Origin of the sequence: Collinsella aerofaciens (assembly GCF_015670745.1) — a bacterium.
Lineage (GTDB): Bacteria > Actinomycetota > Coriobacteriia > Coriobacteriales > Coriobacteriaceae > Collinsella > Collinsella aerofaciens_T.
In genome coordinates this window covers 57,672-115,342 of sequence record NZ_JADPCH010000001.1, presented here as the reverse complement: position 1 = coordinate 115,342, position 57,671 = coordinate 57,672, and the positions used below count along the sequence as shown (strand labels likewise).

Below are 57,671 nucleotides of genomic sequence, written 5' to 3'. Positions count from 1 at the left end.
TTGATTTTCTTGACGGCAAACTGCGCAACCGCGGCTATGCGCTGGTGCCGTTGGAGCTCTACTTTAATGCCGATGGTCGCGTAAAGCTGCTGTTGGGCCTGGGTCGCGGTAAGAAGCTCTACGACAAACGCGAGGACATGGCCAAGCGCGACGTTCAGCGCGAGATCGATCGCGCGCTCAAGGAGCGTAACCGCTAGGCGCTCTGTATAAGTTGCGGGGGATTACGGACTGTTTTGCCTGTTTGAGGGGCTATTCAGTCCCTATTTCACCGCAACTGCGGGCGTCTCATCTCCCTTACTGTTCTGACACATATGTCTCAAAGGCGGCGTCCGGTATGGGCGCCGCCTTTTTGTGGGTACATACTTCCGCGAGGTTCCAACCCGGGTTAGGGGAGTGGTCGTTATGGACAAAACTGCGTTCTTTACGATGCCGAGCGGCCTGTATGTGGTGAGTGCTGCGGCCGACGGGCTGCGTGCCGGCTGCGTCATCAACACCGCGGTGCAGGTGACGTCCATGCCGCCGCGCATTTCGGTTGCCGTGAACAAGGAAAATGTCACGTCTGGTGTTATCTCGTCTGCCAAGGCCTTTGCGCTGACCGTGATCGATCAGACGGCCGATATGCTCTACATTGGCAACTTTGGATTCCGTACCAGCAGCGACTATGACAAATTTGCCAAGTACGAGACGCGCGAGACCGCGCTGGGCATGCCCTATGTTCCCGAGCATGCGGCGGCCTTGTTTAGCTGCCGTTTGATCGACACTGTTGACGTGGGCACACATCTGCTCTTTATTGGCGAGGTTGAGGATGCCGAGCGCCTGAGCAACGAGACGCCGTTGACCTACGATTACTACCATAAGGTCCTGAAGGGCAAGACGCCTCCGAAGGCGTCCTCGTATCAAGGCTAGAAATGTTTTAAAAATACTTGCATTATATTATTGAGAATATATACTAATAAGCAAGTACACCAGCAGTCACGTTCGAGAGGAGAACATCATGGCTGAGGAGAAGAAGACGTATAAGTTCGTTTGCGTCGTTTGTGGTTACGAGGTTGAGGTCGATACGCCCGAGCTGCCCGAGGATTACGTGTGCCCGGTGTGCGGCGTCGGCCCCGATCAGTTTGAGCTCGTCGAGGAGTAACTCGCAGGCACACGGCGAAAGCCGAACATAGCTCTGTCCAAGGACCCCGGTCGGATATCCCGGCCGGGGCCCTTTTCCTCCGTCCCCAAGGGATCACGGCTGCTGTTAGCCGATCCTGTCTGTCGTGAGTCCGGCCGACCTTTGGTCTTAATCTGTAACATCTAACGGCTCAAAACGGGTCTTTCTGTTACAGATTGAGACAAAAGGTTGGAGCTGAAGAAATGTCTCGATCCGTAACATCTAGAAGTGGAAATTGGGCCCACTTGTTACAGATCAAGACAAACCAAAACCGTCCGGCAGAAGATCTCAATCTGTAACATCTAGCAGTGAAAACGGGGTCTACGTGTTACAGATTGAGACAAACGGAGCTGTCCCTCGGAATGATCTCGATCTGTAACATCTAGACATCAAAAGCGTGTCTAGATGTTACAGATCGAGACGTTTGCCTGGGTAGGTGCCCCGTCCCATTACATCCCTGTCAACAACACGACATCGAGAATCGTCACGATGGCGCTGATCCCTACGAGCAACGCGTTGAGCGGGCGTGAATTGGCGTATTTGCCCATAACGCGGGGCGAACTGGTGAGCCGTATGAGCACAAAGACCGTAATCGGCAGCTGAAGCGATAGCAGTGCCTGACTCCAAATGAGACCCTCAAAGGGATTCGGGACGACCAGACACGCCGCCACTGCGCCGACGAAACAGGTCGCCACTCCGATCGAGGAATGTCGGTCATGGATGTCGTATTCCTCATCGAACATACCCGCGGTGATGGTGCCCGCCGCCATGCCCGCCGTCACACTACTCGATATGCCCGCAAACAGCAGTGCCACCGCAAAGATGGTCGAGCTTGCCGGGCCCAGAATGGGGGAGAGCGTGGCCGCTGCGACGGCGAGGTCGTCTACGACAATGCCGTGCGCAAAGAAGGTCGTTGCGGCCAGGATGACCATGACCGAGTTGATTGCCCAGCCCACGCCCATCGAAAAGAGCGTGTCGAAGAGCTCGTAGCGCAGACGTTCTTCGATAACCTGCTCGCTTTGGCCTTCGAAGTGCATGGATTGGATGACCTCGGAGTGCAGGAAGAGGTTGTGGGGCATAACGACCGCGCCTAGGACACTTACGATAATCGCTGCCGAGCCGGTGGGCATACTGGGTGTGATCCAGCTTGTGGCGGCTTGCGGCCAGTCGATCTTGACTAGTGCAAGCTCGGCTAAAAACGAAAGTCCCACCACGCCCACGAAGGCGATGATCCAGCGTTCGGCGCGCTTGTAGGAACTCGTCATGAGCATCGCCATCGATACTGCCGCCACGATGATGCAGCCGGCGCGCACGGGCAGTCCAAAGAGCATTTGAAGGGCAATCGCGCCACCCATGACTTCGGCCATGGCGGTGGCGACCGTGGCTAGATACGCGCTGCCGAGTATCGCACGCCCGACGAGGCGGGGCAGGTGGCGCGTCGTGGCCTCGGCAAGACACGTGCCCGTGGCGATGCCCAGGTGCGCCGCGTTGTGCTGCAGCACGATGAGCATGATCGTGGACAGCGTGACGATCCACAGCAGCGCGTAGCCAAACTGCGAGCCGGCGGCCATGTTGGAGGCCCAATTGCCCGGGTCGATAAAGCCGACGGTCACGAGCAGTCCGGGGCCGATATGCCGTGCGATGTCGAGTCCGCCGTGGCCACCGGTGCGTCGGGAGCCAAAGTGATGTTTGAGATGGTTGAGCATGGTGCGCTCCTGCGTGCCGTTTGTTTGACTCCGCAAAGGATACCCGTTTTAGGCCAAACAGTTAACCAAGACTAACAAAATAGCTGTATTTGAATAGGATGAGGAAGGGGGCTGCCGAAATGTCTTGATCTGTAACAACTAGGGATGGAAATTGGGCCTAGCTGTTACAGATCAAGACAGGAAGAAATGGTTCTATGGAAAATCTCGATCTGTAACAGTTAGCTGCAAAAACCGGCCCTTCGTGTTACAGATCGAGACAAACCAAAACTGTCCTGCAGAAAATCTCAAGCTGTAACATCTAAGCGCCAAAACCGGCTCCTCCTGTTACAGATTGAGATGTTTGAAGCGGTGAGCTTACAGGCCGAACTTGGGGCCCTTGTTGTCGTCCTTGAGGTCGGCGGTGTCCACTCGTAGGGTGTGCGTTACGCGATTGTTTCGAAACGGGCGGGAAACACAACGGGCCGGCGATGCACCTAGTATGCCTAGTCAACTGACTGTCTAACACCTAGGGGAGGATCGCGATGCAGGCAGATTCCGCTCAGCAGCAGGGCCTTTATCGCCCCGAATTCGACCACGATGCATGTGGCATCGGCGCGCTTGCCGATATCAACGGCGAGCGCCATCACCAGATTCTGGACGACGCGCTGTCCATTCTGGTCAACTTGGAGCACCGCGGCGGTACGGGACTCGAGAAGAACACCGGCGACGGCGCCGGCATCCTGTTCCAGGTTCCGCATCATTTTTTCCGCAAAGAGGCTCAAAAGTGCGGCCAGATTCTGCCGGCAGAGGGCGACTATGGCGTGGCCATGCTGTTCTTCCCGCAGGACGACAAGGGCGTAGAGGATGCCCGTCGCGTGTTTGAGGAGGGCTGCGCCGAGGCCGGCGTGCCGCTGCTCTTTTGGCGCGAGGTGCCGGTCGACCCGCACGACCTGGGCGAGACAGCCCGCGCCTGCATGCCCACCATCTTGCAGGCTTTCCTGGGCCGTCCGGACGACACGCCCGCCGGCGACGCCTTCGAGCGCCGCCTGTACGTGTGCCGCCGCACCATCGAGAAGAAGGCTGACGCCGAGTTTGCCCTGCGCAACAAGATCTTCTATGTGTGCTCCATGAGCTCGCGCACCATCGTGTACAAGGGCATGCTGGTCGCCACACAGATGCGCAGCTTCTTCATCGACCTCAACGACGCCGCCGTCAAGACGGCCGTGGCGCTCGTACACTCGCGCTACTCCACCAACACCACGCCCAGTTGGGAGCGTGCGCACCCCAACCGCTTTATCATCCACAACGGCGAGATCAACACCCTCAAGGGCAACGTCAACTGGATTCGTGCCCGCGAGCCCAACCTGTACAGCCCCGTGTTGCAGCATGATCTTGAGCGCGTGATGCCCATCATCAACCGTGAGGGCTCCGATTCCGCGATTCTGGACAACGTGCTCGAGTTTTTGGTCATGAACGGTCGCCCGCTTACACGTGCCGCGTCCATGCTGCTGCCCGAGCCGTGGGACCACAACGACAATCTGAGCGAGGAACGCCGCGCCTACGACGCCTACCAGTCCATGCTCATGGAGCCGTGGGATGGCCCGGCGGCCATCGCCTTTACCGACGGTCGCACGCTGGGTGCCGCCCTCGACCGTAACGGCCTGCGTCCCGCCCGCTACTATGTGACGCGCGACGGTCGCTTTATGCTGGCAAGCGAGGTGGGCACCATCGAGGTGAGCCCCGAGAACATCCTGACGAGCGGCTGTCTGGGACCGGGCCAGATGCTCGAGGTCGATTTTGCCCGCGGCCGCGTCATCTACAACGACGAGCTGCGCGCCCGTTACGCCAAGGAAAAGCCCTATCGCGACTGGATCGCCGAGGAGACGCTGACCGTCGACGCGCTCGACAAGCCCGTCGCGCCCACGCCCGCCGAGGATACCGAGGTGCCCGCCGCCGTGCGCATGGCCAAGCTCGGGTATCACTGGGATGATGTTGACGAAGTCGTGCGTCCCATGGCCCAGCAGGGCAAGGCGCCGCTCGCCTCGATGGGTATCGATGCGCCGCTGGCCTGCCTGTCCAAGAAGACGCGCTCGTTCTTCGACTACTTCTATCAGCTGTTCGCCCAGGTCACGAACCCGCCGATCGACGCCCTGCGCGAGCATATGGTCACCTCGACCACGCTCTACCTGGGCAATCACGGTAACCTGCTCGAGGATTCCCGCACGGCCTGTCAGCTGGTGCGCTTGGAGCGTCCGCTGCTGAGCGAGGAGGAGTTCGAGCGTATCTGCGCCATCGACCGCGTGGGCTTTAAGACCCGCCGTTTCCGTGCCGTGTACCGCCGCGACGCCGGCGAGGGCGCGCTGCAGGCTGCGCTCAAGCAGCTTGCAGAGGATGTTGAGGCTGCGGTCCGCGACGGCGTGAACATCGTGGTGTTGAGCGATCGCGCCGCTGCGGGTGAGGTGCCCGTGCCGTCGCTGCTCGCCGTGGGCTGCGTGCACAACCACCTGATCCGCGCCGGCGTGCGTACCTTTGCCGACATCGTGGTGGAGTGCGGCGACGCCGTGTCTCCGCACGACTTTGCGGCACTGGTGGGCTACTCCGCGAGCGGCATCTATCCGTACAACGCACATGCGTGCATCCGCGATCTGGCGGCACGCGGCGACCTGGACGTGACGGCCGAGCAGGGCATCGCCAACTACAACAAGGCTGCGACCGCCGGCATCGTTTCCATCATGTCCAAGATGGGCATCTCCACGGTGCAGAGCTACCATTCGGCGCAGATCTTCGAGGCCGTGGGCTTCACTCCGGAGTTCGTCAACGTGTACTTCGCCGGCACGGTGAGCCGTATGGGCGGTATGGGTGTCGAGGACGTCGAGCGCGAGCAGAATGAGCGCTACGACGCCGCGCTCGCTATCCTTAAGAGCCCGGCTCCCGATCAGCTGCCCACGCTGGGTCTGACCAAGTGGCGCCCGCTCGGCGGCGAGGATCACCTTATCGACCCGCAGACCGTCTACCTGCTGCAGACCGCCTGCCGCGAGGACAGCTACGACACCTTTAAGGAGTACAGCGCCCGCCTGCACCGCACCGGCCGTGCCGTGCGCTTGCGTGACCTGCTGGATTTTAATGCCAACGGTCGCACGCCGGTTTCGCTCGACGAGGTGGAGCCCGCGCTCAACATCGTCCGCCGCTTTAACACCGGCGCCATGTCGTACGGCTCCATCAGCAAGGAAGCACACGAGTGCATGGCCATCGCCATGAACCGCCTGCACGGCCGTTCCAACTCGGGCGAGGGCGGCGAGGACCCGCGTCGCGAGACCCCGCTGGCTAACGGTGACTCCAAGAACTCCGCCATCAAGCAGGTGGCAAGCGCGCGCTTTGGCGTGACGAGCCGCTACCTGTGCAGCGCCTTCGAGATTCAGATCAAGATGGCCCAGGGCGCCAAGCCCGGCGAGGGCGGTCACCTGCCCGGCAAGAAGGTCTACCCTTGGATTGCCGAGGTCCGTCAGTCCACACCCGGTATCGGCCTGATCTCGCCTCCGCCGCACCACGACATCTACTCCATCGAGGACCTGGCGGAGCTTATCTTCGATCTTAAGAACGCCAACCCCGGCGCACGCGTGTCGGTCAAGCTGGTCAGCGAGGCCGGCGTTGGCACCATCGCCACCGGTGTGGCCAAGGGTGCCGCCGACAAGATCTTGATCAGCGGCCACAACGGCGGCTCCGGTGCTGCGGCGCGCGATTCGATCTGGCACGCCGGTCTGCCGCTGGAGCTTGGCCTTGCCGAGGCTCAACAGACGTTGCTGCAAAACGGCCTGCGCTCGCGCGTGGTACTCGAGGCCGACGGCAAGCTCATGGACGGCACCGACGTCGCCGTCGCCTGCCTGCTGGGTGCCGAGGAGTTTGGCTTTGCGACCATGCCGCTCATCTCCATGGGCTGCCTTATGCAGCGCGACTGCCAGCAGGATACCTGCCCGGCCGGCATCGCCACGCAAAACTGCCGCCTGCGTCGCGGCTTCCGCGGCAAGCCCGAGCACGTCGAACACTTTATGCTCTTTGTTGCCGAGCAGCTGCGCGAGGTCATGGCGAGCCTGGGCTTCCGCACCGTCGACGAGATGGTCGGCCATCCCGAGTGCTTGCGCCAGATTGAGGTCCCGGGCAACCGCAAGGCCAACCTGCTCGATCTGTCGCCCGTGCTGGCGAGCGCGACCTGCGAGTTCGGTGCCCACATCCCGGGTGCCGACGGTCGTCACTTCCTGCCGCAGATGGCCGCGGACAGCGAGCTCGACAAGACGCTCGACTCCACGTTGTTTGTGCCCTATACGGCCGATGCCCGTGCGCACCTGCGTCCGATTCGCTTCCGCGCCGATATCGCCAACGTCAACCGTTGCGTGGGCACCATCTTGGGCAACGCGGTGACCAAGGCGCATCCCGAGGGTCTGCCCGCCGGCTCCATCACCATCGATTGCGATGGTTCGGCCGGTCAGAGCTTTGGTGCCTTTCTGCCGCGCGGCATTACGCTCAACGTGTGCGGCGACGCCAACGACTACTTTGGCAAGGGCCTTTCGGGCGGCGAGGTGTCGGTGCGCCCCAACCCGCATGCGACCTACAAGTTCGACGAGAACATCATCGTGGGCAACGTTGCGTTCTTTGGCGCTACGAGTGGCCGCGGCTTCATTAACGGCCTGGCCGGCCAGCGCTTTGGCGTACGCAACTCCGGTGCCACGGTGGTGGTCGAGGGCTGCGGCAACCATGGCTGCGAGTACATGACGGGAGGTCTGGCGCTCATCCTGGGCGAGGTCGGGCAGAACTTCGCCGCCGGCATGACGGGCGGCGTGGCTTACGTCTTTGACCAGTACGGCACGCTCGATGCCCGTGTGAACCACGAGAGCGTTGAGCTTAAAGCCCCGACGGCCGGTGAGCTTGCGCAGATTCGTGCGCTCATCCAGGAGCACGTGGACGCGACGCAGAGCCCGCGCGGTATTAAGCTGCTCTACAGCTTTGAGACGATGAGCAAGCACTTTGTGAAGGTCATTCCAACCGAGTACGAGCGCGTGCTGGCGATTGTCGCCGCCGCCGAGGCCGTGGGCAAGACGCATGCGCAGGCCGAGGAGCTGGCGTTTGACATTGTGACCGGCCGCGCGAGTGCCGCGGATGTCGCTCGCTTTGATGTGGCGGGTGGTGTCGCTGGCGCTGCGCCCGCCACCGCCAGCTCTGTTGCTTCGACCAAGAAGGAGGCGTAAGTGCCATGGGTAAGCCCGGTGCTTTTCTTGATATCGATCGCGTGACCCATGAGCTGCGCCCCGTGGAGGAGCGCAGCCGCGATTTCGATCCGCTGTACGTGGAGCTCGACGACGACGCGCGCCGTGCCCAGGCGAGTCGCTGCATGATGTGCGGTGTGGCGTTTTGTCAGATGGGCGCGAGCTTTGGCAAGGCACGTCCGAGCGGCTGTCCGCTGCACAACCTGATTCCCGAGTGGAACGAGCTGGTGTACCGCGGCCGTTGGGACGAGGCTGCCGAGCGCCTGTCACTCACCTCGCCCATGCCCGAGTTCACGAGTCGCGTGTGCCCGGCGCTGTGCGAGGCCGCATGCAACCTGGGCTCGGTCGATGGCCAGCCCACGACGATCCATGACAACGAGCGCGCGATTAGCGACCATGAGTGGGCAAATGGCGGTCCGCACCGCTTTGAGCCGGCAGGGGAGGGTGCACCCACGGTTGCCGTGGTGGGCTCCGGTCCCGCTGGTCTGGTGGCAGCATGGGAGCTTGCGCGTCGTGGGGCCCGCGTGACTGTGTTTGAGCGCGACGACCGCCCGGGCGGTCTGCTCATGTACGGCATTCCCAACATGAAGCTCGAGAAGTCCGTGGTCGAGCGTCGCGTGGCGCTCATGCGCGAGCTGGGCATTGTGTTCGAGCTGGGTGCTGACGTTACGAACCCTGCGGTGGCGGCCAAGCTCAATGGCTTTGACGCCGTCGTGGTGGCTGCCGGTGCTCGCGCCCCGCGTGGGCTGGCTGCTGAGAATATTGACGCACCCGGCGTGGTGTATGCCGTGGACTACCTGACGGCCTCGACCGTCTCGGTGCTCGATGGCGGCGAGCCTGTCGTCGATGCACACGGCCTGGACGTCGTGGTCATTGGCGGCGGCGATACCGGTAACGACTGCGTGGGCACCGCGGTACGTCAGGGTGCGCGCAGCGTGCGCCAGTTTGAGTTCTTGCCGGCGGCGCCTGATGCGCGCGCGGCGAGCAACCCCTGGCCGCAGTGGCCAAACGTTAAGAAGACCGACTACGGCCAGCAGGAGGCCATCGCTGTCATGGGCGGCGAGATGCGCGCTTGGGGCGTGGATACGCTCGAGGTGCTGCTGGACAAGAAGGGCGCGGCCGCGGGCCTGCGCGTGGTCGATCTGGATTGGTCGGCTGGCAAGCCCGAGCGCATCGCGGGCTCCGAGCACGAGGTGCCGGCCCAGCTGGTGCTCATCGCCTGCGGCTTTACGGGCCCAGAGCACGGTGTGTTCGACGCCGTTGGCGTGCCCGTTGCCACTGCTGGTCGTCCGCTGCCTGTGATGGCCGCCGAGGGCTCGCATCTTGCGGCGCGTGTTGGCGGCGTCGCTGTGGATGCCGCGCCGGTGTATGTTGCCGGTGACGCTCGTAACGGCAGCTCGCTCGTGGTGAACGCTATGGCCGACGCCCTGGCCTGCGCTGCCGAAGTCGCCGACGCGCTGGAGCTGTAAGGTAGTCGCCCACAATCGAATCAACAAGGGCTGTCCCCAACGGCCGGCACATAATGAACGTTCCCAAGTGCCGGCAGCTGGGGACGTTCCTTATGTGTCGGCACCTGGGGACACTCCTTGCGGGTTTGCGAGCGTTTTGCTCGTTTGCCGACGTCTGGCTGCTCGTCCGTTGACGTTTGGGCTCGCGGCGCTTTGCTGTTTTCGTGATGGCTGCGGCCGACCGGATCAAAATCTCTGTATATTTGTCTATGTTTACCTGGGGTTTTGTTTCAGCACGCATATTCGGTCAAGCATTCTGTCAAGTATTTGGTCAGCATTTGGTTTGCAGTCGAGGCCCCGTTTCGTTCGCGCTGGCCGTGAGCATATGACCTCCTCGTAAGCTCAAATCGAGGCCCATCGATTTGAGGAGGATGCCATGACTGACCAGGCTTGCAATCGAGCGCGTTTGGCCGAAGCCGTCGGCAACGATATTGTCGACATGGCTCATTTTTGGATGCTGCGGAAGTTCCAGTTTTTGGAGCCGGCGCGCGAGCAGTTCGAAATTATTGTCGACCCGTGGCTCAGCTATTGCGAGGAGCCTTCGCAAAGCGAAATCATGGCCTACAACATGGCGTTTACCGATTGGCTGCTGTTTGAGCGCCCCTATTATCATGGCGCGACGCTGCTTGAGCTGTATGTGGACGAGCCGCCGGCTTCGCTTTCGCCTGCGTCGCTCAAGCGGCTCGAGCAAGTGCGCGACACGCATTACTTTTCGCGTTTTGGCATTTTGGACAAGGATTCCGCGACTGGCGTGGTCGTGCTGAAGGATACGCGCACCGACCGTCGGTTTGATGTCTACGACCCACATATCGTGCAAAAGGAGCATTGGAACGACGGTGCCATTGCGGTGCGCATCGCGCGCGTCGACGACGTCTGGCTAACGGCGGGACAGCTCTATCTGTATGACATCGCGCGCCTGAGCGACACGACGGTCGACGGGCCGGGCGCGGTGCATCCCGAGGACCTAGAGGACGGTTTCGACACCTCGTGCATCAGCTTCTTCTTACGGCTGGTCCGCGACATCATGGGCGCCCAGGGGCGGTACGTGAAGTCGCTCAACATCTACGAGCAGGAGTGGGAGTAGGGGATGTGACTGGCGTCGCCCTGCTGCCCTGACTTTGTCTCAATCTGTAACGTTTGGCGGCTGTTTGGGCCCGTAACTGTTACAGATTGAGACGGAAGGTTGGCGGCTGCCGAAAGATCTTGTTCTGTAACAACTAGAGGCTCAAAGACTGTCTTCCTGTTACAGATCAAGACATTTGTCAGCGGAGGCAACGGTGACGATGGTCCATTTGTCTGACGTGGTGGTGATGAAAGTGCCTAATACCGTTCTCAAACACAAACATGCGACTCGCAACACGTTGGCGCGGAATAGGATGCTCGCGCGGCTCGCGGAGACGGCCAAGCAAGGTGCGCTGCTCGCAACGCATGACAATACCGAGCTCATGTGGCTGCGACGCCATGTTGGAACCGACGATATCGCGGAGCCCGAGCCGTACCTGTTCTGTTTTCAGCATGATTGGGATGCATTGACGCCGGCGGAGCGAGCGCTGAGGACTATCAAAGGGCTTGCGAAATTTCATCCCGATTGGGCGTTTTGGGGATATGACGCCGCGCTGATATGGGGTCTGGAGGTGCCGAATGATCTGCTCGGGCCGCGTTTCCTTGTTAAGACTTGCTGTTCGGTGACGTTGAGCGGCGGGTGCAGGTTGTTGCGTCCGCAGATGGCGGGCACACTCGAGCATGTTGATGGCGTGCGGGTGACGTCGTTTTGGCGCACGGTGGAGGATTGCCTACTGCGCGCGCCGTTCTCCTACGGGTTGGCGATTGCCGATTCTGCACTGCGGGCAAAAAGCGTATCACGTGGGGATTTGTGCGAGCGCCTCCGCGCCGATTGCGAGGGCAAGCGAGGGTATCGCAGGGCACAGGTGATTGCGTCGTATGCGGACGGGCTGTCTGAAAACGGCGGCGAGTCTCGGTTCCGAGCATTCTTTATTGCGTACGGTTTTCCGGTTCCGGAGCTGCAGGTGGAGTTTCGCGACCCGCTCGATCCGAGCCAGGTGTTTCGCGTCGACTATTTTTGGCGGCTCGAGGACGGGACGTGTGTCATCGGCGAGCTCGACGGAAAGGGGAAGTACACCTTGCAGAGCGGCGAGGGTCGGGAGTCGGTTGACCCATTCGTGGCAGAGCGTCAGCGGGAATCTCATCTGACAATGCTCGGGCACAAGGTGCTTCGGTTTACGTTTGATGAGCTCAAGAATCCGGGGAAGCTGGTTGAGAAGATGAGGTTAGCGGGTATTCCGCGACGGCCCGATTTGGCTGAGGAGTGGAGACGTCAGTGGTATGGGCGCTGAGAGGTTTTGTCTCGATCTGTAACATCAAGGGGCCTAATAACCCTGTACCTGTTACAGATCGAGACATTTCCCTGGTGTCGCTGGGGTGGGACTGCAACGTGTTCCGTCTCCCCACATCCCCTCTTCCTTCCGTTAACCGATGCGTCTGCAGCAATCCAGCGGGACTAGGTGATAATGGACAAATGTTCAAGTTAATCGTGAGGGAGGAGCTCGATATGGCATCTGCCGATCGTTCCACGTTGTTTATCAATGCGACCATTCTGGATGGTTCGGAGCATATGGAGCCGCAGCCCGATATGGCCGTTACTGTTGAGCGCGGCATCATCACCTGGATGGGGCCGAGTGCTGTGGCGCAGGCGCCCGCGGGCGCCGAGGTTATCGACCTGGGTGGTGCGTATCTCATGCCCGGTCTCATCAATATGCACGTGCACCTGTGCGGCTCGGGCAAGCCTGTCTCGGCCGGCGATGCGGGAGCGCTGATGAAGAAACTCGATAATCCCGTGGGCCGTGCCATCGTCCGCCGCATCCTCAAGGGCAGTGCCCAGCAGCAGCTGGCAAGCGGCGTGACCACGGTGCGCGGCGCGGGCGACCCGTTGTTTGCCGACATTGCCGTGCGCGACGCTATCGACGCCGGCAAGTATCAGGGTCCGCGCCTGGTAGCGCCGGGAACGGGCGTCACGGTGCCGGGCGGCCATGGCGCGGGCTTGTTCGCCCAGGTGGCCAACAGCCCCGTCGAGGCAGCCGAGCAGGTGAGAGACCTGTATGCGCGCGGCGCCGACGTCATTAAGCTGTTCGTAACGGGCGGTGTGTTCGATGCGACCGAGGTGGGTGAGCCGGGCGTGCTGCGTATGCCGGTGGAGGTTGCCGCGGCGGCGTGCAAGGCGGCGCACGAGATGGGCCTGCCGGTTATGGCTCATGTCGAGAGCACCGAGGGCGTGAAGGCCGCGCTTGAGGCCGGGGTCGACACGATCGAGCACGGCGCTCCGTTGACGCCCGAGATCCTGGAACTGTACCGCGGCGCCGCGGGCACGCAGCTTGAGGGGCGTGCGCCCAGCGTGACCTGCACCATCAGCCCGGCGCTGCCGTTTGTATTGCTCGATCCGGAGAAGACTCATTCGACTGACACGCAAAAGAAGAACGGCGACATCGTGTGCTTGGGCATCATCGAGAGCGCTCGTGCCGCACTGGAAGCCGGTATCAAGGTAGGTCTGGGCACGGACTCGAGCTGCCCGTTTGTGACGCAGTACGACATGTGGCGTGAGGTGGCCTATTTTGCCAAGTACGTGGGCGTGAGCAATGTGTTTGCGCTGCATACGGCCACGCAGGTCAATGCCGAGCTGCTGGGGCTGGGCGACGAGACCGGCACGATCGAGTGCGGTAAGGCCGCCGATATCCTGGTGACGCGCAAGAACCCGCTCGATGACCTGTGCGCCCTGCGTGAGCCGGCGTACGTGATGTGCCGTGGTGATCTGGTGCGCAAACTCAAGGTGAAGCGTATTCCCGAGGTGGACGCCGAGCTCGACACGATTATGGCCATGCCGTCCGAGGCACTGGCCGAGGAGCTCGCCCGCGACGGCGTGGCATAGGCGTGACAAAGGGGCAATCCCTTTGTCATAATCAAAAAAGCCGAGGTCTCAGTGCGAGGCCTCGGCTTTTATTTGTCCCATGGTATGGCGGCTAGGAGCGCGTCTCCATCTTGGCGTGGCACTTGGGGCAGGTGACGCGGATCTTGCCCTTGCCCTTGGGGACGGAGAGCATCTGGCCGCAGTTGGGGCACTTGAGATAGGCCGTGGTCTTGCGGCCCTTCCACATCTTCTTGGCTGTGCGCTTGGCACGTTCAAAGTCTTCCTTGCTAGTACCGGCTGCGCGCGAGGCGTTGGCCGCTGCAGCTCCGCCGCCCAAGCTGGCGACGAACTTGCCCAAGCCGGGAACATTGGCGGTCGTGGCGACAAAGGCCTCGTTCTCCTTGCGACGTGCGTCGATATTTTTGGACAGGCCGCGCAGCACGCCAATCACGATTACGGCGATGGCAATCCAGCTGAGCCACTGGATGCGGGCTATCGATCCGATCATCGCGATGACGATGCCGGCAAAACCCATCACGATGGTGAGTTCATCGGCACCATTGCGACCCTTCATAAAGTCATTCATGCAAATTGCCTTTCATTCGATATACCGCACGCCTTTATACCCGATTTAGAGCAAGGGGGACAGGTTAATCTGCACCAATGTGGTGCAAACATACCTGTCCCCGGAATACCAAGACGGTGCAAAGAAGTCTGTCCCCAATGCCCCAATTACTTGGAGAGCTTGTCGACGACGCGTTCGATTTCGGCGAGCTTGGCGGCTTTGAGGTCTTCGTCGCCCGATTCGATTGCCGAAGTCACGCAGCCCTCGATATGCGCCTTGAGCACGTCGGCGTTAATGCGCGCGAGGAGCGCCTGTGTGGCCATGAGCTGCGTGGAAATATCGACGCAATAGCGGTCCTCATCGACCATCCGCAAGATGCCGTCGATCTGGCCGCGTGCCGTCTTGAGCATGCGGGTCACCGATTTGTGGTCTGCCATCATGGCGGGTCCTCGTTTCTGGTCGATCTTCCGGATGCCCCCGTCAGTTGCGGTGAAATACGGACCGTTTAAAGGCCTAGGGCGGCTCAACAGTCCGTATTTCACCGCAACTTCTGAGGATTGAGTAGGCGGCGTCTGTTACGCGGCGGTCACGGACAGGGCGTGGAACTTCTCGCCGGCGGCCTCGACGGCGGCGGCGAGCTGCTCGGCGGTCACGGTGTCGGCGCACTCTACCTGGACGGTCTGGGTCTCATGGTCGGCGTCGGCGTCGGTCACGCCGGCCACGTTGAGCAACGCCGTCTCGACGGTGGCGTCGCAGTGGCCGCACATGAGGCCGGAAGTCTTGATTGTGTAACGCATGGGTGTACTCCTTATCGATTGAGAATATCTGACAGTTTAGTCGTGAACAGCGTCATCTTAAAGGTGTGCTGAGGTGCCCGAGATTGCCCCGAAAGAGGAGCGAAGCGTACTTGGGTACGCGAGCGACGGTTTGAGGGGCAAGGTCGGGTGCTTCAGCGCGCCGTCTTGGGCTTAAAGGATTTCAGGCGCAGTGCATTGGACACGACGCACACGCTCGACAGGCTCATGGCCGCGGCGCCGAACATCGGCGAGAGTTGCCAACCGGTGAGGGGGAAGAACAGGCCCGCCGCCAGCGGAATGCCGATGCCGTTGTAGAACAGTGCCCAGAACAGGTCCTGCTTGATGTTGCGGATTGTGGCACGTGACAGCTCGATGGCGCGGGCGACGTCCATGGGGTCGCTGCGCATGAGTACCACGTCGGCGCCCTCCTTGGCGATGTCGGCGCCGGTGCCGATGGCAAGGCCCACGTCGGCGCGCGCCAGGGCGGGGGAGTCGTTGATGCCGTCGCCCACCATGGCGACCTTGCTGCCCGCATCCTGCAGTTCGCGCACATGGCGCTCCTTGTCGGCGGGGAGGACGTCGGCGATGACCTGCTTGCTGTTCAGTCCCACGCGGTGGGCGATTGCTTCGGCTGTCACGCGGTTATCGCCGGTGAGCAAGCGCACGTCGACGCCAAGCGAGCGCAGCGCGGCGATGGCCTCGGCGCTCGTCTCCTTGACCTCGTCAGCCACGGCAATGGTGCCGGCAAGCTCGCCGTTCTTGGCAAAGAACAGCGGCGTCTTGCCCTCGGCGGCAAATTGCTCGGCAAGACCCGCGGGCACGGTAACGCCCAGCTCGTTCATCAGGCGTACGTTGCCGGCTGCAATGGCGTTTTGCCCCTCGCGCGCCGTAACGCCTCGCCCGGGCGCGGCGGCAAAGTCCTCGACCATGCGCGCGACAATTCCGCGTGTCTCGCACTCGGCCATAATCGCCTCGGCCAGCGGGTGTTCGCTCGAGCGCTCCAGCGCGGCAGCGAGCTTGAGCAGCGCCTTTTCGCTCATGGCGGGCGATCCGTCGGCGCGCGTGGCTACCACGATATCGGTCACGGCAGGCTTGCCGCGAGTGACCGTGCCCGTCTTATCGAGCACCACGGTGCCCACGCTGCGCAGGTTCTCCAGCGCCTCGGCGCTCTTAAACAGAATGCCCATCTCGGCGCCCTTGCCGGTGCCCACCATAATAGCGACGGGCGTGGCCAGGCCCAGCGCGCACGGGCAGCTGATCACCAACACGGCTACGGCGGAGGTGAGTGCCTCGTTCACGCTGCCGGTCAGCGCCATCCACGCCACAAAGGTCACGGCCGAGATCGCAAACACCGCGGGCACGAACACGCCGGCGACCTTGTCGGCCAGGCGGGCGATGGGCGCTTTGGTGGCATTGGCGTCCTCGACGAGCTGAATGATCTTGGCAAGCGACGTGTCGGCGCCCACGCGTGTGGCACGGAAGGTAAACGATCCGGTGCGGTTGACGGTGGCGGCGTTGACGGTGTCGCCGGCGGTCTTTTCCACGGGGATGGACTCGCCGGTGAGCGCGCTCTCGTCCACGGCCGAGCTGCCCTCGAGCACCACGCCATCGACGGGGATGGACTCGCCGGGGCGCACACGCAGCACCTGACCGGGCAGAATGGCATCGACGTCGACGGTGGCCTCGGTACCGTCCTCGGCCACGACGGTCGCGGTCTTGGGCGCCAGGTCAATGAGCGCCTCGATGGCGCCGCCGGTCTTGGATTTGCTGCGTGTCTCGAGGTATTTGCCCACGGTGACGAGCGACAGGATCGTGCCCGCACTCTCAAAATACAGGTTGTCCATGCCCGTCATCATGGCCTCGTGGACCTGGCCCGCGGCCAGCTGGTCGGCCATGATAAACATGGCGTAGAGTGACCAGGCAATGGACGCGGTGGCGCCGACGGCGATGAGGGCGTCCATGGTGGGCGCGCCGTGCGCGAGCGATTTAAACCCGTTGATAAAGTACGCGTCGTTGACGTAGACGATGGGGATGAGCAGGACGAGCTCGGTGAGCGCGAGCGTCATGCTGTGGGTATGGTCGGTGAAGACACCGGGCAGCGGCCAGCCAAGCATGTGCCCCATGCCTATGTAGAACAGCGGGATGAGGAAGATGATCGAGATGATGAGGCAGGTGCGCATGGCGGAGGCGGCGGCCTCCAGCTTTTTGGTCGGCGACTCCATATGGGCTGCGCCAGACCTGGTCTGCGAGCTGCCGCTTTGGACAGCGTCGGTGCCCGTGCTGATGGGCGAGGCCGAGTAGCCCGCGCGATCGACAGCGGTGCAGATATCGTCGGGGGTGACTTGCGCGGGGTCATAGTCGACCATCATGGAACCGGCGAGCAGGTTGACCGCGACGCTTTGGACGCCGTCGAGTTTGCTCACGGCGCGATCCACATGCGCTTGGCACGCGGCGCACGTCATACCGCCCACGTCGAACTTATCTTGAGCCATGGCTTCTCCTTTCTGTAGTTCGGTGTTGGAATTGTTAACCTGCCGATACTATACACCCATACCCCCTGGGGGTGTACAGTGGAGATTGAAATGTATGACATTCTGGTATTGGTCGAGGTGATAGCCAGGTCGGCGGGCCGTAGCCGGTCTAATGTCTCAATCTGTAACATTTAGACCGGTTTTTGGGTTCTAACTGTTACAGATCGAGACAATTGCCGGGGAGGGGTCCCGTTACGGCAAGACGCCCGCCGCCTAGATACAGAACCCGGGGATCACACAGGTTAGCTTGTTTGGCTTTTCCGCAGGCGTTGCGTACGTAAAGACGTCGCCGTCGTGCCCCACGCGGTTCATATAGAGCGTGCCTTCGCTCTCCGATGTGTCGGGGCTCACCGTGCGCTCCCACCAACAGGTGTCCTTGCCCTTCCACTGGCGGACCATCGTCTCGTTCGTGGAATACGGGCTCACCTTGAGCTCGCGGAAGAGCTGATACTCCTTGCCCTCGCCGTTGTAGATGTCTGCCAGGTAGTGATAGTCCTCGGTAAACGAATCGGGCGGTTGCGTACCGCACAGCTCGACCATGGCGGGCAGCCAAAGGGTTGCGGGCAACTCGCTCAGGCACGATGCGCTGTTGGCGGCGCCCACATTGTTCGAGACCTTCTTGACCCCTTTAATGAGTGCGCGCAACTCGTTGGGCAGCAGCTTAAGGCCGTCGCCGTTGAGCCATTCCCGCAGCTCGCAATCTGCCCAGCCGGCGCTCGGTGGTTCAGCTGCAGCGTTGCGCTCGGCAATACCCGCATCGAACATAAACGTCAGTCCGGCCTTGCCCGTCCCGTCCAGAAGTTCATCGTGGCGGATGCCCACAAGCTGCGCGCCAACCTGCAGCCCGTTGGTGAGCGTGACGCGCTTGGTGCATGGATAGGGGATATGCCCGTTGTCATCGAGCAGGTGGTAGCGCTTGGCAATCTCGCGTGCCTCGCTACGGGTCTCGGCAGCCTTGATCTTGAGCGAAATCTCCTGCAGCTGATCCCAGGTGTAGTCGTCAAGCGAACCGCGGATGCCGTCCAGGTAGTCGGGGATGCCAAAGCCATGGGTTGCCGCCCCGATAACGCCGAGCCCCGCAACGGCTGCGACAACGCCACCGATAATAAAGCGGCGGCGGGTCATGGCATCGTGCCGGGCCTGCTCCAGGATCTCTCGCGCTCGCTCGCCGGCGACGTCGACCTTAAGGTGCGTGCCAGAATCGATATCAATCGCGGCCTCGTCTCCTGCGCCTTCGCGGCCCTCGGATTCGGCATCGGTGAGGTATGCCGAGAGCACCTCGAGCATCTGCTGCTCGGTGGGACGATTGTCCTGTTCGACCGAGATGCCTTTCATGATGATCTGGACGAGCGCTTCGTCGTCATTGCATCGCGGCTCGAGCGGTGCCGGCTTGGTCTTGGTCTTTATGAGGTAGAACGAGCCGGTTGCCGCGGCACCCGTCGACTCGACATCGAACGGTTTACGACCGCTGTAGAGCTGGTACAGAATGCTCGATAGTGCGTAGACGTCGATGGCGGGCGAGCGGCGAAGGGCCGCGATGCCTTCGATATCCTGCGTGAGCATCTCGGGCGCGGCGTATGCGGGCGTGGCAAAGCGCCAGATGTCGGCGCGCCGGGTGATCGTGTCATCGCCGAGGGCTATGGTCGCGGAGCCCATGTCGATGAGGCAGGGGTCAAAGGAGCAATCGGCGATCTGCTGCTCAAGCGTTCGACTGGTGGTACGGAACATGATATTGGCGGGCGACAGGTCGCGATGGACGACCGGATTAACGAGCCCCTGGGTCATCAGGAGTGCGCGAAGCACGGCGTTTCCAACGGCGGCCACCATCTGGGTAGTTAGCCCGCCCGAGGCATCGTGCGGAAGTAAGGGCAGCACCTGCTTGAGCGAGGTACCCTCGACCCACTCCATGAGGATGAGCGGGTCGTCCTCGCACGATCCATAGCCATAGACGCGCGGAAATCCGCGCAGGTGCGAGACGGTGCACAGATGACGGTACTCCTCGAACAGCGCGGCGGTGTTGGCCAGGTGCGCAGCCGCTTGCTCGGCGGAGCGATCGGGGGCTTGGCCGGAAAGGATGGCGTTGTCCTTGAGCAGCTTGACGGCAAAGACCTCGCCGCTTGTGTTGGTCGCGCGAAGCACGTGTCCGATATTGCCGCCGTCGCGGTATGTCGTCTGAAGAATAAGCGTCATAAACCGTCGCTTGGCGTCGTCCTCGGCGCTGGGGTCGACCGCCACGGCGGTGTCGAACGTGTCAAGACGGATGAGTTTGTCGCCATAGGCGCTATCGGTAGTATCCATGGCGTTCCTTTGTCTAGCATGGGTTGCCGCGCGTATACGTGGGCAGTGTGGATATCGGTAAAGTACCATGATAGCCGCACTGCCCACGTATACCGCTGGGTATTGTCGTTTACGACGCAGAAGATAGAAGACGAAAGACGGACGGCGACCGTCTTCCGATCGCCGTCCGTGCTAGTCCACAATGACAAGGAATGTCGTGTAGAGACCCAGATGGAGCCTGTCGCTGTTGGCGATTTCCACGGGGGGATAGACTTTGCCGGGCTCGCGTTGGTCGCGCGGCGGCTCAATCACAATATCGCCGTCGCCCGCGCCCGATTCGAGCACTGTGCCGTTGGTCGATCCAAGGCCCTGGGCGTACCAGTGCTCACCCTCGAGCCAAATGCGAAGATGCTCGCGCGATGCGTCGGCGCCCACATCGGTGATGCTGGGCGAGGTTTTGGGCAAAGAACCAATCACGGTGCCGCGCGGATCGCGTGTGAGGGGATGGATTTGCATGTCGGCGCAGTTGTCGGCATGGGTTCTGAGCAGACCGAGATTGGGGGCGACGGTGCGCGGCTGTTCCAGGCTGCTCATAAAGCCACGTCCGACGGTAGTTTCGGTGGTGCCAAAGTGCCCGCCCGTCTTGCTGTCGCAAAAGCGCTCGACGGTGGCCACGCCCTGAACGGGATCGGCGAGCGCCCCCGTTGCCACAAAGAGCATAAGGTAAAGCGTGCTTTTCTCGCGCACGGCATTGCCGTCGAAGTTGTCGATGCGATTGAGGGCATTTGCATATAGGCGGCTGTCCAGCTTGTAGCTGGCGAGAGCCGACATCATTTCGTTGGCGGCCGGACCGCGATAGTGCTCGGCGATTGCCCGATAGGCGGACTCGCCGCCGCCGAGCTTGCTGCAGATTGCCGAGGAAAGGTTGAGTGTGGTGACGGTAAAGTCGCTGTAGATGGAGGGTGCGCACTGGTCAGGCTTGCGATGGACGATGTAACGGGTGAGATACGAGCGGTTGGAAGAACATTTCTCGAGCAGGGTGCTGCCGAGATAAGAGTTTCCATTGATGAGCATTCGGGCGATCTCGAGATGTTTAAGACCGCCGAACGAGCGAATATCGTTATAGAGGACCGAGCAAGGCGTCTCTGCTGCCACGGATACCTCCTTTGATTGCTTCCTAGCCAATATGGCGATAGGAATTAATGGCCCCGGTGGGCGACGTATTAAATGGCTGCACAATAAATAGTGTAACCAAAGCAACATTATAGGCCACATGTTCGAAATTGCAGGAAGACTGAGAGATTTGGTTTGGACTGGACGGAAATCCCCCTCTGTCTTGATCCGTAACATTTGGACCCGATTTTGCCCTGCATCTGTTACAGATTGAGATAATCGGCCGGGCCCACCTCGTCCGCCTCGTCATCTGTGGTTTACGTGGGGGCATACGGAGTGCGGGTATACTAACCGGCGGCGAATCTGCTCCATCGCTTAGAGCTGCTGCGTCTGGACGGCGCGTGATAGGGCTGCCAAAGCGATCGCCAGCGTGCTGAGCAACGTCCTCTCTGTGCGCACCCGTTTTTGTATGTATTAGCGCACTACCAAGCACGCCAGCGCGGCCGCATGCCGTGCCCATAGCGCGTGCAGATAAGGAACAACAACATATGCGTAATTCTGTATCCGACGTCACCGACGCCGAGATTCTGGACGAGACCCGCGAGGCCATGACCCAGGCTGCCTTCGATGCCGCCGACGAGGCAAATGCTGCCCAGGCCGTCGAGTCCGCTACCGAGAGCCTGCCCGCCTTTGACGAGCTGGGGCTTTCCGACGAGATGCTTCGTGCTATCGAGAGCCTGGGCTACACGGCGCCGACGCCCGTGCAGGCCGGCTCGATCCCCGTGGTGCTCGAGGGCCGCGACCTGCTTGCCGCCGCCCAGACCGGCACCGGCAAGACGGCCGCCTTTTTGCTGCCGACCATGAACAATCTGGAGCACATCGCTCCGCCCAAGCCCGTGCGTGAGCGCGGCGGCCGCAACCGTCGTCGCGGCGCCAAGAAGCCCGAGGGCAACGGCCGTGGCCCCGTGATGCTCGTCATCACCCCCACGCGCGAGCTCGCCCAGCAGATCGACGAGGTCGCGAGCAAGATTGCCGACGTCACCGGCCATGTCGCCGTGACCGTCGTGGGTGGCGTGAGCTACAAGCCGCAGACCGCGGCACTCAAGTACGGCTGCGATATCCTGGTCGCCACGCCGGGCCGTCTGGTCGACCTGATCGAGCAGGGCGCCTGCCACCTGAACGAGGTCAAGGTGCTGGTGCTCGACGAGGCCGATCGCATGCTCGACATGGGCTTTTTGCCCGCCGTCCGCCGTATTGTGCGCGAGACGCCGGCCGAGCGCCAGACGCTGCTGTTCTCGGCGACGCTCGACGAGGAGGCCGTGGGCGAGATCACCGACCTGGTGAGCGACCCGGCCCGCGTGGAGATCGCGCCCGCCACGTCGACCGCCGACACCGTCGACCAGTTTGTGTTCCCGGTGTCCATCGAGGCCAAGAATAACCTGTTGCCCGAGTTTCTCAAGAAGGAGGGCCCGGAGCGCACCATTGTCTTTATGCGCACCAAGCATCGCGCCGATAGCTGCTGCCGTCGTCTGGAGCGTAAGGGCATCAAGGTCGCCGCGATTCACGGCAACCGCAGCCAGGCCCAGCGCGAGCGCGCGCTTTCTGCCTTCCGCGACGGCACCGTCGACGTGCTGGTGGCAACCGATGTTCTCGCCCGCGGCATCGACATTAGCGACGTGCGCTACGTCGTGAACTTTGACGTGCCGGCCGAGCCGACCGACTATATCCACCGCATTGGCCGTACGGGCCGCGCCGGCGAGTTGGGCTGGGCCATCACGTTTGTGACCGAGCAGGACGTCGACGAGTTCTACGAGATCGAGAAGCTCATGGACAAGACCGCCGACATCTACGAGGCCGGCGACCTGCACGTGGGTCCCAACCCGCCTGCGGTTGATCCCGAGCGCGACCCTGCGGCCTTTAAGGTGAAGAAGAAGACTAAGCGCGGCAAGTCCAAGAGCAAGAAGAAGCTTGAGCAGGCGCGTCGCGACGGCAAACGCAACGGCGATGATTACGGCGACGTGGCCGGCCGTTCCAACCGCGGTCGCGACGAGCGCCGCAGTGACGGCGAGCGTCCGAGCCGTCCCAAGCGCAGCGGCAAGACCCGCGTGCGCGAGGGCGTTCAGGCTCGCGTGGACGAGGCTGTTGAGAGCGTGGCTCGCGAGGTGGCTGCCGAGGAGCGCGCTGGTGCCGGTGCCGCTGAGCAGCCTGCGCGCGGTAACCGTGCCGAGCGTCGTGCCAAGCAGTTCCAGGGTGAGGCACATCGTCGTCGTCGCGAGGATGAGGATCGCGGTGGCCGTCGTCGTGTCGAGCGCGAGGACGAGGGCCGCGGTTCGCGCGGTGGCAAGCGCGGTTCGGGCGACCGCTGTCGTTCCGGTCGTGATGGCGAGCGCGGTGGCCGTGATGAGCGTCGCGGCGGCGAGGGTCGTGGTGAGCGTGCTGCCCGTGGCGGTGAGTCCCGCGGCGGCAAGCGCTTTGAAGAGCGCGGTAGCCGCGGCGGCGACCGTCGCGAGGGTGCTCGCGGCAATGGCGGCCGCGGCGGCGCTGGTCGTTCTAACGAGTCGCGCGATCGTCGTGACCCGCGTGCCAGCCGCGATCGTCGCGATGACTGGCGCAACTACGACGATACCCGCGAGGAGCGTCGTGGCGGCTATCGTGGCGCTCGCGGCGGCAACCAGGCCGGCTCCCGTGGCGGCCGTGCCGGCGGTCGCGATAACCGTGGCAGCTATGGCAACAGCTGTGGCGGCAAGCGCGGCAGCAGCTCCCGTCGCCCCGGTGACGGTGGCGGCAAGCGCAAATAACACACGCATCGCCCGCTAGAGCGAGGTGAACCAAGGGCCCCGAGCAACTACGCTCGGGGCCCTTTTTGTTTGCCGTATCCGATCGCTAGTTCAAATGTGATTTCCTCGGGAATGCATCTAGAGGATGCCGTGGACCTGTTTCCTGCCATGCAGCAATGGGTCCCATGGGGTGCGCCGTGCATTTTTTGGAGTATTCTGCAGCTCTAGTTGGCTGCATACGATTTGGTATTGCCAACGGTGGCCTTCAGATACTCCCTATGAGCGTTTTGAGTTAGATTTCGCCGTTTTTCGAAGCAAAGGTACGTCATTCTCGCTATGTCGGAACCCAAAATGACGCAGCGCCCTAAAGGTTTGCCCGCTCGGGGTATTGCTGGCGCGAGCGCGCTGCAGAATACTCCGTTTTTTGCACGTGCTGGGATGGGGTACCTCAGGAGAACGCGGCGGTATCCAGTAAATATATGCAATCTGTACCGGGAATTATGCAAACCGAAAAGGCGGGCAGTATGGGTTGGTGTATCGGGCTGCCTGGCGCACCAAAACGGGGAGCTTCCCCCCCCCCATGCGCCGTATACTCTGGCTGGATGTGAAAACGGCTTGACGCGTTGCCAGGCGTAGGGGGAGGGTGTCTCGATGAGCGTATTCGAAATTGTGTTTAGTCCGACGGGTGGAACGCAGAAGGTGTCTGGCCTTATGGCCGGGGCACTGGGCAAGAATGCCGTTACCGTCGATCTGACCGATAGCGGGCTAGATTTCAGTGCTGTCTCGATGACTGAGGACGACGTGGCCGTAATCTCTGTGCCGGCGTATGCCGGTAGAATCCCGGCTGTGGTGGCTGACCGGTTGGGTATGGTGCGCGGCAACGGGGCTCGGGCTGTTTTGGTTTGTGTATACGGAAACCGCGCGTTTGAGGACACGCTCGTAGAGCTGGAGGACGTTGCGAAGCATGCGGGATTCCGGGTGATCGCGGCAGTTACAGCCATTGCAGAACATTCCATCGCGCGACAGTTTGCTGCCGGTCGTCCGGATGCGCAGGATGCGGCGCAGCTCGCAGAGTTTGCGCAGCAAATTCAGCAAAAGCTGTTGGCTGAGGACGCGTCCGAGCCCTCTATCCCCGGCAATCGTCCTTATAAACAAGCTGGAGGTCACCGCATGGCACCCGAGGCAACAGAGGATTGCGTCTCCTGCGGTGCATGCGCCGCGGCGTGCCCCGTTTGTGCTATCGACAAAGGTGACCCCAAACGAGCAGCTGGCGAGGCGTGCATCTCCTGCATGCGCTGCATTGCCGTATGTCCGCGAGGCGCTCGTAAGCTTGATCCCAACAAGCTATCCGCTGTTTCCCAGATGCTGAGCAAGGTTTGCGTCGTGCGGAAGGAATGCGAGCTCTTTATCTAGCGCATACGAAATTGGTGCAATGGGGCTAGGTTAATCTGCACCAACCTGGTGCAAACAAACCTGTCCCCAATGCACCAGAGCTAGGAGTGCCTCTGGGTGCCGGCGGGAAAGGAACGTCCCTAAGTGCCGCCAAAATACCGTTTATCGAAGAAAAAATACCGCTCACCGGTCATAATGATTGTTCTGGCTTTGGGCTTGTCTACAATAACCTCCGTAAAAAGAAATGCGGAAGGTTACCGAGTCCCTCGGACGTGGGCCTAACCAAAGTCTTTGAACGGGTGTGTCTCTATGGACGCATTCGCTTGATTTTGGTTGGGCTATATTTATGAAGGGACATGCCACCATGGGTTTCTTTTCTCGCCTTATGGGCGGCTCGGATAAGCAGGCGACTGCAGCTTCCGAGTTCGAAATCCTCGCCCCTGTTTCCGGCGAGCTTGTTAATCTAGAAAAAACCAATGACCCCGCTTTTAGCAGCCGTGCCGTGGGCGATGGCGTTGCCGTGGTTCCCCAAGAGGGAACGGTGTGCGCTCCTGTTTCCGGCACCGTCGCGGCGCTGTTTCCGACTGAGCACGCGCTGGGCATCATGTCCGACGACAGTTCTGCTCAGGTGATGCTGCACATCGGAATCGACACTGTTAAACTTGAGGGCAAGGGCTTCCATGCGCTTGTTGCCCAGGGTGATCACGTTGACGCGGGCCAGCCCCTCGTCGAGGTCGATTTCGACGTGGTCCGCGCCGCCGGCTTCGATCCCACGGTCTTCGTTATCGTGTGCGAGCGCTCGGAGAACTCGACTCTTCGTGAGCATGCTTCCGGCCCTGTTGCTGTTAAAGAGCCTGTCGTCTGGCTTTCCGAGTAAATTCTTGTGGTGGGTACCGTGGTTATCAAGCGAGTTTTTAACAACAACGTCGCAATGGTCACTTCGGACGATGGCTCCGAGCTCATCGTCATCGGTCGAGGCCTCTGCTTTGGCCGTCATGCCGGCGATGCCATCGACGAGGCGTCGATCGAAAAGACCTACGCGTTGCAGGAGGGAACTTCTCAGGATTCGCGTACGATTGACCGCTTGGCACATCTTTTGGAGTCCATCCCCACCGTCAACCTCGTGATTGCCGAGGACATTGTTCAGATGCTCCGTCGAGAGCTCAATGTTGATATCAACGACAAGATTCTCATTGCTCTCGCAGACCATATCAGCCTTGCTTTGGAGCGCGAGCGCAAGGGCGTCTCCTGTGAGAATCCGTTGCTGCTCGAGATCCAGCAGTTCTATCGCAAGGAGTATGCACTTGCGGGCCGTGCGCTGCAGATTATCAAGGAGTATATGGGCATTCAGATGAGCGAAGAAGAGCAGGGTTTCATTACGCTGCATATCGTCAACGCCACCATGCCGCAACGCTCCGATCGTTTGATTGTTTCGGTCCAGCTTGTTCGCGACGTGCTCGCGATTGTTTCCAAGCGCTATGCTACGACCCTCGATGACACCTCGCTGCCTTACGAACGTTTCGTTCGTCACCTGCAGTTTTTCGCACAGCGAGCGCTCGATCCTACGGCAGGGCAAATCAACGGAGACGCGCTGTTCCGAATCGATGAAACGGCGTATCCCTGCGCATTCTCGTGCGCGGACGCCATAGCCGCCCACTAATATGAGAAAGCCATTGTCAATAGGCGTGTTTGTTCGAGCCCGGTTTTAAACCGGGCTTTTTCGTTTCCCGTCGGGAGGGCCCGCGCACGCTGCACGTTTAGTCGACGCTTGCCTGGCAAGCTAATATCCGCGGGCTCTTGCGGGCGCGCTGCCGGCGGTCAGCCCGGTATGTCCGCACACCCCACCGCATTTCGATTCTCCGTCCGGCGCGCTCGTCCGAAACCAGTCTTGTTCACGGGCGCGGCCCTTGGGCTGCCCAAAAAGGGCTCGTGAACGCGCGCCGGCGATGCGTCGAGGCGCGGACCCTCCCGGCGGGAGGCTTGTTGTCCGACGGGGTCAGCTGAGGGTCCCCTCCGCCCGGCGCCCGATCTCCCAGACCCAGCAGGCGAGCTCGCGCGCGACGGCGGCGTTTGCCTTGCACGAGCTCTTGCCCGCCGCCGCCAGCGCCTCGCGGCGGCGGCAGAGCCTGGCGGTGCAGGCGTCGGCGCGCGCCCGGATCGCCGCGGGGACGTCCGCGCCGGGCGTCGGGGGCTTCGGGCGGGGCGTGCACGTCAGGTAGTGCCACGCCGACTCCACCAGTGCCGTCCTGGCGAGCCGGTTGCCCGTCTTGGTTATCCCGCCGCGCCGCTCGGTCTCGCCGCTCGAACGCTCCGACGGGACTAGCCCGCACCAGCTCGCGAAGGCCGGGGCCGTCCGGAACCTCGTGAAGGAGCCCGCCTCGGCTGCGAGCCTGAAGGCCGTCAGGGTGTCGATTCCCTTGATGCAGGAGAGCGCCTCGACGGCCGGGCGCCACCGGTCGGTCCGGGCGAGGGCGAGCACCTTCTTCTCGAGCTGCCGGCGGTCCGACTCCGCGCACCTCGCGGCCGTGACGTAGTACTCGAGCACGTCGCGCTGGGGCCCCTCGAGCCTGATCCCGGATATCCATCTCCAGTGGGCGCGCGTCCAGGATCCCTTCCTCGTCCCGCCGGCGTTGCGCTCGTCCCAGACGTGGCCCAGCCTGATCAGGAACATGTTGAGTCGCTGCCTGGCGCGGCGGTACTCCGCCGTGGCGTCGTCGAGGGCGCGGTCGAGGTCCCGGGCGGCCTCGACGGCCGCATCGGGCAGCGGGACCTCCACGATGTTGTGGGTGGCGAGCATGCGGGCGATGAACTCGGCGTCGCGCCGGTCGTTCTTGCGGCGCGCGTCCGCCGCCGGCCTCTGCATCTTGGAGACGGCGGCCACGGCGCAGTCGAGGCCGAGCGCGCGCAGCTCGCGCGCCATGTGGAAGCCGGTGGGGCCGCTCTCGTAGCAGGCCCTGGGCTCCTCGAACCCGAGGGCCCACTCCGCGATCTCGGCGGCGTCCGTCCCGAAGTCACGGTGCACCACCTCGCCGGTGAAGGGGTTGAACGCCGCGGCGGCGACCGATCGCGCGTGGACGTCCAGGCCGATGGAGGTAACATGGGGCATGGGAAGCCTCCTCCCCGCAGGTGCGGTAAGGGCTACCGCACGGGCCGATACTCAAAGCCCATTGTGGCATCCCGAGCCCGCGGAAAGAAGCTGCGCCGCGGGGGAGGCGACCCAAATGGCTTTCTCATATCGTCTTGTCGTCTACCTATAACGTTGTCGTTACCGATGCTGAGAAGAGTTATCTCGCATATCACATTGTTAACCTGCTTGGAGAACCTGGTCTCTAGGCATAACGTGCCCACACATCGATTGATATAAGGCAAGGCTCACGGTCTTGTCCAGGGCACATCTGTCTTAATTTGCGGAAAAGGAAGGGGAGTACCGCTATGACCGCAAAAAAGAAGTTCAATTTCAAAGCGCCGTTGGAGGTGTTCGCGAAGTCGATCGTTCAGCCGATGATGTATCTCTCGGTTGCCGGCATCCTGCTCATCGTGGGCATCATTCTGACCAACAAGACCATCTGCGCTTTGGTCCCCGTACTGGGCTCCGGTCCGTTCCAGCTTGTGGGCGCCGTTGTCTATCAGTCGCTGATGTTTATCATCAACAACCTCTCGATTCTGTTCTGCGTGGGCATCGCCGGCGCCATGGCAAAGAAGAACAAGGGCCATGCTTCGCTGATTGCCCTGATGTCGTTCTTCCTGTTCCTGCAGGCTAACAACATCGTGCTCAACGCCACCGGCTCTCTTGCCGATGCGAGCGGCATGCTCGGTCTTACCGGAACCGGCCAGGCCACCGTTATGGGCATTCAGGTGCTCGATACCGGCGTGTTCGGCGGCATTATTCTCGGTTGCATCACCGGTGCCGTGTTCAACAAGTACTCGAACAAGCAGTTCCCCATTGCCCTTTCGATGTTCTCGGGCGTTCGCTTCCCGTTCCTGATCATGATCATCATTTCCTGGATCATGGGCGCTGGGTTCTGCATCGTTTGGCCTCCGGTTCAGGGTGCCATCTCCTCCGTTGCCGGTATCATTAAGGAGTCGGGCAACATCGGCCTGTTTATCTACGGCATGCTCAACAAGCTGCTCGTTCCTACCGGTCTGCACCACCTCATCTACACCCCGTTCCAGTTCTCCGATGTGGGTGGCACCCTGACGCTGGGCGATCAGGTTATCGCCGGTGCCTATCCCATCCGTGTCGCCGAGATGGCAATGACGGGCCAGCCCTTCTCCGATAGCACCTACTTCAACAGCTACACCTTCAACAACCTGTGGCCCTACATCGGTATCGGTCTCGCCTTTATCGTCACCGCTTACAAGGGGAACAAGGATAAGACCAAGGCCGTTATCATCCCGCTGATCATCACCGCCGTGCTCTCCTGTGTCACCGAGCCCATGGACTTCCTCTTTGTCTTTGCCGCTCCCGTGCTCTTTGTCGTTCACTCGGTTCTTTCCGGCATCTTCCTGGTCCTGCTCAAGGTCCTCTCCGTGCCCGCTTCGACTGCAGGCGGCATCATCAACATCGTGGTTTCCAACCTGGTCCTGGGTGTCGACAAGACCAACTGGCCGGTTATGCTGGTGCTTGGAGTCGTCAACGCCGCTCTGTACTTCTTCCTCTTCACCTTCCTCATCAAGAAGCTCAACCTCCACACGCCTGGTCGCGAGGAGGAGTCCGAGCTCGCGGAGTCCGTTGCCGAGGGCGAGGCCGCCGCGTCTGTCGCGGTGAAGCAGGGCGCTGTTGCCGCAGCTCCCGCAGAGGGCGTCGATGCAGGTATTGCCGACCTGGTCGCAGGTCTTGGTGGCAAGGACAACATCGAGGAGCTCGAGAACTGCTTTACGCGTCTCCGCGTGAACGTTAAGAACCCGGACCTCATCAATGAGGACCTCATCAACCACGTGCCCAACAGCGGCATCAACCGCAACGGCAATAATATCCAGATCATCTTTGGCATGAAGGTCGCCGAGATGCGCGACAAGGTCGAAAACGCAATTGAGAAGGAGCAGTAAACAATGATCATTACTCTGTGTGGTGGCGGATCCACCTTTACCCCCGGCATCGTCAAGTCCATCGCTCTGCGCAAGGACGAGCTCGACGTTGACGAGATTCGTCTGTACGACATCAACGAGGAGCGCCAGCGCAAGATCGGCGTGCTCGTGGACTGGATTTTGCACGAGGACCTCGGCCTGGACATCAAGCTCACGGTGACCACCGACAAGAAGACGGCTTTTACCGACGCGAGCTTCGTGTTTGCCCAGATGCGCGTGGGCGGCTACGCCATGCGCGAGCAGGACGAGAAGATTCCGCTGCGTCACGGCTGCGTGGGTCAGGAGACTTGCGGTTGCGGCGGCCTTGCCTACGGCATGCGCACCATCTTCCCCATGGTCGAGCTGATCGATGACGTTGAGAAGTACGCCAAGAAGGACTACTGGATTCTCAACTACTCCAACCCTGCCGCCATCGTCTCCGAGGGCTGCCGCGTGCTGCGTCCCAACGCTCGTATCATCAACATCTGCGACATGCCGATCGCGATCATCGACGTGGTTTGCGCCGCGCTCGATATCGACAAGAAGGATGTCGAGTACGATTACTTTGGCCTCAACCACTTTGGTTGGTTCACCTCGATCCGCCACAAGGGCGAGGAGGTCCTGCCGCAGTTGCGCGAGTACATCAAGGAGCACGAGATTCTGCTGCCCGATTCCTACCTCAAGGGCATGGGCTCGCTTATGGCAAAGAAGCCCGAGGAGACCGCCGACGAGCACCCCGAGCAGAACCGCCACACCAAGGGCAGCTGGTACTACGTCTGGAAGGGCGAGTACGAGATCATGGAGTGCTTCCCGGAGTACCTGCCCAACACGTATCTGAACTACTACCTGCAGCAGAAGGAGTTCGTCGAGCACTCCAACCCCGAGCGCACCCGTGCTAACGAGGTTGAGGAGACGCGTGAGAAGAACCTCTTTGATGGTATCGACCATTACGAGAAGACGGGCGAGATCGACGAGAGCACGTTCTATGCGGGCAGCCACGGCGACTGGATTGCCGATCTGGCTATCGCTCTGAAGAACGACACCAAGCAGCGCTTCCTGGTCATTTGCGAGAACAAGGGCGCCATCCCCAACATGCCCTACGACGCTATGGTCGAGCTGCCTGCCTACATTGGCAAGAACGGCCCCGAGGTCATCAGCCGCGACAACATTCCGCTGTTCCAGCAGGGCCTCATGATGCAGCAGCTGAACTCCGAGAAGCTCATTGTCGAGGCTACGATCGAGGGTTCGTACGAGAAGGCGCTTAAGGCCTTTACGCTCAACAAGACCGTGCCGTCGATGAAGGTCGCCAAGGAGGTTCTCGACGACATGATCGAGGCCAACAAGGGTTACTGGCCCGAGCTTAAGTAAAAGCAACAGGGTCGCTGGCCGCATGCCTGAAGCAATGCCCCGCCCACGTGATTGCGTGGGCGGGGCATTGTCGTTTGGTAACGCGTTTTATCAAATATGGCATTTATCTGCGATAATGTTCATTTTCACCGCTGATGGTGACATTTCATACCGCCTGCCGAACTGCGTGGAGACCTAACAACTTTTTAGGTCAGTGTTGTGCGTGTAGCAATTTCGCCCGGCCTCGCCTCCGGGCTGCCATGTGAGAGGGGATCTTATGGCTCGACTGCACGTAATGGAACGCAGCCACGCTCAGGCCGTCATGGACGACCTGCACGATGCACTCGGACGTCGTCTGGCGGTGAGTTCGCTCGCCCCGTGCCCCGTCGAGTTTACGGCGGCGCTCGTCAACCTGTGCTCCACCCAGAGCTGCGGCAAGTGCACGCCCTGCCGCGTGGGCCTGAGCGCGCTGAGCGACCTGCTCGCCGATGTGCTCGAGGGCCGCGCCGACGAGTCCACGCTCAACTTGATTGAGCGCACTGCCCGCACCATCTATCTTTCGAGCGACTGCGCCATCGGTTACGAGGCCGGTGCCATGGCGCTTACGGCTATCCGCGGTTTTCGCGACGATTTTGAACACCACATCCGCGAGCACTCCTGTGGCTTTGACCGCGAGGCTCGCGTCCCGTGTGTCTCGGGCTGCCCGGCGCACGTCGACATTCCCGGTTACATTTCGCTCGTCGAGGCAGGCCGTTATGCCGACGCCGTCAAGGTCATCCGCAAGAACAACCCGCTACCGCTCGTCTGTGGCCTGGTGTGCGAGCATCCCTGCGAGATGCATTGCCGTCGTGGCATGGTCGACGACCCCATGAACATCCTCGCCCTCAAGCGTTTTGCCGTTGAGCACAGTGACCTCAACGACCACAAGCCGCATGTAGTGGACAACACCGGTAAGCGCGTCTCCGTGATCGGCGGCGGCCCGGCTGGCCTTTCCTGTGCCTACTACCTGGCCGTGATGGGCCACAAGGTGACCATTTTTGAGCAGCGCCACCACTTGGGCGGCATGCTGCGCTACGGCATCCCCAGCTATCGTCTGCCGCGCGAGCGCCTGCAGGCCGAGATCGACTGGATCTTGAGCGCCGGCATCGACGTTGAGCTCGATCACTCCGTCAACGGCGAGGAGCTTGCCCGCCTGCGCGACGAGTTCGATGCCGTCTACCTGGCCATCGGTGCCCACAGCGATAAGAAGCTCGGCCTTCCGGGCGAAGAGGCTCCCGGCGTGGAGTCGGCCGTCAAGATGCTGCGTGCCATCGGCGACGACGAGCTGCCCGACCTGAGCGGCCAGCGCGTGTGCGTCATCGGCGGCGGCAACGTGGCCATGGACGTGGTTCGCTCTGCCGTGCGCTGCGGTGCCGAAAAGGTGAGCATTGTCTACCGCCGCCGCATCTGCGATATGACGGCCCAGGACGCTGAGATTGCCGGTGCCCAGGCCGAGGGTTGCGAGGTTCTGGAGCTCACAGCCCCGCTCGGTATTGAGACGGGCGAGGACGGACGCGTGAACGGCCTGCGCGTACAGCCGCAGATTATCGGCGAGCCCCGCCGCGGGCGCCCGGCCCCGCGTGCCGCCGCCACGCCCGAGCAGGTCATTCCCTGCGAGCGCGTGTTCGTCGCCATTGGCCAGGACATCGACTCCAAGCCATTTGAGGACATGGGCATCGCCTGCAAGTGGGGTCGCGTCGTCACCGATTCGGACGGCGCCGTGCCCAGTTTCGATGGCCTCTTTAGCGGCGGCGACTGCCAGACCGGCCCCGCCACCGTCATCCGTGCCATCAACGCCGGCCGCGTAGCTTCGGCAAATATCGACCGCTACCTGGGCTTCGACCACAAGATTAAGCTCGACGTGGAGCTGCCGACCGTTCAGTTTAAGGGCAAGCATGAGTGCGGCCGCTGCGAGCTGGGCGAGCGCGAGGCTGGCGAGCGCATCCACGATTGGAATCTGGTCGAACAGGGCCTTACCGAGGAGGAGGCACGCCAAGAGGCGAGTCGCTGCCTGCGTTGCGACCACTTTGGCTTTGGTGCGTTCCGCGGAGGGAGGAACCTGGAATGGTAGAGCTCAACGAAACCACCGTCGGCGACAACAGCGAAAACGGAGCGCACAACATGGTCAGGCTCATTATCGATAACTGCGAAGTCGTGGTGTCCGAGCACACCACGATCCTGGATGCGGCCAAGTCCGTCGGCATTCAGATTCCCACCCTGTGCTACCTGCGCGATCTAAACGAGATCGGCGGCTGCCGCGTGTGCGTGGTCGAGGTTGAGGGCTGCGATCAGCTGGTTGCCGCCTGCAACAACTACGTGCTCGACGGCATGGTGGTCCACACCAACAGCCCCAAGGCCCGCGAGGCTCGTCGCACCAACGTGCAGCTGCTGCTGTCCCAGCACGATTCGCAGTGCACGAGCTGCGTGCGCAGCGGCAACTGTAACCTGCAGACCATCGCCAACGACCTGGGTATCTTCTATCTGCCGTATCAAAGGCATTTGACGGGCGAGGGCTGGGATTTCGATTTTTCCATCATCCGCGAAAACGACAAGTGCATTAAATGCATGCGCTGCATCAAGGTGTGCGAGAGCGTGCAGGGCCTAGGGATTTGGGATCTGACCAACCGCGCCACGCATACCGCCGTGGGTACCCGCGGGCGCGCGCCGATTGGCAAGACCGATTGCGTCGCGTGCGGCCAGTGCATCACGCATTGCCCGACGGGCGCGCTGCGCGAGCGCGACGACACCGAGACCGTGTTTGACGCGCTCGCTAATCCCGACAAGATCGTGCTGGTGCAAATCGCGCCTGCCGTGCGCAGCGCCTGGGGCGAGGAGCTCGGCATTTCGCGCGGGGAAGCCACCGTCGAGCGTCTGGCTTGTGCGCTGCGTCGTGTTGGCTTTGAGTACGTGTTCGACACCGATTTCTCGGCCGACCTCACCATCATGGAGGAGGGTTCCGAGCTGCTCGAGCGCTTGGGCGCCGCCGCCAAGGGCGAGGGTGACAGCCGCGGCTGGCCCATGTTTACGAGCTGCTGCCCGGGCTGGGTGCGCTTTGTGAAGGCGCGTTATCCGGAGTTTGTCGACAGCCTGTCCACGTCCAAGTCGCCGCAGCAGATGTTCGGCGCCATCGCCAAGACATACTACGCCAAGGTGCTGGGCGTGGAGCCTGAGCGCCTGTTCGTGGTGTCCGTTATGCCGTGCACGGCCAAAAAGGCAGAGTGTGCACTGCCGAGCATGTTGGGCGAGGGCGGTGCGCCCGACGTGGACGTTGCGCTGACGGTGCGCGAGATGGTGCGCATGATCCGCGCGAGCCACGTGAGCGTGGACACGTTGGTCGAGGAGCCGCTCGATACGCCGCTGGGCTTTGGCACGGGCGCGGGCGTGATCTTTGGCGCCACGGGCGGCGTGATGGAGGCCGCCGTGCGCTCGGCCTACTACCTGGTGACGGGCAAGAACCCGGATGCCGATTTCTTTACCGACGTGCGCGGACTCGACGGCTGGAAGGAAGCCGTCGCCGATATCGATGGCACCAAGGTGCGCGTCGCCGTGGCACACGGGCTGGGCAACGCCGCCCGCCTACTCGACGCGATTCGCGACGGCCGTGTGGGCTATGACTTCGTCGAGGTTATGGCATGCCCGGGCGGCTGCGTCGGTGGCGGCGGTCAGCCCATCCACGACGGCTGCGAGCTGGCAGCCGAGCGCGGCCAGGTGCTCTGGGGTCTCGATGCGAACGCCGAGATTCGCTTCTCGCACGAGAATCCCGATGTTCAGGCGTGCTATAGCGAGTTCTTGGGTGCGCCGCTCTCGCCGCTGGCCGAGGAATTGCTGCATACCGACCATCACGCATGGACGATGCCTAACGAGGGGACATGCTAGCGATGCGCGCGTTTGATTTCGAAATGTCGCGCCGGGGGTTTGCCTCGGCGCTTGCCGCGGGCGCGCTGTCGCTTGCGCTCGCGGGCTGTGGCGGCGGGGCCGCGGGGGCCGGGTCTGCTGCAGGCTCGGCTGCCGCGGACGGCGTCAGTGCCGCCGCAGAGCCGGTCGAGGTGCATGTCGCCTCGCTCAAGGGGCCGACGTCGATCGGTCTGGTGCGGTTTATGGATCAGGCGGCCGATGGCGAGACGGACAATGAGTTCGACTTTGCGATCAACACTGCCGCCGACGAGATCGTGCCCAAGGTCATTCAGGGAGATGTCGACATTGCCCTGGTGCCCGCCAACGTGGCGAGCGTTCTCTACAACAAAACCGAAGGCGCGGTGCAGGTCATCGACATCAACACGCTCGGCGTGTTGAGTGTGGTGACGGGCGACGCGGACGTGACCTCGTTTGGCGATCTGGCGGGTCGCACCGTCTACATGACGGGCAAGGGCACCACGCCGGAGTACGTCATGAACTACCTGCTGGAGCGCGCGGGCCTGACCGACCAGGTGGCGCTTGAGTTTAAGAGCGAGCCCACCGAGGTGCTGTCGGCTCTGCTTGCCGACCCGTCCGCCGTGGGCGTGCTGCCGGAGCCGTTCAAGACCGCTGCCATTGCAAAGAGCGAAGGCAAGCTGTCGGCGCCGGTGAGCCTGACCGATGTGTGGGATGAACTGGCGGGTGACACGGGCTCCCGTTTGCTGACGGGCGTAACCGTGGTGCGCCGTGCCTTTGCCGAGGAGCATCCCGAGGCCGTGGCGGAATTCTTGCGCTGCCATGAGGCGAGCGTGAAGGCCGTCAATGCGGCGCCGGCGGACTGGGCTCAGGCCGTGGTCGATGCGGGCATCGTGGATAACGCCACGATTGCCGAAAAGGCGATTCCCGGGTGCATGCTTGTCTGCCAGACAGGGAAGGATATGAAGGCCGCGCTCGGTGGGTACCTGAAGGTGCTGGCCGATGCGGACGCGAGCGCCGTGGGCAGCAAGCTCCCGGCTGATGATTTCTACTACATGGAGTAACCCGTGCGTGCGTTTGCTCGACAAATGATAGAGCGTATGAAGGCGGTGGCGGCAGCAGGTGCCGTTGCCGCCTTTTGGCTTGCCGTGTGGGTCTTCGTGGCGGCGCTGGTGGCACAGCCGCTGATTTTGCCGGGTCCGGGTGCTGTTGCCTTGGCGCTGCTGCGCCTGGTGTGCGATGGCGGTACCTGGGCGATTTTGGCGGGCTCGGGCGCGCGGATATTGGGCGGGCTGGCGCTTGCCGCGGTGTGTGGTGGCGTGCTGGCCGGGATTTCGTCACGTTCGCGTGCGTTTGCCCGCCTGGTGGCGCCGGCGCTGTCGTTTGTCAAGGCGACGCCGGTTGCCTGCGTGGTGGTCCTGCTGCTCATTTGGCTGGGATCGGCGCGCGTGAGCATCGCCGCGGTCTTTTTGATGGCGCTGCCGGGCGTGTATTTTTCGCTGGCCGAGGGCTTGGCACAGGTGAATAAACCGCTGGAGCAGATGTTTCGTCTGCATGGCGTGCGGGGTTGGCGACTGTTTTGTGCCCACATCTGGCGCGAAGTCCTGCCGTTTGTGCTTTCGTGCGCCCGCGCTGTGATCGGCATGAGCTGGAAGGCCGGCGTGGCGGCGGAGCTGATCGGCATGGCGGTGGGCACCGTGGGTGAGCGCATCTATCAGGCAAAGCTTTTGATTGAGACGGCTGATCTGCTGGCGTGGACCGTGCTGGTCGTTGCCGCCTCGTGGGCGTGTGAGCGCGTGCTGGTGTGGCTGCTGCGGGTTTCGGGACCCGTGGCGTGGCGCGCGGCCGTGCGGGCACATGGGCATGGACTGCGCGGGCGTGCGGGCGGCTCTGCTGGTGGCGGGGCTGCGGCGGAGCTTGCGCTCGCCGTGGGCGACCGGGCACCCTGGGCTCCGGCGCTGGATGGTCTGGTGCTCAACGTGCCCGCGGGCGGGCGTATCTGCGTGATGGGCGCTTCAGGCGTGGGCAAGTCGACGCTGCTTTCGTTGACAGCGGGGGAGTGCGCGCCGTGCTCGATGGTGTTTCAGGATACGCGCCTGGTTGAGGACGCTTCCGCTTTGGATAACGTGCTGGTGTGCGCCGATGCACGCGTGAATGCCTCGAGTGCCGCTGCCTTGTTGCGCCTGCTGGTACCGGGGATCGATGCGCATGCCCGCGTGGCCGAGCTCTCGGGCGGGCAGCGCCGTCGCGTCGAGATTGCCCGAGCCCTGCTGTGTCCGGGCGGCGCAGTGATTCTGGACGAGCCCTTTACCGGTCTAGACATCGCTGCGCGCGACGCATGCACCGAGGTCGTGCTCGACTTGCTCGACGGCCGTATGCTGTTGCTTGCCACGCACGATTCCGCTGACGCTCGGGCCCTCAATATCTCGGACATCATCACGCTCTAAAGACTTACTCAGCAATAAATTGATCCGTTTTTTCTCCGTCCCCATGGGGTCGGGTATGGTATTCTATCTGCGGGGTAATACTTAGGAATACAAAGTAATACCAACGTCGTAGAACTAACTCCAGATGCGGGCCAATCGGGTTGCCTTCACAGCCCGTCGCCCAGCCGCGTGGCCCGCATCCATCCGCACCACCGTCGTTTCAAAAAGGAAGCGCCATGGCAGAACACATGACCCCGGTTGTCGCGAAGGTCTTGCCCGAGGAAAAGGCGGCCTTCGCGGCGGCAACCCAGCTCGTGGGCACCACGCCGTCCAACGCCATCCGCATGTTCATCGCCGCCTTCAATCGCTGCGGCACCTTTCCGTTCGACATTTCGCCCAGCGGGGCCTTTGGCGCTGCGCCCGATTCTCATCAATAAGCGATCCGTTTTCCTCCGTCCCCATGGGATCAGCTTTCTGCCGAGTTGTGGTAGAACTAGGGAATGGTTTTGAGGAGGTTGGCATGCTCAATGCGATAGCGTGGGCGCTTGCCTGTTTTGGCGTTGTCGCTGCCGATATAGCCCTGAGCGTGGTTCTGTTTTCAGTTCTCGATGCCGTATCGGTGCTGACGGGCTATCCGATCGACAATCTCGATATCCAATGGTTCCAGGCTGCCGCTCAGACGGCGTCGTTTTTGATGGCGCTGCTGTGGTGGCGCTATCTGTGGCCGCGCTCGTTTATGGCGCGCTGGCAGGGCGAGCGCCCGCTTGGCGGGGGAGCGCGTGGGGCGTGGAAACGCATCGCCTGCGTTATCGTGATTGGCCTGGCCTTGCAGGTGGTCGTTGGCTACGTGACCGACACCGTGCTGTCGCTGTTGCCCGAGGCGGCGGCCGATTACAGCGAACTTGTCGAGGAAACGGGCATGGGCGACACGAGCTATCTGGCCGTCCTGACCACGGTGCTCGGCGCGCCGTTTTGCGAGGAACTGCTGGTGCGCGGTATCATTTTTGAGTTCTCACTGCGTGCGTTTAATCCACAGTGCCGTCCGCTCTGGAAGCGCCGGCGTCACGTGCGACCGCAAGATGGCGCCATGGTGTCCTGGGCGGCCACGAGTACCTGGGGCATCGCCGCGGCAATCGTGCTGCAGGCGGCGGTCTTCGGCTTTATGCATATGAACTGGGTCCAGGGCTGCTACGCCGGCGCCGCCGGTCTCATCTTTGGTTGGGTGCTCGTGACGACCGGAAAGCTCCGCTACACGATCCTGCTGCATTTTGCCTTTAACGCCGGGTCGTATCTCATGACGTTGCTCTGGTTTGTGAACACGCCGTTCGACATGGCAATTACGGTCGCTATCGCCGGCGTCATCCTCGTTGAGGCAATGCGCTCGCTGCGCCACGCGTGTGGGATGGACGCAGCGGGCGCACCGCTGCCCTAGTTGCGGCGACCGCCTCCGTTGGCACCCTGTCGTCCCTGCGCCGCACGGTTACGGCCGGCGGTGTTTTGCGCACGCGACATGCCTCCGTGGCCCTTGCTGCCCTTGGGTCCCTTGCCGGCGGCGCCAGCGCCACCGTGCGGCTTGCCGCCTTTCTTGCCGGTGCTATGCCCGCCGCTGGCCGATGTCTCGCCCGGGCGTGGCGGCACGGGGCGTATCAGGCAATGCTTGGTGTAGCCGATCAGATCGCGGCGGCCGGCCTTTTCCAACGCCTCACGTACCAGCTTGTAGTTCTCGGGCTTGCGATACTGGATGAGCGCGCGCTGCATGGCCTTCTCGTGCGGGTCGCGCGCCACATAGATTGGCTGCATGGTGCGCGGGTCCACGCCGGTGTAGTACATGCACGTCGACATGGTGGACGGCGTGGGGTAGAAGTCCTGCACCTGTTCGGGCATGTAACCCATGTCACGCACAGCTTCGGCAAGGTCCACGGCTTCCTTCATGGTTGAACCGGGGTGGCTCGAGATCAGATACGGCACAACGTACTGTTTAAGTCCGTATTCGCGGTTCAGGCGTTCAAATTTGCGGCAGAACGCGTCGTAGACGGCGCGGCTCGGCTTGCCCATCACGGACAGCACCGCGTCGCTCACGTGCTCGGGTGCCACGCGCAGCTGGCCCGAGACGTGGTACTCCAACAGCTCGCGCAAAAACTCGTCCGAGGCATCGGCCATGGTGTAGTCGAAGCGGATGCCGCTACGCACGAAGACCTTTTTGACGCCCGGCAGCTGGCGCAGGTCGCGCAGCAGCTGCGTGTAGCCGCTCTCGTCGACCACCATGTTCTTGCACACGCTCGGCCACAGGCAGCGCTTGTTCTTGCACACGCCGTGCTTGAGCTGCTTGTCGCAGGCAGGACGGCTAAAGTTGGCCGTCGGTCCTCCCACGTCGTTGATGTAGCCCTTAAACTCGGGATCGCGCGTGAGCAGCTCGGCCTCGCGCATGATCGAGTCGTGGCTGCGCATCTGCAACACGCGGCCCTGGTGGAAGGTGAGCGCGCAAAACGAGCACTCGCCAAAACAGCCGCGGTTGGAGCTAATGGAAAACTTGATCTCAGCAAAGGCCGGCACGCCGCCTGCCGCGTCGTAGTCGGGATGCCAATCGCGTGCGTAGGGGAGTTCGGCCACCTCGTCCATCTCGTCGGTGGTGAGTGTTGCCGACGGCGGGTTCTGCACCACGTACACGCTGTTGGGATATGGCTCTACCAGGCGATGCCCGGTGATGGGGTCCATATTCTGCTGCTGCACGTTAAAGCTGCGGGCGTAGTTGAGCTTGTCGGCGGCAAGGTCGTCCCAGCTGGGCAGCAGGTCGTAGTCGTAGACCTCGTCGAGCGAACCCGTGCGGTAAACGGTGCCGTTGATATAGGTGATCTGATCGACGGGCAGCCCCGCGTCGAGTGCGTCGGCGATCTCGACAATCGCGTGCTCGCCCATGCCGTAGATGAGGATGTCGGCGCCCGAGTCGAGCAGTACCGAGCGCTTAAGCTTGTCCTGCCAGTAGTCGTAGTGGGCCAGGCGGCGCAGGCTCGCCTCGATGCCGCCGATGATGATGGGAGCGTCCTTAAACGTCTGGCGGATGAGGTTGCCGTAGACCGTGACGGCGCGATTGGGACGGCGCCCCTCCTCGCCGCCGGGCGTGTAGGCGTCGGTGTGGCGGCGATGCTTGGTCACCGAATAGTGGTTGACCATGGAGTCCATGTTGCCAGCACTGACGAGAAAGCCCAAGCGCGGCTCGCCGAGCACGGTGATGCTGGCGGGGTCGGTCCAGTTGGGTTGGCAGATGATGCCCACCTTGTAGCCGTGCGCGTCGAGTACGCGGCTGATGATGGCCATGCCAAAGCTGGGATGGTCCACATAGGCGTCGCCGCAGATGTAGACAAAGTCGCACTGGTCCCAGCCGCGCGCATCCATGTCGGCTCGACTGACGGGGAGGAATTTATCGCGGCCCGGGCGCCAGGGGCGGGCGGGCGTCGCTTGGGAATGCTTGGCGCGGGCGACCGTGGCCTGCGCCTTGCCGCCGCGCTTTTGCTGCTGGCCCTGTTTGCCCTGCTGACTGCGCTGGTTGTTCTGAGCGTGCTGAGGCTTTTTTGCCACGATCCCTCCCGGTGTCTGTATGCTGCACGTAATTGTAACCAGTCTTTTTGGGACGGAGCTAAAAAGACTGGGGGAGTACATGGGCTAGTGAGTGGGAGCGTCGCCGCGCCCGCCGTTTGTTTCCAGACTGTGTATCCCTGCGTCGAAGGAGCCGTCTCGCGCGCACGCCATGTTGTCAATGGGTTACAGTATGAACGGCGGCTATGTTTCCGCCAACGCACGAGAGAGTCGTCAACAAGGAGGATGCACGACGATGCAGCGTGCCAAACAGATATCGGAGTCCATCGAGCTGGGCATTATCTTGGCGCTCGCCGGTGGCTTTATGGACGTCTATTCGTACATTGGGCGCGATCATGTTTTCGCCAACGCGCAGACAGGCAACATCCTGCTCGTGGGCGTGAGCATCTCGGAGGGCAACTGGGCACTTGCGGGACGCTATTTCTTCCCTGTGGTGTCGTTTGCCGTGGGCATTATGCTTGCCGACCTGGTGCATGAGCGGTTTGGCAGCGTGATTCACTGGCGCCAGGTAACGGTGTTCTTTGAAGCTGTCATCTTGCTGGGCGTGAGCTTTATCCCGGGCGGCAATTTCAATCTGCTCGCCAACTGCCTCACTTCGTTTGCCTGCGGTATGCAGGTAGAGAGCTTCCGCAAGATCCACGGTCACGGCATCGCTACGACCATGTGCATCGGCAACTTGCGCAACGCGCTGCAAAACGTGGACGATTACATCATCACCCACAGGCGCGGCTTTTTGGAAAACGGCCTGCTGTACTTTGGCGTGATCTTTACCTTTGTGTTTGGCGCCGTGTTGGGCAACTGGTGCATTGAGCGCATGGGCCTGCACGCCATCGTCGTGGCGAGCTTGCTGCTGTTTGTCGCGTTTGCCATCATGTTCATCGACCGCGAGCGCGACTTGCGCTTACGCTGGAAGGTTGCGGCCGAGGCTTGGAAAGAGGGCTGCCGAAAGTAACCGAATGCGGCAAAGGGGCTGTCCCTTTGCCGCATTATTTATCATCATCTGTTGAAACGCTTTAACAAGTTTGACGTTCTCACGCGTTTTTTGTTTCAAAAGCGTTAGGATGGGACTCATAGCGTGGGGCGTAATGGGTGCCCCGCACACGATGGGAGGCTATCAATGGCTAATCGTTTCGTTCTCAATACCATCTCTTATCATGGTTCCGGCGCCATCAAGGAGATCCCCGGCGAGCTCCAGCGTCGCGGCTACAAGAAGATCTTCGTCTGCTCCGACCCCGATCTGGTCAAGTTTGGCGTTACCGCTAAGGTGACCGACGAGCTCGACGCCGCCGGCATCGCTTGGAGCCTCTACTCCGAGATCAAGCCCAACCCCACTATCCAGAACGTCAAGGACGGCGTCGAGGCCTTCAAGGCCGCCGAGGCTGACGCTATCGTGACCATCGGTGGCGGCTCCTCCATGGACACCGCTAAGGCCATCGGCATCATCATCAACAATCCCGAGTTCGCCGATGTCCGCAGCCTCGAGGGCGTTGCTCCCACTAAGAACCACGCCGTGTTCACCATCGCCGTGCCGACGACCGCCGGTACCGCCGCCGAGGTGACCATCAACTACGTCATCACCGACCCCGAGAAGGTCCGCAAGTTCGTGTGCGTCGACACCAACGACGCCCCCGAGGTTGCCGTCGTCGATCCTGACATGATGGCTTCCATGCCCGCCGGCCTGACCGCCTCCACTGGTATGGACGCTCTGACCCACGCCATCGAGGGCTACACCACCAAGGGTGCTTGGGAGCTCTCTGACATGTTCCACTTTGAGGCTATTAAGCTGATCAGCGAGAACCTGCGTGACTCCGTCGCCGAGGCCAAGTCCGGCCAGCCCGGCTCCGGCCGCGAGGGCATGGCCCTTGGCCAGTATGTCGCCGGCATGGGCTTCTCCAACGTTGGCCTGGGCATCGACCACGCAATGGCTCACACCCTGTCTGCTCACTACGACACCCCGCACGGCGTCGCTTGCGCCATGCTGCTGCCGATCGCCATGGAGTTCAACAAGCCGGTTTGCGCCGAGCGCCTGGCCAAGGTCGCCGTTGCCATGGGCGTTGACACCACGGGCATGAGCACCGACGAGGCTGCTGACGCCGCTATCGCCGCCGTCAAGCAGCTTTCCGCCGACGTGAACATCCCGCACGTCTGCGAGGCCATGAAGGCTGACGAGATCGAGGTCCTGGCCAAGGACGCCATGGCCGACGCCTGCTTCCCGGGCAACCCGCGCGAGGCGACGCTCGACGACGTCATCGAGCTCTTCAAGAAGATCTGCCCGGCTGCCTAACATGGCTCGGCGGGCCCCTGCCCGTTAGCCCCAGAATCGTCCTCGGACATGTCGGAGGCCCCGCTGCGCACTACGTGCGGCGGGGCCTCCTTCTGTCCTGCGGAAAGATTCTGGGGCTAACGGGCAGGGGCCCGCCGGCTCGTTATCGTGGTGGGCTCTGTTCGGAAGAGCTCGATGGGTCATCTCGCTGGGTAAATATTTGTGCGTAGTGTTATCGTTGTTGAGGGTTTTGCTGATTACGGGATGTTGACTTTGGAGTTGTGGATGGTGTCCCAAATGGATTCTACGCTTGGTTTTATTACTGACCAGCTTAAGACGCTGACTTCTATCGCCTCGCCTACGGGCTATACCCGTGCGGCGACTGATTATCTAATGGAAACGTTGCGCGATATGGGCTTTGGCCCCGAGCGTTCCAATAAGGGCAACGTGCTGGTCGAGCTTGGCGGCGAGGGCGAGCCGCTTGTGTTGGCGAGCCATGTCGATACCCTGGGCGCCATGGTGCGCTCCATTAAGGACAATGGCCGCCTGCGTCCCACGACGCTTGGTGGGCACCAGTGGTCTACGGCCGATGGCGAGAACTGCACCGTCTACACGCGTGGCGGCAATGTGTACACGGGCGTGGTTCTCAATACCGAGCCTTCGGCGCATGTGGCCGATGAGCCGGTCAAGACCATCGAGAAGAACATGGAAATCCTGCTCGACGAGAACGTTGACAGCAAGGACGATGTGCTCGAGCTGGGTATTCAAACCGGCGACATCATCGCTATGGATCCGCGCACCACGGTAACGGAGAGCGGCTTCATCAAGAGTCGCTTCCTTGACGACAAGCTGTCCGCGTCGATTCTGCTGGGTTTGGCCTGCGCTGTCGCCGACGGCGAGGTGACCCTTTCGCGCAAGGTTTCGCTGCTCTTTACGGTGTACGAGGAGGTCGGCCACGGCGGTGCCTTTGTGCCGGCCGACACGCGCGAGATGATCAGCGTGGACATGGGCTGCGTGGGCGACGACCTGGGCTGCACCGAGCGCATGGTTTCGATTTGCGCTAAGGATTCGGGCGGTCCGTACAACTACGACCTGGTAACCACGCTGTCCAACATCGCGCGCGAGCTGGAGCTCGATTACGCCATCGATGTGTACCCGCACTATGGCTCCGACGTCGAGGCCACGCTCTCGGCCGGCTACGACATTCGCCATGGTCTGATCGGCCCCGGCGTGTACGCGAGCCACAACTACGAGCGCAGCCACATCGACGGCGTGCGCAATACCTACGAGCTGGTTCGCGCCTACGTTCAGCGCTAACGATGCAGCGGCCTCGGCTGATACAGTAGTACCGACTGAGGCCGTCCTCTCTAAGTTGCGGTGAAATAGGGACTGTTTGGCGGTTTTAAACGTTTAAACAGTCCCTATTTCACCGCAACTTATGAAGGGGATGGGACTACTTGATGGCGGCAGTCACGGTGCCGCCGCCGAGGACGACGTCGCCGCGGTAGACGACGACAGCCTGGCCGGGGGCGATGGCGCGCTGCGGCTCGTCAAAAGTTAGCAGCATTTGCCCGTCTTCGCCGCGCGTAAGGGTTGCTGCCTGGTCTTTCTGACGGTAGCGGTACTTGGCGCCCACGCGAATGCCGCCGGACGTGAGCTCTGCCTCCATGTGGTCGGCAGGGGCACTCCAGATCCAGTCATTGGCCGTGAGCGCTGTGGCCGTCAGGTCGTCGACCTCGCCCAGATGCACGGTGTTGTTGGCGGCGTCGACGCCCGTCACATACACGGGATGCGCCATCGCGACGCTCAGACCCTTGCGCTGGCCGATGGTGTAGCGCAGCGCGCCGTTGTGGCGCCCGACCACGCTGCCGTCGCGCCACACAATGTCGCCCGGTGCAGCGGGATGTCCGCAGCGACGCTCGATATAGCCCGCGTAGTCACCGTCTGGAATAAAGCAGATGTCCTCGCTTTCGGCCTTCTTGGCGTTTATGAAGCCCTGTTCGGCGGCTATGCGGCGCACGTCGCGCTCTTTATCCAGGCCTGCCAGCGGAAAGATCGTGTGCGCCAGACGCTCCTGCGTGAGCGAATACAAAAAGTAGCTTTGGTCCTTTTTGGGATCTTCGCCGCGATGTAGCTGCCAGGTGCCGTCTGCCGCCTGGCTTGTTTTGGCGTAATGTCCCGTGGCGATGTAGTCGCAGCCCATGTCCAGCGCCGCATCGAGCAGCGCGCCAAACTTTATGTGGCGGTTGCAGATAATGCACGGATTGGGCGTCAGCCCCTCCTGGTAGGCGTTCACAAAGCGCTCGATAACGCTATGGTCGAAGGTCTGCTGCAGGTCGAGTACGTGATGGGGGATCCCCAGGCGCTCGGCGACGGCCTTTGCATCGGCGATGTCGCGGTCGACTTTGCTCATGCCCGTGGCGGGGTCGGGCGCGGGGCAGGTGAGGCACATGGTGGCGCCGACGCATTCGTATCCTTGGCGCTTGAGCAGGTACGCGGTCACGCTGGAATCGACGCCGCCGCTCATGGCGACGAGCACGCGCTTGTTGTGCATGGGGAGGTTCTCCTTGGTGGCATGTGGCCAAAAAAGAAAAGCGGCGCGGGAGGCTGGTTCCGCGCCGCAGACATTGTAGCAAGTTCGGGCGTCATGTGGGACACCCTGATTGGATGGGCTCAGGCTGCCGGGAGAGAGGAGACCGGCTCGTCCGTGGGCTCAACCTATGGGCGACAGGCCCTTAGTCCTGGAACAGTGCCGTGGACAGGTAACGCTCGCCGGTGTCGGCAAGCAGGGCCACGATGGTCTTCCCCTCGTTCTCGGGGCGCTTGGCCAGCTGCAGTGCGGCCCACACGGCGGCACCGGACGAAATGCCCACGAGCACGCCCTCCTTGTGGCCCACGGCACGGCCGGTGGCAAAGGCGTCGTTGTTCTCGACGGGGATGATCTCGTCATAGACCTGGGTGTCGAGGACGTCGGGCACAAAGCCGGCGCCGATGCCCTGGATCTTGTGCGGGCCGGCCTGGCCCTTGGAGAGCACCGGGGAGGTGGCGGGCTCGACGGCGACGACCTTAATCTCGGGGTTCTGCTCCTTGAGGAACTCGCCCACGCCGGTCACGGTGCCGCCGGTTCCAACGCCGGCGACGAAGATGTCGACCTCGCCGTCGGTGTCATCCCAGATCTCGGGGCCGGTCGTGGCCTTGTGGATGGCGGGGTTGGCGGGGTTCACAAACTGGCCGGCGATAATGCTGTTGGGGGTCTCCTTCTGCAGCTCCTCGGCCTTGGCGATGGCGCCCTTCATGCCCTTGGAGCCGTCGGTGAGCACGAGCTGTGCGCCGTATGCCTGCATAAGCTTGCGGCGCTCGACGGACATGGTCTCGGGCATGGTGATGATCACCTTGTAGCCGCGGGCAGCCGCCACCGAGGCGATGCCGACGCCGGTGTTGCCGCTCGTGGGCTCGATGATGGTGTAGTCGCCGCCGCGTACGAGCTTGCCTGCCTTCTCGGCCTCGTCGATCATGTTCTTGGCGACGCGGTCTTTGACGGATCCGGCGGGGTTGAAGTATTCCAGCTTGACGAGCACGCGGGCCTTGAGGTCCTCATCGGCCTCAAAGTGAGTGAGCTCCAGAAGCGGAGTGTGGCCGATAAGCTGATCGATGGACGTGTAAACATTGCTCATGGTGAACCTCCAAAGTGTTCAAATGACTGGATACCGTGTGGTTTTACGGTGTGTATAGCAGCGAAACCCACAAACCTTATGGGTTGTTCGTTTTGCTGTTGGCAAGCATAGTAGACAGTAAAGCCTAGTAACGCAATAGGAAATAGAAGATTATTACGAGTCGATTAACCATCTTGACCGGAACGGGTATTTTCAAAACCAATTTTTCGGCTAGAATTTCTACGGACTAAATGACCGAAAGGCAGCACTATATATGTTGGTTTCTACTAAGGGCAGATATGCCCTGCGCGTTATGGTCGATCTGGCCGAGCACCAGGCGGCCGGTCGCATCCCGCTCAAAGAGATCGCGGCGCGACAGGGGATTTCCGAGAAATATCTCGAGAACATCTTGGCTACGCTCGTACGTGCCAACATGCTCTCGGGTATGCGTGGCAAGGGCGGCGGCTACGTGCTCACGCGCCCGCCCGAGCAGTACACGGTGGGCGAGATCTTGCGTCTGACCGAGGGCAGCCTAGCACCGGTCGCATGCCTGGACGGCGACTGCAAGGGCTGTTCGCGTTCGGACGAGTGCCCCACGCTCGACGTGTGGAAGAACCTGGACAAGCTCATCAACGACTACCTCGACGGTGTGACGCTCGACCAACTTGTCGCTCCCAACCATGGCTACGACTACGTCATCTAACCCACACCTGCATTTGGGGACGGGGTAGAAATGGTAGATCCTCTCGTCCTTTGAGACTTGGCAAATAAGAAGGCCGCCCATTTTTGCGATGGGCGGCCTTTGTCTTGGGTCGATATGACGGTTCGTATTGAACAGTTCTAGCCCTCGGCGATGCTGTCGAGAATGCTGCGCATGATGGATACCAGGATGCTGCCCATAAAGGCCGATCCAAAGCCGGCAATGGAGATACCCGCGCCCAGCAGATTGACCGACAGGTAGCTGGCCAGCTCGAGCATGAAGCTGTTGACTACGAGCTGAAAAATACCAAGCGTGATAATAGTGAGCGGCAGCGAGATGACCGTCAGGAACGGCTTGACGAGCGAGTCGACGATGTTGAGGAACAGTCCCACGAAGGCAAAGCAGACCCAAGCCTCGGCAAAGCCGAAGGGTTGGATACCGGGGACGAGGAACGTGGCGATCGCGATGGCGATCGAGGTGAAGAGCCAGTTAAGCATAAAGCGCATGGCGTGAATCCTTTCTTGCGCCGGGGTTGCTGGCGTCGCGTGAAGCGGCTTGCGGCGGCGACCTGGATGGTTGCGCGGGCGCGCCGCGGTGTTTGGGCGCCCATTGTCTCAAATATTCGTGGAGCTTACGTGCGCATATGGTTTCTAAACGGCGTTCGTCCTGAAAAACGCGCCGCTGGCAGAGAGTCTTGTCGCTTTAGTTTGGTGGTGTGCTACACTGCTACGGGCAAAAGCCACAGGCGTTGCCCTATTGCATAGAACGGGCGAACGATGCCCGATGTCAGTATCAACTTCGATGCCTTTTGGCGGGTTTGGCGGTGATCGATGAATATCGAGAACATGTTTGACAAGCCTGATGTCAAGCAGCTGGTCCACGCATTTAGCCTTTTGGACGACGAGAAGGATATCCAAGCGTTTTTGACCGATATCTGCACGCCGCGCGAGATTTGCGACCTTTCTCAGCGTTTGCAGGTTGCGCGCTATTTGGACGAGGGCGAGCCTTATGTTGAGGTTCAGGCCCGTACCGGCGCTTCGTCCACCACGGTGAGCCGCGTTTCAAAGGCGCTGAACGGCGAGTACGGTGGCTACCGCAAGATCCTCATTAAGTTGGAGGATGGCGAGTAGGCCGGCGACAACATTGAATTACGAAGAACCGTCCCTCCGGGGGCGGTTTTTTGATCCCTTGGGGACGGAGGAAAACGAATCACCGGGTTAGACTGACCCCCTCTGTGATCCATTTTCCTCCGTCCTCAAGGGATCAAATCTGTTGGCGTGGGGCAAATCTGTCCGCTTGGGCGGGTAGGATGGATGCATTGATTATTGCGAACAGTTTGAGCGGAGGACCATGCCTGTTCGAATCTATACCACCAATGCCGGCACGGATTTGAGCGATGCCGAGGCGGCGCTACTGGCCGACCTGGTTGCCCGCCACGGGCGCGCTGTTCTGTTGGCGCCAACATTTGCCGAGCTCGACCTGTGCCGCCATGATGCGGCAGAAGCCGGGGTTTCACTGGGTGTCGACTACAAGACGCCCACATCGTGGCTCAGCTCGCTGTGGGAGCTTATGGGCGATGGCCGCAGCTTTGTGGACAACCTTCAGCGCCAGATGCTGTTCTCGGACATGATCGACCGCCGCGACGACGCCGCTCTGCAGCCGCTTTCGCGCAGCCAGGGCACAGTGCGCATGCTCGCGCGCATGGCCCGCGACGTGTTGCCGGGCGTTGCGGGGACGGGTGCCGAACGATGCCGTGGCGACAACTGCCAGCCTGAGCCAAAAAGCGATGCCGAGGCTCGTGTGTTCGAGCTTTTGCGCGCCTACGCGGGCGGTTTGGACCGTCGAGATATGGTTGAGCCCTGCGAGGCAGCTGACATTATGACCAGTGTCCTGGCCGATAGCCTGCCGGCGTGCACTCGCGCCGTATGCGTGCGCGGTATCACGTCGTTTACGCACGGTCTGCTCGAGCTGCTGTCTGCCGTGGCGAACAATGGGGGAGAGGTCGTCGTGCTGCTTGCCCGCGAACAGGCGGCGATGCGCGAGGAGCTTGCCGCGGCATTTGATGCCCGCGATGTGTTGTTTGAGATCGCGCCGCTAGGGGAGGGTGTCGGCGCGTCTGATGCCGCTTGCGGGACCGCCGCTCAGCCTGCCTTTATTGAGGTCGCTGGCCCCCATGCCCGTGCTCATGCTTATGCGGACGCAATTGATGATCTGGTAAAAACGTGCCGGGGTTCCGAGGTCGACGGCGCCTCTGCCGACCCCGTGCGCGTGCTTGCCGTTTCTGCCCGGGCACCCCAGCTGTTCGGTGAGCTCGCCTCTCGTCTGGCTGCTCGTCATATCGCTGCCGAGACAACTGAGTTCACGGCGTTTTCCCAGTCCATCGCGGGCAGGCAGTTTGCGGCGCTTGCCGGCCTGATCGAGCGCATGAAGGCCGCCGATGAGGGCATGGCGTCAAAGACCGAGTGGTGGCCCGCGCCGGAGCTTACCGACTGGATCTACAGTCCGCTTTCGGGTGCCGACGCCGCGAGCGCCCGCGGCTTCGACAAGAACATGCGCCTGTCGCGCAGCAAGACCGCTGCGGGCGTCAAGAGCCTGCTGCAGAGCGTGCAGGGCCAGGTGAGGGGCGCCCGCAAGGCCGCCAGCGACGATAACTGGTTTAAGAATGTGCCGTGCGTGGTCTCGGACGTGTTTCAGGCGCTGTGGCGCGACAAACCCGTGACGGCGCTCAAGGCCATGCTCGCCGTTGCAGAGGCGCTGCCCGATCGCGCTCTAGGCGGTCTTGACGGCCAGGCCCGTCGTCAGGCAGAGACGGCTTTGCTGCACCATGCCATCGACATCCTTATGAACGATGCTCGCGCGCTCGACGTGTCGCAGGCTGCGACCGTGCCGGTTCTCGATGGCGTTCGAACTAAGGTGGACAAGCGCAGCACCGCTTACGATTACGAGACCTACGAGGTCGATCGCACACCACGGGCACAAGTGCGCTTCGTGTCGCTTGCCGATGCGTCGGTTTTGCGTCCTGGCGGCTACGATGCCGTGCTGTTTGCCGATGTCGACCTGGACAGCTATCCGCTTTCGCACGAAGAGGGCCCGCTTGCCACATTGACGGCCGAGCTGCGCCGCGACGGCGTGTCTTTGGAGCCCGCCGCCCTGCTGCGCGTGCGCTTTGGCCGTGCGATGCAGGCGGCGAGCGGTCCGGTCGCGCTCGCCCGCGTGACGCACGATCGCCAGGCGCGCGAGTGCTACCCGGCAGCCGTATGGACCGAGCTGCGGGCACATGCCGAGGCCGCTGGCGCTGCCAAGCCCACGTGCGTGGGCGAGGGCGATATCATCGCCGACTTTGATCCCGCGGCAGGTGAAGGCCTCAAGCGCGAGCGCGTGACCTGTGAAGCCCCTCAGCATCTGAGTGCCGAGGCCGTGCCGTATTTGGTCCTGCGCCGTCGCGATGGCGAGGGCGAGGATGCGCCGCTGGTGCCGCGCTTGACGTCTGCCTCGCAGATCGAGGCCTATTCGACCTGTCCGCTATGCTGGTTCGTCTCGTATCGCGTCAAGCCCCAGTCGATCGACGCTGGCTTTGGCAACATGGAGAAGGGCAACTTTGTCCACGACGTGCTGGAGCATCTGCATGCCCGTCTGCCCCAAGAAGGCATGGAGCGCGTGACGCCCGAGAATCTGCCGCGTGCTCAGGAGCTGCTGCACGAGGTCTTTGACGAGACGTTGGCCGAGCACGCCGGCAAGCGCGGCACGGAGGGCCCGCTGGTGCCGCTCTCTGCGGTGGAGGAGCGCCAGGCGGCCGAGATCTTGCCGCAGCTGGAGGGCGTGCTTGCCTACGAGTCCGAGGCACTTGCCCCCTTTGCCCCGCGCTACCTGGAGTTTGCGTTCAACGAGCTCCAGGTCGAGTATGCCGGTTGGCCGCTCGGCGGGCGCATCGACCGTGTGGACGTGGACGCCGAGAACCGCGCCGTGGTAATCGACTACAAGCATCGTTCGGGTGTCGAGGAGTTTAAGCTTGCCGACCCCACGGTGCGTGACGAGGAGACGGGCGAGGCTCCCATCGACGACCCGCGCTGGCTGCCGCCCCATACCCAAACGCTCATCTACGCGCAGGCCATGCGTCGGGCACTGGGCTTGGATACCCGTGCAGCGCTCTATTTTTCGACCAAGGGCGGCAAGCCCGCGCTGCGCGGTGCGGCGAGCGCCGAGTTGCTCGAGGAGGAGCGTGGTGACGGCCGCATCCCGGGGCTTAAGAAGGGCTTTCCCGGTGAGGGCGGCAACATGGACTTCGATGCACTGCTCGATCGCGTGGAGGCCGGCATCGCCGAGCGCTTGCGCGAACTCGAGGCGGGCAACGTTGCCGCCGTCGACCCGGCGTCGGCTCAGGCCGCGCATGCGCGCTGCTCGTATAACCACGAAGGAACGTTTGTAAGGAGGGACGTGTAGACCATGGATCTTTCGACTTTGATGCCGCAACAGCTGCAGATTGTCAAAACGCTCGACCGCCCGCTGTTTGTCTCGGCGGGCGCCGGTTCGGGTAAGACCTTTACCCTCACGCGCCGCATCGTCTATGCGCTCTCGCCCGAATCCGGTCCGTTCGTTGAGCATCTGGACCAGGTGCTCGCCATTACCTTTACCAAAGATGCAGCGGCCGAGATTCGCGACCGCGTGCGCCGTGCGCTTATCGACGAGGGCATGGACGAGGAAGCACTGACCGTCGACGACGCGTGGATTTCGACTATTCACGGCATGTGCTCGCGTATCCTGCGCGCGCACGCGCTGGAGCTGGGCATCGACCCCGAGTTCACGGTGCTCACCGATACCGACGAGCTCATGGACCAGGCTGTTGAGCATGTGCTGGGTCGCGCGACGGCACCCGATGCCGCCCCCGAGCTCGCGGCATCGCTCAAGGCCCTCTATGCCTGGTATCCCATGGCGGGCGAGGGCGGTTCCTTTGGCGGCGGTACGACCATCAAGGGTCTGGTGCGCGACCTGCTGGAGCTGTCGAGCCAGTTGCCGGGCGGTATGGACGACGTGCGCGTGGCGCGCGGCCAGGCCGATACCTCGGCACTCGCCGATGCCTATCGCGCGGCGCTGGGCGCAAGCAAGTCCTCGACCGAGAAGGCGCAGGCGGCGCTCGATGCCATCGACGCGTTCGAGGCGAGCGGCAAGACCATGGTCGATGCGGCGCGACTCATGATGTCGTGCACCATGCCGCGCGCGAGCAAGGCATTCCCCAAGGAGCAGGTCGAGCTGCTCAAGGCCGAGGCCGCCGATGCGTTTATCAATATCGTGCTTGCCTGCGGTGGCCCGGCGCTCGATGCGCTGGTGGGCCTGGCCCGTTCCGTCGAGGCCGAGTATCGCGCACTGAAGGCTGCCCAGTCCGCCCTCGATAATAACGACCTGCTGCGTATGGCCTACGAGGCCCTGCGCGATTACCCTGCCATCCGTGCTGCGTACGAGGGCCGCTTTAAGATGGTCATGATCGATGAGTTTCAGGATACCGACCAGATGCAGGTCGATCTGATTCGTTACCTGACGGGTGCGGGGGAGCGCGCGCTGTGCACCGTGGGCGATGCACAACAGTCCATCTATCGCTTCCGCGGCGCCGAGGTCGAGGTGTTCCGTCGCCAGGAGCGCAAGGTGGGCTCGTCTGCCGCGCCCGAGGCGACTGTAGTGGCCGACGCACCTGCTGGCGAACTCGTCAAACTTGTGCGCAACTTCCGCAGCCATGACGAGGTGCTGCGTTATGTGGCACGCGTTTTCGACGGCGATGACGGCGGCCTGATGCAGGGCTTTTTGGATCTTGAGGCGAGCGACGGCCGCAAGGATACGCTGGTGGCAGACGCCTCGCGTCGTCAGGCGCTCTTTGTTGCCGGCGGCAGTACGCAGGAGCGCACACAGGCCAAGGCCCGTGCGATCGCCGAGCGCTTCCGCGCGCTTGCCGATGCCGGCCAGCCTCAGGGCGGCATGGTGCTGCTACTGGGCCGCATGACCAACGCCGACGTCTACGCCCAGGCCTTCCGCGACCAGGGGCTCGACTGCGTCATCGCGGGCGGCTCGGTCTTTGCCCAAGCAGCCGAGGTGCAGACGGTGCGCGCCCTGGTATGTGCGCTCGCCAATCCGGCCGATACGGCGCAGGGCCTTATGCCGCTGCTCGCCTCGCCGATGTTTGCGCTCGGCGCTCAGGAGTTCCTGGCGCTGGTGACCAAGCTCGATAGCGAGACGGGGGAGACCTCGCGCCGGAATATCGACGCGGGCATCATGAGTGATTTCGACGTGCCGGGTCTGCAAGATCTGCCGCTCGTGACGCGCGCCCGCGAGGTGCTGCGGTATGCGCTTCGTCGCGTGGGCCGCGATTCGTTCGCCGCCATCGCGCGCGACGTGGTCAACGCCTCCGGCTGGTTTGTGCGTCTGGCACAGCGCGGTCCCGAGGGCAAGGCCATTGCCGCCAACGTGCTCAAGGCGCTCGACGCCGTGGCCGAGGCGGAGGCCGAGTTCGGCAATTCTCCGCGCTCCATCGCGCTGGCCTTCGACCGCTTCTTGGCGGGCAAGGAAGCCCCGGGTGCCCTCAACGAGGAGGGCGACGGCGCGGTGCGCATCATGACGGTTCACGCCTCTAAGGGTCTGGAATATCCGGTCGTGGCGGTCGCCGAGTGCTTTGGCGTGCGTAAGTCCTCGGGTGCGGCACAGATGGGTCGCGTCGAGGGAGGAGCGCAGGTCGTGGCGCTGCCGGCACGCTTCGACGGCGTTAAGCTCACCGACGGAACCTTTGTGAAGGGCGACGACGTCAAAAAGCAGTTTGAGCACGCGTTTAAGGGCAAGGGCACGTCGCTGTGGCTGCCGCCGGAGCTCATGGAGGACGTCTGTGCGACGGGTTCTCCCGCCGAGGCATTTGCTCACCTGCGCAACGACGACCTGCGGCTTTCGCTCGAGGAGCGGGCCCGCTTGCTCTACGTTGCCATGACGCGTGCGCGCGAGCTGGTGATCTTGGCGATGGATGCCGGCGTGAGCCGTGGCAAGGTGACGGCGCCGACCTTCGACGTCGAGACCGATCTGACCTACGACGTGCTGCGCCGTATTTTGCCGACCGACGCTCTGGACATGCCGCAGCTCGATGCCGACCGCCTGGTGTTCGACAACTCCCAGCCGGGCGACTACGAGCTCATTTCGCTTTCGGACTTTACCTTTGGCGAGCAGGCGTTTGAGGCCAATGCTTCGCTGGATGCCGAGGGCAGGCTCGTTCGTGGCGATACCGATGTCGCCGATAATGCTGCGCACTCAACTGTGCCTGGTCCTGCCGATCCCAAGCCCGATTCGTTTGAACTCGTATATCCCCAGGCGGCGGGCGTGCGCATGGGCATCTGTCCGTTCCCGGCGCGTGATTCGTACAGCTATTCGTCGATTGCCGCGGCGCTGCATGCCGAGGCCGAGGACCGTGCCGCCGAGACGCGCGTGCCCATGGACGAGGCTGGCGATGATGCGGAGTCGGATGGCTCGGAGATGACGGATGCGGACGTGGCTGCTGTCGAGCCCGCCGGTAATCCCATGGCGCTGGGCTCGGCCTTCCACGCTGCCTGCCAGTGGCTCATCGAGATGGGTGCCGATGCGCTGCCCGCTGAGCGTGCCGATGCACTGGCGCGCCTGTGGCGCCTGACGCCGGAACAGCGCGAGCGCTTCGATGTCGCTCTGGATCGTTGGCTCAAGTCGTCGGTTCGTGCCGAGCTGCTCGCGTGGCCGTGCATCCGTGCCGAGGTGCCGTTCTTCTCGCTGGGCTGCGAGGACGAGGACATCGCTCGTTACGGTGCCTATGCTGAGGGCGCTATCGATGCACTGGCCACCGATCCGGCCGATCCGTCGCGCGCACTGGTCATCGATTACAAGACGGGTGGCACGCCGGATGAGACGCCGGACCAGCTGCTCGAGAAGCACGCCCTGCAGGCGCGCGTCTACGCCGATGCGTTGCACAAGGCGGGATTTGAGGCCGTGACCGTCAAGTTCGTCCGCGTGGAACAGGCGAATCCAGCCATCTTCGTCGAACCCGCCGAACCTCAAGTGGTCACCTACAACCTCTAGCCACCTCAGGCTTTACGGTGCTATTTGGTTAGTTTTGCGGCTGTAAAGCCCTCAATCGTCCAAATGGCACCGCAACGCATGGGAGAGCCTGGGGCGTTACAATGACTCGAACGGTTCAAACGAATAAGGAGCCATCATGCAGCTCACCAAAACGCTTAAGGTGACACCGGAGGAGCTTTTTGACGCTCTGGCGGGGTCCATCATGCAGGATATCGAGAACGCCACGGGCAAGCGTCCCAGCCGCAACAAGCTCAACGGCTATAAGTACGAGAAGCGCGCCCAGTCCGCAAAAGGCAAGGCCAAGGGCACGGCGATCAAGGTTAAGATCAAGCACTTTGACTACCCGTGCCTCTATGAGGTCCGTTTTCAGTATGCGGCGGGCATCAATACCATGCGCTATGAGGCTGCACCTGCTGGCGATGGTGCCTGCGAGCTCACCTATACCGAGGATTTTCAGGGTGTGGGTGGCAACACGTCTGGCACGCGCGGCAAGCTTGGCCTCTTCTTCTATGAGCGCAAGCTCAAGAGCCACGCCAACCAGACGATTGATCAAATCGTCAAATACATCGAGGGTGAGCGCCGCGTAAAGGCTAATCCCGTCTTCGCCGATGATACTGCCGAAAACGCTTCGGATGTATTCCATTGATACCCTGTGCAAAAGCTTTACCGCTCTTCACATCAACTGTGAACACTTCAGGCTTCGAATCAGTAGCGAGCGGCCCGACAAAAATAGTTGTTGGTAGTGCCAAATGAATAAGAATGCCACTACGCAACTGCACGTCTATTCCGCCTTTTTCGTTCTCACGGGATTTGTTTTAAATCGGGGAGTGTTTCTACTTTTCCTTGCGGAGAAAGGAATGTCTGTTACGGAAATCGCGCTTTATCAAGCCCTGTTCAACATAGCAACGGTCGTCCTCGAGCTGCCAACAGGGCTGATAGGCGATTTCTTTGGAAAGAAGTTTTCGATTCAAGTGGGCGTGCTGCTGCTTTTCTTCCATACCGCCGGCATGCTGTTGCTCTCAGGCCCCTTTCTTGTCGTGCTTTCCCTTGTTGAGGCACTCGCCTACTCCCTTCAATCGGGATCCGAACAAGCACTTTTATATGAAATTGCCCGAAATGCCGGTCAAGGAGAGCGCTTCCTCACCATCAACGCTCGGCTGCTTGCCGCGCAATCAATCGCTACGGGAATGGCAATTGTGCTCGGATCTTTCATTGCCCAAGTATCTTGGAGTGCCCTCTACGTATGTGTCTCCGTTTTCTATCTCCTGCAGCTTTTCCTTCTGTATCCCATTGAGAGGACGGAAACGACCCGTTCTGAAAGATCAGAAAAGGGGAGGTTTGACGCAGCCAAGATGTTCAGGCGCGAGACCTGGCGCGTTGGAGAATCCGCTTTTGCGGTATTGCTTCTCCTCATCGGCACAAGCATGCTCGACGGATTCTACGGGAGTTATTACAACTTGAATCAGTTGGTATTCGACGCATTTGATGCTCCCGTCTCCATAATAGGAATCTTTTTCGGTGCATCCTATGCAGTAAATGCGACGGCCTACATTGCAGCAGATTTCTTCTCATCGCGTTTCGGGAAAAGAAATACCATGCGCGGCTCGATGCTAATTGAGGCTGGCCTTTTCATGATTCTTCCGTGGTTCGCTTCAAATCCGCTG

The 57,671-nt window shown here is 61.9% G+C and carries 41 protein-coding genes (2 of these 41 cut by a window edge); 29 read left to right on the top strand and 12 right to left on the bottom strand.

Translation table 11 applies throughout. The annotated features are described in order from the left end of the window. The 3 genes from smpB to I4W07_RS00410 form a co-directional block, all read left to right on the top strand. Nucleotides 1–197 carry the end of an SsrA-binding protein SmpB gene (smpB, locus tag I4W07_RS00420; protein ID WP_196025254.1) on the top strand. 274 nt of this gene lie to the left of the window's left edge, so the window shows 197 of its 471 coding nt (coding positions 275–471); the start codon falls outside the window, past its left edge; the stop codon is at nt 195–197. A gap of 205 nt (nt 198–402) precedes the next feature. Beyond that, nucleotides 403–906: a flavin reductase family protein gene (locus I4W07_RS00415; RefSeq protein WP_196025253.1), complete on the top strand. Its 504-nt coding sequence runs from the start codon at nt 403–405 to the stop codon at nt 904–906. 88 nt (nt 907–994) lie between these two features. Next, nucleotides 995–1,138, top strand: a complete 144-nt coding sequence (locus I4W07_RS00410) for a rubredoxin-like domain-containing protein (protein WP_055251878.1) — start codon at nt 995–997, stop codon at nt 1,136–1,138. Between the two features lie 467 nt (nt 1,139–1,605). Here the strand turns inward: I4W07_RS00410 and I4W07_RS00405 are convergent, their stop codons facing one another. Further along, on the bottom strand, nt 1,606–2,862 hold the full coding sequence (locus tag I4W07_RS00405) for an Nramp family divalent metal transporter (protein ID WP_196025252.1): 1,257 nt from the start codon (nt 2,860–2,862) through the stop codon (nt 1,606–1,608). Between the two features lie 521 nt (nt 2,863–3,383). On the opposite strand from I4W07_RS00405, the gene gltB reads away from it, so the two are divergent. From gltB to I4W07_RS00380, 5 genes are all read left to right on the top strand, one after another. Next, nucleotides 3,384–8,081 carry a glutamate synthase large subunit gene (gltB, locus tag I4W07_RS00400; protein WP_196025251.1) on the top strand — a complete coding sequence of 1,566 codons (4,698 nt, stop codon included), beginning with the start codon at nt 3,384–3,386 and terminating at the stop codon, nt 8,079–8,081. Between the two features lie 5 nt (nt 8,082–8,086). Next, complete coding sequence (locus tag I4W07_RS00395) at nt 8,087–9,568, top strand: glutamate synthase subunit beta (protein WP_055285688.1); 1,482 nt, start codon at nt 8,087–8,089, stop codon at nt 9,566–9,568. A gap of 415 nt (nt 9,569–9,983) precedes the next feature. After that, on the top strand, nt 9,984–10,691 hold the full coding sequence (locus I4W07_RS00390; protein ID WP_196025250.1) for a hypothetical protein: 708 nt from the start codon (nt 9,984–9,986) through the stop codon (nt 10,689–10,691). Nucleotides 10,692–10,884: 193 nt separating this feature from the next. Further along, the gene (locus I4W07_RS00385; protein WP_196025249.1) at nt 10,885–11,961 is read left to right on the top strand and encodes a hypothetical protein; all 1,077 of its coding nucleotides are present in this window, start codon (nt 10,885–10,887) and stop codon (nt 11,959–11,961) included. Nucleotides 11,962–12,176: 215 nt separating this feature from the next. Beyond that, complete coding sequence (locus tag I4W07_RS00380) at nt 12,177–13,547, top strand: amidohydrolase family protein (protein WP_230317397.1); 1,371 nt, start codon at nt 12,177–12,179, stop codon at nt 13,545–13,547. A 91-nt stretch (nt 13,548–13,638) separates the two neighbouring features. Here the strand turns inward: I4W07_RS00380 and I4W07_RS00375 are convergent, their stop codons facing one another. The 6 genes from I4W07_RS00375 to I4W07_RS09295 form a co-directional block, all read right to left on the bottom strand. Further along, nucleotides 13,639–14,112 (bottom strand): hypothetical protein, encoded by a 474-nt coding sequence (locus I4W07_RS00375; RefSeq protein ID WP_196025247.1) that lies wholly within the window; start codon nt 14,110–14,112, stop codon nt 13,639–13,641. Nucleotides 14,113–14,258: 146 nt separating this feature from the next. Beyond that, on the bottom strand, nt 14,259–14,528 hold the full coding sequence (locus tag I4W07_RS00370; RefSeq protein WP_229066831.1) for a metal-sensing transcriptional repressor: 270 nt from the start codon (nt 14,526–14,528) through the stop codon (nt 14,259–14,261). 138 nt (nt 14,529–14,666) lie between these two features. Continuing rightward, nucleotides 14,667–14,888 (bottom strand): heavy-metal-associated domain-containing protein, encoded by a 222-nt coding sequence (locus I4W07_RS00365; protein ID WP_055310331.1) that lies wholly within the window; start codon nt 14,886–14,888, stop codon nt 14,667–14,669. 152 nt (nt 14,889–15,040) lie between these two features. Then, nucleotides 15,041–17,380 (bottom strand): heavy metal translocating P-type ATPase, encoded by a 2,340-nt coding sequence (locus I4W07_RS00360; RefSeq protein WP_196025246.1) that lies wholly within the window; start codon nt 17,378–17,380, stop codon nt 15,041–15,043. 252 nt (nt 17,381–17,632) lie between these two features. Continuing rightward, nucleotides 17,633–19,717: a protein kinase domain-containing protein gene (locus I4W07_RS00355; RefSeq protein ID WP_196025245.1), complete on the bottom strand. Its 2,085-nt coding sequence runs from the start codon at nt 19,715–19,717 to the stop codon at nt 17,633–17,635. Nucleotides 19,718–19,888: 171 nt separating this feature from the next. Next, nucleotides 19,889–20,851, bottom strand: a complete 963-nt coding sequence (locus I4W07_RS09295; RefSeq protein WP_196025244.1) for an FHA domain-containing protein — start codon at nt 20,849–20,851, stop codon at nt 19,889–19,891. A gap of 506 nt (nt 20,852–21,357) precedes the next feature. Here I4W07_RS09295 and I4W07_RS00345 point away from each other — a divergent pair. The 4 genes from I4W07_RS00345 to I4W07_RS00330 all read left to right on the top strand — a co-directional run bounded on the left by I4W07_RS00345 (nt 21,358) and on the right by I4W07_RS00330 (nt 26,638). Further along, the gene (locus I4W07_RS00345) at nt 21,358–23,607 is read left to right on the top strand and encodes a DEAD/DEAH box helicase (RefSeq protein ID WP_196025243.1); all 2,250 of its coding nucleotides are present in this window, start codon (nt 21,358–21,360) and stop codon (nt 23,605–23,607) included. 630 nt (nt 23,608–24,237) lie between these two features. Continuing rightward, nucleotides 24,238–24,999 (top strand): 4Fe-4S dicluster domain-containing protein, encoded by a 762-nt coding sequence (locus I4W07_RS00340; RefSeq protein WP_196025242.1) that lies wholly within the window; start codon nt 24,238–24,240, stop codon nt 24,997–24,999. A 343-nt stretch (nt 25,000–25,342) separates the two neighbouring features. Further along, nucleotides 25,343–25,855, top strand: a complete 513-nt coding sequence (locus I4W07_RS00335; RefSeq protein ID WP_196025241.1) for a PTS sugar transporter subunit IIA — start codon at nt 25,343–25,345, stop codon at nt 25,853–25,855. An 18-nt stretch (nt 25,856–25,873) separates the two neighbouring features. Then, a complete protein-coding gene (locus tag I4W07_RS00330) occupies nt 25,874–26,638 on the top strand; it encodes a PRD domain-containing protein (RefSeq protein WP_271739716.1) in 765 nt (254 codons plus the stop codon). A 336-nt stretch (nt 26,639–26,974) separates the two neighbouring features. Here I4W07_RS00330 and I4W07_RS00325 read toward each other — a convergent pair whose 3' ends face one another. Beyond that, nucleotides 26,975–28,084, bottom strand: coding sequence for an IS110 family RNA-guided transposase (locus I4W07_RS00325; protein ID WP_196025240.1), 1,110 nt, complete (start codon nt 28,082–28,084; stop codon nt 26,975–26,977). 326 nt (nt 28,085–28,410) lie between these two features. Between I4W07_RS00325 and I4W07_RS00320 the strand changes: the two genes are divergently transcribed. From I4W07_RS00320 to I4W07_RS00285, 8 genes are all read left to right on the top strand, one after another. After that, nucleotides 28,411–30,027, top strand: a complete 1,617-nt coding sequence (locus I4W07_RS00320) for a PTS transporter subunit EIIC (protein ID WP_117769497.1) — start codon at nt 28,411–28,413, stop codon at nt 30,025–30,027. Nucleotides 30,028–30,030: 3 nt separating this feature from the next. Then, on the top strand, nt 30,031–31,413 hold the full coding sequence (locus I4W07_RS00315) for a 6-phospho-alpha-glucosidase (RefSeq protein ID WP_196025239.1): 1,383 nt from the start codon (nt 30,031–30,033) through the stop codon (nt 31,411–31,413). Between the two features lie 256 nt (nt 31,414–31,669). Next, nucleotides 31,670–33,502, top strand: a complete 1,833-nt coding sequence (locus I4W07_RS00310) for an NAD(P)-binding protein (RefSeq protein WP_196025238.1) — start codon at nt 31,670–31,672, stop codon at nt 33,500–33,502. Next, nucleotides 33,496–35,307, top strand: a complete 1,812-nt coding sequence (locus I4W07_RS00305) for a [FeFe] hydrogenase, group A (RefSeq protein ID WP_230317396.1) — start codon at nt 33,496–33,498, stop codon at nt 35,305–35,307. The genes I4W07_RS00310 and I4W07_RS00305 overlap by 7 nt, the downstream gene beginning before the upstream one ends. A gap of 2 nt (nt 35,308–35,309) precedes the next feature. Then, nucleotides 35,310–36,365, top strand: a complete 1,056-nt coding sequence (locus tag I4W07_RS00300) for an ABC transporter substrate-binding protein (RefSeq protein WP_196025237.1) — start codon at nt 35,310–35,312, stop codon at nt 36,363–36,365. A 3-nt stretch (nt 36,366–36,368) separates the two neighbouring features. Beyond that, nucleotides 36,369–37,748 carry an ATP-binding cassette domain-containing protein gene (locus I4W07_RS00295; RefSeq protein WP_196025236.1) on the top strand — a complete coding sequence of 460 codons (1,380 nt, stop codon included), beginning with the start codon at nt 36,369–36,371 and terminating at the stop codon, nt 37,746–37,748. Nucleotides 37,749–37,963: 215 nt separating this feature from the next. Beyond that, entirely contained in the window at nt 37,964–38,164 is a 201-nt protein-coding gene (locus I4W07_RS00290; RefSeq protein WP_196025235.1) for a type II toxin-antitoxin system RelB/DinJ family antitoxin, read from the top strand. 83 nt (nt 38,165–38,247) lie between these two features. Beyond that, the gene (locus I4W07_RS00285) at nt 38,248–39,159 is read left to right on the top strand and encodes a CPBP family intramembrane glutamic endopeptidase (RefSeq protein WP_196025234.1); all 912 of its coding nucleotides are present in this window, start codon (nt 38,248–38,250) and stop codon (nt 39,157–39,159) included. Here I4W07_RS00285 and I4W07_RS00280 read toward each other — a convergent pair. Further along, the gene (locus tag I4W07_RS00280) at nt 39,156–41,303 is read right to left on the bottom strand and encodes a YgiQ family radical SAM protein (RefSeq protein ID WP_271739715.1); all 2,148 of its coding nucleotides are present in this window, start codon (nt 41,301–41,303) and stop codon (nt 39,156–39,158) included. The genes I4W07_RS00285 and I4W07_RS00280 overlap by 4 nt on opposite strands. Nucleotides 41,304–41,556: 253 nt before the next feature. On the opposite strand from I4W07_RS00280, the gene I4W07_RS00275 reads away from it, so the two are divergent. From I4W07_RS00275 to I4W07_RS00265, 3 genes are all read left to right on the top strand, one after another. Further along, complete coding sequence (locus I4W07_RS00275) at nt 41,557–42,273, top strand: YoaK family protein (RefSeq protein ID WP_055310199.1); 717 nt, start codon at nt 41,557–41,559, stop codon at nt 42,271–42,273. A 165-nt stretch (nt 42,274–42,438) separates the two neighbouring features. Beyond that, nucleotides 42,439–43,605 carry a lactaldehyde reductase gene (fucO, locus tag I4W07_RS00270; protein ID WP_022094861.1) on the top strand — a complete coding sequence of 389 codons (1,167 nt, stop codon included), beginning with the start codon at nt 42,439–42,441 and terminating at the stop codon, nt 43,603–43,605. 276 nt (nt 43,606–43,881) lie between these two features. Continuing rightward, nucleotides 43,882–44,901: a M42 family metallopeptidase gene (locus I4W07_RS00265; protein WP_196025233.1), complete on the top strand. Its 1,020-nt coding sequence runs from the start codon at nt 43,882–43,884 to the stop codon at nt 44,899–44,901. A gap of 136 nt (nt 44,902–45,037) precedes the next feature. On the opposite strand, the gene mnmA is transcribed toward I4W07_RS00265, so the two are convergent. Continuing rightward, nucleotides 45,038–46,261, bottom strand: coding sequence for a tRNA 2-thiouridine(34) synthase MnmA (mnmA, locus tag I4W07_RS00260; RefSeq protein ID WP_268865694.1), 1,224 nt, complete (start codon nt 46,259–46,261; stop codon nt 45,038–45,040). 58 nt (nt 46,262–46,319) lie between these two features. Beyond that, the gene (gene cysK, locus I4W07_RS00255; protein ID WP_196025231.1) at nt 46,320–47,258 is read right to left on the bottom strand and encodes a cysteine synthase A; all 939 of its coding nucleotides are present in this window, start codon (nt 47,256–47,258) and stop codon (nt 46,320–46,322) included. A gap of 253 nt (nt 47,259–47,511) precedes the next feature. Between cysK and I4W07_RS00250 the strand changes: the two genes are divergently transcribed. Next, nucleotides 47,512–47,940, top strand: a complete 429-nt coding sequence (locus I4W07_RS00250; RefSeq protein ID WP_022094857.1) for an RrF2 family transcriptional regulator — start codon at nt 47,512–47,514, stop codon at nt 47,938–47,940. A gap of 137 nt (nt 47,941–48,077) precedes the next feature. Here the strand turns inward: I4W07_RS00250 and I4W07_RS00245 are convergent, their stop codons facing one another. Beyond that, nucleotides 48,078–48,443: a phage holin family protein gene (locus I4W07_RS00245; RefSeq protein ID WP_138112940.1), complete on the bottom strand. Its 366-nt coding sequence runs from the start codon at nt 48,441–48,443 to the stop codon at nt 48,078–48,080. 324 nt (nt 48,444–48,767) lie between these two features. Here I4W07_RS00245 and I4W07_RS00240 point away from each other — a divergent pair, with 324 nt between their 5' ends. The 5 genes from I4W07_RS00240 to I4W07_RS00220 all read left to right on the top strand — a co-directional run. After that, entirely contained in the window at nt 48,768–49,067 is a 300-nt protein-coding gene (locus I4W07_RS00240; protein WP_022094855.1) for a YerC/YecD family TrpR-related protein, read from the top strand. A gap of 220 nt (nt 49,068–49,287) precedes the next feature. Beyond that, nucleotides 49,288–52,377: a PD-(D/E)XK nuclease family protein gene (locus I4W07_RS00235; RefSeq protein ID WP_196025230.1), complete on the top strand. Its 3,090-nt coding sequence runs from the start codon at nt 49,288–49,290 to the stop codon at nt 52,375–52,377. A 3-nt stretch (nt 52,378–52,380) separates the two neighbouring features. Next, entirely contained in the window at nt 52,381–56,007 is a 3,627-nt protein-coding gene (locus I4W07_RS00230; RefSeq protein ID WP_196025229.1) for a UvrD-helicase domain-containing protein, read from the top strand. Between the two features lie 136 nt (nt 56,008–56,143). Next, nucleotides 56,144–56,653, top strand: a complete 510-nt coding sequence (locus I4W07_RS00225) for a DUF3284 domain-containing protein (protein WP_055310205.1) — start codon at nt 56,144–56,146, stop codon at nt 56,651–56,653. Nucleotides 56,654–56,756: 103 nt separating this feature from the next. Continuing rightward, nucleotides 56,757–57,671 carry the 5' portion of an MFS transporter gene (locus tag I4W07_RS00220; RefSeq protein WP_196025228.1) on the top strand. It continues 285 nt past the right edge of the window, so 915 of the gene's 1,200 nt are visible here — the first part of the coding sequence; its start codon is at nt 56,757–56,759; its stop codon lies off the right edge, out of view.

Coding starts and splice junctions, on each gene's coding strand:
- I4W07_RS00415 (WP_196025253.1), top strand. CDS start 403: ATGGACAAAACTGCGTTCTTTACGATGCCGAGCGGCCTGTATGTGGTG.
- I4W07_RS00410 (WP_055251878.1), top strand. CDS start 995: ATGGCTGAGGAGAAGAAGACGTATAAGTTCGTTTGCGTCGTTTGTGGT.
- I4W07_RS00405 (WP_196025252.1), bottom strand. CDS start 2,862: ATGCTCAACCATCTCAAACATCACTTTGGCTCCCGACGCACCGGTGGC.
- gltB (WP_196025251.1), top strand. CDS start 3,384: ATGCAGGCAGATTCCGCTCAGCAGCAGGGCCTTTATCGCCCCGAATTC.
- I4W07_RS00395 (WP_055285688.1), top strand. CDS start 8,087: ATGGGTAAGCCCGGTGCTTTTCTTGATATCGATCGCGTGACCCATGAG.
- I4W07_RS00390 (WP_196025250.1), top strand. CDS start 9,984: ATGACTGACCAGGCTTGCAATCGAGCGCGTTTGGCCGAAGCCGTCGGC.
- I4W07_RS00380 (WP_230317397.1), top strand. CDS start 12,177: ATGGCATCTGCCGATCGTTCCACGTTGTTTATCAATGCGACCATTCTG.
- I4W07_RS00375 (WP_196025247.1), bottom strand. CDS start 14,112: ATGAATGACTTTATGAAGGGTCGCAATGGTGCCGATGAACTCACCATC.
- I4W07_RS00370 (WP_229066831.1), bottom strand. CDS start 14,528: ATGGCAGACCACAAATCGGTGACCCGCATGCTCAAGACGGCACGCGGC.
- I4W07_RS00365 (WP_055310331.1), bottom strand. CDS start 14,888: ATGCGTTACACAATCAAGACTTCCGGCCTCATGTGCGGCCACTGCGAC.
- I4W07_RS00360 (WP_196025246.1), bottom strand. CDS start 17,380: ATGGCTCAAGATAAGTTCGACGTGGGCGGTATGACGTGCGCCGCGTGC.
- I4W07_RS00355 (WP_196025245.1), bottom strand. CDS start 19,717: ATGGATACTACCGATAGCGCCTATGGCGACAAACTCATCCGTCTTGAC.
- I4W07_RS00345 (WP_196025243.1), top strand. CDS start 21,358: ATGCGTAATTCTGTATCCGACGTCACCGACGCCGAGATTCTGGACGAG.
- I4W07_RS00340 (WP_196025242.1), top strand. CDS start 24,238: ATGAGCGTATTCGAAATTGTGTTTAGTCCGACGGGTGGAACGCAGAAG.
- I4W07_RS00335 (WP_196025241.1), top strand. CDS start 25,343: ATGGGTTTCTTTTCTCGCCTTATGGGCGGCTCGGATAAGCAGGCGACT.
- I4W07_RS00325 (WP_196025240.1), bottom strand. CDS start 28,084: ATGCCCCATGTTACCTCCATCGGCCTGGACGTCCACGCGCGATCGGTC.
- I4W07_RS00320 (WP_117769497.1), top strand. CDS start 28,411: ATGACCGCAAAAAAGAAGTTCAATTTCAAAGCGCCGTTGGAGGTGTTC.
- I4W07_RS00315 (WP_196025239.1), top strand. CDS start 30,031: ATGATCATTACTCTGTGTGGTGGCGGATCCACCTTTACCCCCGGCATC.
- I4W07_RS00310 (WP_196025238.1), top strand. CDS start 31,670: ATGGCTCGACTGCACGTAATGGAACGCAGCCACGCTCAGGCCGTCATG.
- I4W07_RS00305 (WP_230317396.1), top strand. CDS start 33,496: ATGGTAGAGCTCAACGAAACCACCGTCGGCGACAACAGCGAAAACGGA.
- I4W07_RS00300 (WP_196025237.1), top strand. CDS start 35,310: ATGCGCGCGTTTGATTTCGAAATGTCGCGCCGGGGGTTTGCCTCGGCG.
- I4W07_RS00290 (WP_196025235.1), top strand. CDS start 37,964: ATGGCAGAACACATGACCCCGGTTGTCGCGAAGGTCTTGCCCGAGGAA.
- I4W07_RS00285 (WP_196025234.1), top strand. CDS start 38,248: ATGCTCAATGCGATAGCGTGGGCGCTTGCCTGTTTTGGCGTTGTCGCT.
- I4W07_RS00275 (WP_055310199.1), top strand. CDS start 41,557: ATGCAGCGTGCCAAACAGATATCGGAGTCCATCGAGCTGGGCATTATC.
- fucO (WP_022094861.1), top strand. CDS start 42,439: ATGGCTAATCGTTTCGTTCTCAATACCATCTCTTATCATGGTTCCGGC.
- I4W07_RS00265 (WP_196025233.1), top strand. CDS start 43,882: ATGGATTCTACGCTTGGTTTTATTACTGACCAGCTTAAGACGCTGACT.
- cysK (WP_196025231.1), bottom strand. CDS start 47,258: ATGAGCAATGTTTACACGTCCATCGATCAGCTTATCGGCCACACTCCG.
- I4W07_RS00250 (WP_022094857.1), top strand. CDS start 47,512: ATGTTGGTTTCTACTAAGGGCAGATATGCCCTGCGCGTTATGGTCGAT.
- I4W07_RS00245 (WP_138112940.1), bottom strand. CDS start 48,443: ATGCGCTTTATGCTTAACTGGCTCTTCACCTCGATCGCCATCGCGATC.
- I4W07_RS00240 (WP_022094855.1), top strand. CDS start 48,768: ATGAATATCGAGAACATGTTTGACAAGCCTGATGTCAAGCAGCTGGTC.
- I4W07_RS00235 (WP_196025230.1), top strand. CDS start 49,288: ATGCCTGTTCGAATCTATACCACCAATGCCGGCACGGATTTGAGCGAT.
- I4W07_RS00230 (WP_196025229.1), top strand. CDS start 52,381: ATGGATCTTTCGACTTTGATGCCGCAACAGCTGCAGATTGTCAAAACG.
- I4W07_RS00225 (WP_055310205.1), top strand. CDS start 56,144: ATGCAGCTCACCAAAACGCTTAAGGTGACACCGGAGGAGCTTTTTGAC.